Source organism: Nonomuraea sp. NPDC001831 (assembly GCF_042892035.1).
Classification (GTDB): domain Bacteria; phylum Actinomycetota; class Actinomycetes; order Streptosporangiales; family Streptosporangiaceae; genus Nonomuraea.
In genome coordinates this window covers 446,759-502,965 of the sequence record NZ_JBIATU010000006.1, presented here as the reverse complement: position 1 = coordinate 502,965, position 56,207 = coordinate 446,759, and the positions used below count along the sequence as shown (strand labels likewise).

The window sequence follows — 56,207 nt, the reverse complement described above, 5'->3', positions numbered from 1 at the left end:
GGACGGGGCCGCGGGGGCGTCACGAACAGGGCGCGCTCGCCGCCGAGCGCGTCGTGCAGCAGCGCCTCCAGCGATCCGGGCCGGGCCGGCGGGACGGGCATGACGTGCGCCCGCGTGCCCCAGCTCGCCCCGGCCACCACCGTCCCCCGGTAGCCGCCGAAGCCGACCAGGACGACGTCCTCGCCGTGCCGCTCGCGGGCCAACTGGCCGAGGTTGGTCATGCCGGCGGCGGCCATGTCGGTGGCGCGGGCGTCGCCGACGTGCGTGTTGTGCGCCCACACCACGCCCTTGGTCCCGTAGAAGGCGGTCAGCCGGTCCAGGGTGTCGGCCATGTGCACGTCCCTGACGTTCCACGAATCGGGGCCGCCGCCGACCATGGTCCGGTAGTAGTTCTCGGCCCCGGCCACGACCTCGGCGTTCTGCCGGGCCTCGAAGCCGTTCTCGTCGGCGGGCGCGGCCGCCACGACCGCCCTGAGCAGCTCCACGACCTCGTTCTCGCAGGAGTCGGGGACCAGGCGGGTCTCCAGGCCGTAGCGCTGCGGGTCGTGGCCGTAGGACTCGAAGCAGTACAGGGCCTCCATCACCGTGTCGAGCTGGCCGGGCAGGTGGTCGGCGGCGTAGCGGCGCACGGCGCGCAGGGACTCCCAGAGGCTGTAGACGTCGAGGCCGTGGAAGCCGACGCGCTCCTGCGGCGGCAGGGCCGCGTTCCAGCGGCGCAGCCAGCGGCAGAACTCGGCGACCTCCTCGTTGGCCCACATGAACGCGGGCCAGCGCTGGTAGGCGTACAGGGCGTCGAAGGGGTCCTCGCCGTCGCGGGTGACCGCGCGGTGGACGCGCTCGCAGTCGGGCCAGTCGCCCTCGACGGCGACGAACCCGAAGCCCTTCTCGGCGATCAGGCGGCGGGTGAGCGCGGCCCGCCAGGTGTAGAAGTCGTGGGTGCCGTGACTGGCCTCGCCGATCAGCACGAGACCGGCCTCGCCGACGCGGTCGAGCAGCGGGTCGAGGTCCTGTTCGCCCGACAGCCGCAGCGCCGAGCGGGTGACGTCATCCATAGCCGTCCTCCTCTGCCGGCCGGAAGACGCCCAGGCATTCGCGGGCGAGCTGGAGCTCCTCGCGCACCTGGACGACCAGGACGGGCACGGCGGCGCCCGGCCCGCTGACCGGGCCGTCGTCGTGCCGGTTGCCGGACTCGGGCGGCTCGACGCCGAGCAGCCCGAGCCGGCGGCAGACCGCCTCGCGCACCTCGGGCTGGTCCCAGCCGATCTCGCCGGTGAACACCAGCGCGTCGATCCTGGACAGCGACGTGGCGGCGGCGGCGATCTCCCGGCTCACCCGGTGGCAGAACACCTCCAGGGCCAGGGCGGCCTCGGCGTCGCCGGCGCGTTCGGCCTCGACCAGCTCGCGGGTGTCGCCCGAGCGGCCGCCGGACAGCCCGAGCAGCCCGGACCGGCGTTGCAGGCCCTCGCCCAGTTCCTCGGCCGACAGGTGGCCCTGCGACAGCAGCCACATCAGCATCCCGGGATCGACGCTGCCCGAGCGCTTGCTCATCGGGACGCCGTCCAGCGGGGTGAACCCCATCGAGGTGTCCACGCTGCGCCCGCCCGACACCGCGCACACCGACGAGCCGCCGCCCAGGTGGGTCAGCACCAGCTCCAGGTCGGCGAGCGGCCGGCCGAGCAGCTCGGCCACCCGGTCGGCGGTCCAGGCGTAGGACAGGCCGTGGAAGCCGTAGCGGCGCAGGCCGTACCGGTCGCGCCACTCGCGCGGCAGGGCGTAGACCGCGGCGGCGTCGGGCAGGCCGGCGTGGAAGGCCGTGTCGGGGCAGAGCACGTGCGGCACGGCGGGAAGCTGCTCGCGGGCCGCCTCCAGCAGCGCCAGCGCGGGCGGCAGGTGCAGCGGCGCCAGGCTCACGACGCCGCGCAGCGCCTCGACGGTCTCGTCGTCGGCGACCGTGGGCGCGCGGACGACGTCGCCGCCGTGCACCAGCCGGTGCGCCACCGCGCGGATGTCGCGGTCGAAGTGGCCGCCCAGGAACGCCGCCAGCTCCTCGCGCGCCGAGCCGGGGTCGGCGGCCCGCTCGGCGTGCGCGCTGTCCAGCACGCAGCCGCCCTGCACCAGGTCGAGGCGCAGGCTCGACGAGCCCGCGTTGACGGTGAGCACCGCCTCGGACTCCGCCACCTGCTCGTCGAACGCTCGCCCCATGCACCCCTCCGCGGCCCGACTCCTCTCCCCGGCTACCCGCCGCCCGCGGCCCGACACCTGGACTCCGTCACCTTTACCCCGAGATGTCCGAGCCCGTGGTTGCCCCCGGCGGTGGCCGGGTAGGCGTGCGCCTATGGACATCACCCTGCAGGTGAACGGCGTGCCGCACACCGTGGCCGTCGACCCCAGGATCTCCTTGCTCGACCTGCTGCGCGAACGGCTCGGCCTGACCGGCTCCAAGAAGGGCTGCGACCACGGCCAGTGCGGCGCGTGCACGGTGCTCATCGACGGCCGCCGGGCCAACTCCTGCCTGGCGCTGGCCGTGGCGGTGGACGGCAGCGAGATCGTCACCGTCGAGGGGCTGGCCGCGGGCGAGCAGTTGCATCCGCTGCAGGCCGCGTTCATCGAGCACGACGCCTTCCAGTGCGGCTACTGCACGCCCGGCCAGCTCTGCTCGGCGGTCGGCATGCTGGGCGAGCCCGGGCCGAGCGCCGTCACCGCCGACCTCCTCCTCGACCCGGACCTGACGCCCGAGGAGATCAGGGAACGCATGAGCGGCAACCTGTGCCGGTGCGGCGCCTATCCCGGCATCGTGGCCGCGATCGGCGAGGTGGCCCGGTGAAGCCGTTCGACTACGTCCGCGCCCAGAGCCCGTCGGACGCGGTCGGCCGGTACGGCCCCGGCACGATGTACCTGGGCGGCGGCACCAACCTGGTCGACCTCATGCGCCTCGGCGTGGCCGCCCCCGACCACCTGGTGGACGTCAGCCGCCTGCCGCTGGACGCCGTCGAGCCCGTACGCGACCGGCTGCGGATCGGCGCGGCGGTGCGCAACAGCGACCTGGCGGCCGACCCGCTCGTCCGCGCCCGCTACCCGATGCTCGCCAGGGCCGTGCTGACCGGCGCGTCCGGCCAGGTCAGGAACATGGCCACGGTGGCCGGCAACCTGCTGCAACGCACCCGCTGCCCCTACTTCCAGGACGTCACCAGGCCGTGCAACAAGCGCGAGCCCGGCACCGGCTGCCCCGCGATCGCGGGCGACCACAGCAACCTGGCCGTGCTCGGCGCCTCCGACGCCTGCGTGGCCACCCACCCCTCGGACATGGCCGTGGCGCTGGCCGCGCTCGACGCCGAGGTGCACGTCACCGGCCCGGCCGGCGACCGGATCATCCCCATGCCCGGCCTGCACCGCCTGCCCGGCGACGAGCCCGAGCGCGACACCGTGCTCGAACCCGGCATGCTGATCACCGCCGTCGAGCTGCCCGCGCCGCCGCCGGGCGCCTCCCTCTACCGCAAGGTGCGCGAGCGGGCCTCGTTCGCGTTCGCGCTGGTGTCCATCGCCGCCGTGCTCGACGTGCGCTGGGACGGCGTGGTGACCGGCTGCCGCATCGCGCTCGGCGGCGTGGCCCACGCGCCCTGGCGGGCCGAACGCGCCGAACGGGAGATCATCGGCGGCCCCGCCACGGGGGAGGCGTACCTGCGGGCCGCCGAGGCCGAGCTCGACCAGGCCCGCCCGCTGCCGCGCAACGCGTTCAAGCTGCCGCTGGCGCGCAACCTGATCGTCCGCACGCTGGAGGAGCTGACGCCGTGAACCGCATCGAGGGGCGCGTCAAGGTCACGGGGCTGGCCACGTACGCCGCCGAGTACCCGGTCGAGGACGTCGCCTACTGCTACCCGGTGCAGTCCACGGTCGCCAGGGGCCGGGTGACCGGGGTGGACGCCGGGCAGGCGCTGGCCATGCCGGGCGTGCTCGCCGTGCTGTCCGTCGCGGACCCGCCCGACCTGGCCGAGGACGCCGACCCCGAGCTGGCGCTGTTCCGCTCCCGGGACGTCGTCTACCGGGGCCAGCTCGTGGCCGCCGTCGTCGCCGGCACCTACGACCAGGCCCGCGCCGCCGCCGACGCCGTCCGCGTCGCCTATGAGCCGCAGGCCCACGACGTGCGGCTGCGCGCCGACCACCCGGACCTCTACCGGCCCGAGGTGGTCAACCCGAACCTGCCGCCCGACACCGGCAAGGGCGACGTGGAGGCCGGGCTGGCCGCCGCCGCGTCGGCCGTGGACGTGACGTACACGACGCCGCCCCTGCACAACAACGCGATGGAGCCGCACGCCGCGGTGGCCGTGTGGGCCGACGACGGCCGGCTGCTGGTCTACGACTCGACCCAGGGCGCCAGCGGCGACCGGGACAGCATCGCCAAGACCCTCGGCCTGCCCGCCGAGCAGGTGCGCGTGGTGTCCAGGCACGTCGGCGGCGGCTTCGGCTCCAAGGGCACCACCAGGCCGAACGCCGTGCTCGCCGCCCTGGCCGCGCGGGCCGCCGGGCGTCCGGTCAAGGTGGTCTTCACCCGGCAGCAGATGTTCGACCTCACCGGCTACCGCACCCCCACCGTCCAGCGGCTGCGGCTCGGCGCGGACGCCGAGGGCCGGCTCACCGCGGTCGAGCACACGGCGTACGTGCAGTCCAGCAGGCTCGTCGAGTTCGCCGAGCAGGCCGCCACCCCGGCCCGCGTCATGTACGCCACGCCCGCGCTGCGCACCGCGCACCGGCTCGTCCGCCTCGACGTCGCCACCCCGTCCTGGATGCGCGCCCCCGGCGAGTGCCCCGGCATGTACGCCCTGGAGTCGGCGATGGACGAGCTGGCCGAGGCGGCCGGGATCGACCCCGTCGAGCTGCGCATCCGCAACGAGCCCACGACCGAGCCGGACGGCGGGCTGCCGTTCAGCTCGCGCAGCCTGGTGACCTGCCTGCGCGAGGGCGCCCGCCGCTTCGGCTGGGACCGCCGCGACCCGGCGCCCGGCGTCAGGCGCGAGGGGGAGTGGCTGGTCGGCACCGGCGTGGCCGCCTCCACCTACCCGGCCAGGCGCGGCCCGTCGCAGGCCACCGCGACCGTGCGCGACGGCGACTTCGTCATCCGGGTGGCCGCCGCGGACATCGGCACCGGCGCCCGGACCGTGCTCACCAGGATCGCGGCCGACTGCCTCGGCGTCGCCCCCGGCCGGGTGCACGTCGAGCTCGGCGACAGCGACCTGCCCACCGCCCCCGTCGCGGGCGGCTCGATGGGCACGGCGTCGTGGGGCTCGGCCGTCGTACGGGCCTGCGAGGCGCTGCGGGCCGACGGCGGCGAGGGGTCCGCCGACACCACCGAGGAGGTCAAGGCCGACGAGGAGCTGGCCAGGCACGCCTTCGGCGCCCAGTTCGCCGAGGTCAGGGTCAGCTCCGTGACGGGCGAGATCCGCCTGTCGCGCCTGCTCGGCGTGTTCGCCGCCGGCCGCATCCTGGACGCCAGGCTGGCCAGGTCGCAGTTCGTCGGCGGCATGACCATGGGCGTGGGGATGGCGCTGATGGAGGAGACGCTGACCGACGACGAGTTCGGCGGCTTCCTGCGCCGCGACCTGGCCCAGTACCACGTGCCGGCCTGCGCCGACGTGCCGGCGATCGAGGCCGTCTGGATCGACGAGCAGGACGGCCTGCTCAACCCGATGGGCTCCAAGGGCATCGGCGAGATCGGCATCGTGGGCGCCGCCGCCGCGATCGGCAACGCCGTTCACCACGCCACCGGCCGGCGGGTGCGCGACCTGCCCATCACCCCCGCCAAGATCCTCGCCTGAACTCGACCATTCATGTTTCGACCGGCCTCCGCCAAGGAAGAGGAGAACACCCGACAAGGAGGCCGAGTGAAGAACGAGTCGCACGAGGAACGCGCCGACCGCAACTTCGTCGAACTGCTGCAGGGCGCCCGCGTCGCGGTGACCGGCGTGCAGGTGCTGTTCGCGTTCCTGCTGACCGTCCCCTTCTCGCCCGGCTTCGTCAAGCTGGACCAGACCGACCGCTGGCTCTACTTCGCCGCGCTGGTCAGCGCCGCCGTCGCGTCGATCTGCTACATCGCGCCGACCGCCCAGCACCGCGTGCTGTTCCGGCAGGGCCACAAGGAGAGGCTGGTACGCCGGTCCAACACCTACGGCCTGTTAGGAGCGCTCGCCCTGGTGGTGTCGATGACCACGGCCACCATGCTGGTGATCGACTACCTGTTCCACTCCACCCTGGCCTGGGTCACCGCCGGCATCCTGGCCGGGCTGGCCGCCTGGACCTGGTTCGGCCAGCCCGCCCTCGACCGCAGGGGCGATCAGTCCTCCTCCGAGGGCGGCATCTCGGTCTCGTCCCGCGACGACTGACGCGAGTAGGCCGCCCGCCCCACCATGTACGCCGCCACCGACACGGTGATCACCTGCGAGGCCCCCACGATCAGCAGCGGCCCGGCGTTCCACCAGGTGGGCCGGTGCAGCCACATCGCGGCCAGCACCAGCAGCACGCCGAGCACCTGCGGCTTGGTGCCGGCGTGCATGCGGTCGAGCGTCGTGCGGAAGCGCACCAGCCCGGCGCCCGCCGACAACGCCAGCACGGCCCCCAGCACCAGGCAGACCGCCGCCCCGACCTCCATCACGCCGTCCATGACGCTCACCCCGACCGCCCCGGGAAGAACCGGGCCAGCGACACCGACCCCACGAACCCCAGCAACGACAGCACCTGGAGCACCGGCAGGTCGGAGTAGTCGTCCCTGACCACCGCGAACAGCCCCACCGCGCACATCGCCAGCGACGTCAGCACGTCGAGGGCGACCGCGCGGTCCAGCATCGACGGCCCGCGCCCCACCCGCCACAACGCGGCCGCCGCCCCGCCGCCGAGCAGCGCGATCGTCACCAGGTACACCGCGCTCACCGCAGCTCCTCCCGGTCGGCGCGGGTGCCGAACGCGGCCACGATGCGCGACTCCAGCGCGGCCAGGTCCCTGCGGACCGCGTCCGGGACGCCCTCGCCGGCCAGCCCCAGCACGTGCAGCATCAGCTCTCTCCTGTCCATGTACGCCTCCACCACCAGGCTCCCCGGCATCGTGGACAGCGCCACCATGATCATCACGGTCATCGACTCCGACGACGTGCGCAGCCGCACCAGGACCAGCTGCGTGGGCGGCTCGCCGGGCCGCACCACCCACGCCACCACCCGCACGGTCGAGAGCAGCATGTCCCACCCGAACCACAGCAGGAACCGCGCCAGCGGCAGCGGCCGCACCCTGATCCCCGGGTCCAGGACGGGCAGCGGCAGCAGCCACGTCACCACCAGCGCGGTCGCCAGCCCGCCCAGCACGTTCCCCGCCGACAACTCGCCCCACAGCGTCACCCACACCAGCGTCAGCCACGCCACCAGCGGCAGCGGCACCCGCCGGCCGAACAGCCGCGGCGCGAGCAGCCCGGCGCTCACCGCCGCGTCCCCAGCACCGCGGTGATGTACGTCTGCCGCTCGCTCAGCTCCGTGGCCACCCGCTGCGTCAGCGCCGCCAGCGGCCCGGCCAGCACCGTGAACGACAACCCCAGCGCCACCAGCGCCGCCGTCGCGCCCAGCAGCACGGGCGGCAGCGCCGTCGTCGTCACCACCGGCTCCTCACCCGTCGCCTCCTCGCTCTCCATCACCTGGCCCAGCCGCTCCTCGCGCGGCGCCCGCCAGAACGCCTTGCCCCACGTCTTCGCGATCGCGTACAGCGTCAGCAGGCTGGTGAGCAGCCCGCCCGCCACCAGCACGAGCGCCGCCGGGCCGCCCTGGTCCAGGCCCGCCTGCACCAGCAGCAGCTTGCCCAGGAACCCCGACATCGGCGGGATGCCCGACAGGTTCATCGCGGGCACGAAGAACAGCACGCCCAGCACCGGCGCGGTCCTCATCAGCCCGCCCAGCCGGTTGACCGACGTGGTGCCGGTGCGCCGCTCGATCAGCCCCGTCACCAGGAACAGGCTCGTCTGCACGGTGATGTGGTGGACGATGTAGAACACCGCGCCCGCCAGGCCCGCCACCGTCGACAGCGCCACCCCGAACACCATGTAGCCGATGTGGCTGACCAGCGTGAAGGACAACATGCGCTTGATGTCGGTCTGCGCCACCGCGCCCAGCACGCCGGCCAGCATCGTGGCCAGCGCCACCGCCATCAGCAGCGTGGAGACCGGCCCGCCGGGGAACAGCAGCGCCTCCAGCCGGATGATCGCGTACACGCCCACCTTCGTGAGCAGGCCGGCGAACACGGCCGTGGCCGGCGCGGGCGCGGTCGGGTAGGAGTCCGGCAGCCACGCCGACACCGGGAAGATCGCCGCCTTGATCGCGAACGCCAGCAGCAGCGTCAGCTCGACCAGCAGCTTGACCTGCGCGGGCAGCGTGCCGAAGCGCTCGGCGAGCTGCGCCATCGACAACGTGCCCGTCGCGCCGTAGGTCACCGCCAGCGCGATCAGGAACAACATCGACGACGCCAGCGCCATCAGCGTGTACGTGGCCCCCGCCCGCATCCTGGACTCGGTCCCGCCGAAGGTCAGCAGCACGTACGAGCCGCTCAGCAGCATCTCGAACGCGACGAACAGGTTGAACAGGTCACCGGACAGGAACGCGTCCGCCACGCCCGCCACCATGACCAGGAACGCCGGATGGAAGATCGCCATCGGCGCGTCGTGCTCGGCCTCGTCGTAGGCGTTGGCGATCGAGTACACCATCACGCAGAGCGTCACCGCCGACGACACCACCAGCACCAGCGTCGAGAGCCGGTCGGCCACCAGGCAGATCCCGACCGGCGAGGCCCAGCCGCCCAGCTCGGTCACCAGCGGGCCGTCCGTGTCGGCGTGCGCGAGCAGCAGCACCGACACCGCCAGCGAGATGCCCAGCGTGGTGAGGCTGATGGCCGACTGCAGGTGCCGCAGCCGCCCGCCGATCGCCAGCTTGATCCCGGCCGCCAGCAGCGGCAGCAGCACCGGCACGCACACCAGCCCGCGCAGCTCGACCAGGTCACCCACGGGGTCCGCCCCTGCCTGCCACTAGTCGTCGCCCTCCAGTTCGGGGTCGTTGGCCAGCGCCTGGCGGGCCCGCTCCGCGCGGATGGCCGAGCGCATCTGCCTGCGGGCGTCGCGCTGCCTGGCCTTGATCCGCTGGCGCAGCTCCCGCTCGCCGGCCGCCTGCTCGGCCCGCCGCCGGGTGTGCTCGCGGCGCAGCTCGTCGATGCGCTCGGCGTTGTCGCCGGCCGTGGCCTCCTCGCCCGGCAGGTCCCGCTGCCCGGCCTCCTCGAAGCCGCGTTGCAGCTCCTCCTCCGACAGCCCTTCGGCCATCCGGGTGCGCATCCACTCCTCCAGCTCGGTGTGCACGCGGGCGATCCGGCGTTCCAGGTCGGCCTCCTGCAGCCGCTCCCGCTCGGCCTGCTCGGCCTCCAGCCGGGCCAGCTCCGCCCGCTGCTCCACGACCAGCCGCCGGTAGGCGTCCTGCCGGGTGCGCAGGGCGTGGCTCAGCTCGCCGCGCCTGGCCCGCAGCCGCACGCGCCGATCCTCGGTGTCGTCCTGGACCTCGTCGCTGCCGGTGAGCTGCCACGACCGGTGCACCATGGCCAGCACGAACGCCGTCACGCCCAGGGTGATCACGATGGCGGTGAGCACCATCGCCTGCGGCAGCGGATCGGCCATGTCGGCCACCGGCGTGCTGCCCAGGATGGGCGGCCCGCCGGCGTTCCCGCCCGCGGTGACGATCAGCAGGTTCACGCCGTTGCCCAGCACGACGACCCCGGCCAGCACCCGCACCAGGCTCCGCTCCAGCAGCAGCGTCACGCCGGTCGTGATCATCACGCAGCAGCACAGGAACGGCGCCAGGGAGATCGTCACGAGCTCTCCTCCGCCTCGATCTGCCGGTCCAGCTCGGCGCCGAGGCCGCGCAGCACGTCCTGGACCATGCCGGTGACCGAGACGTACACGCCGAGGTCGAACAGCAGGCCCGTGGACACGTGCAGGCTGCCGACCAGCGGCAGGTGCACGTCGGCCGCCAGCATGTCCAGCGCCGCCCGCCCGAACAGCAGCCCGGCCAGCGCCGTGCCGGTCGACAGGGTCAGCCCGGCGCCCATCAGCACGCCCGCGTGCACCGGGACCGCCGCGGCCAGCTCGTACCGGCCGCCGGCCAGGTAGCGCACGGTGATCGCCAGCCCGGCCACGATGCCGCCGGCGAACCCGCCGCCGACCCCGCTGTGCCCGACGAACAGCAGGAACACCGAGAGCACGAGCACCGTGTGGAAGGTCAGCCGGGCCGCCACCTCGAAGGCCACGGCCCGCTGGCCGCGCGGCAGCGTCGAGGACAACCAGCGCGTGCGCTCGGCCGGCACCCAGCCGCGGTCGTCCCGCTCGATCTCGTACGTCCTGCGCCGCAGGAACACCAGGCTCGTCACGCCCAGCGTCAGCACGACCAGCACCGTGCTCTCGCCCAGCGTGTCCCAGGCCCGGATGTCCAGGATGATCGCGCTGACGATGTTGCGCGCCCCCGCCTCGCGCGCCGCGGCGGGCATCAGCGACCCGACGGCCCAGGTGCTGCGCGCGCCGGTGGCCAGCATGCCCGCCCCCGTCACCACCACGCCCACGGCCAGCCCGAGCCCGAACCGGAACAGCCGCGGCAGCCGGGCCCTGACCGGGGTCACCGGCAGCCGCCGCAGCACCAGGGCGAACACCACCAGGGCCAGCGTCTCGGCCAGGAACTGGGTCAGCGCCAGGTCGGGCGAGCCGTGCGCGAGGAACAGCAGCGCGGTGCCGTACCCGATGACGCCGACGACCACGGCCAGCAGGATGTAGGCGCGGGCGAACAGCGCCAGCGCCGCCGCCGCGGTGATCAGGACCGCCAGCACCGGCTGCTCCACGCGCTCCCAGGCGACGACCGGCACGTCCAGGTGCGGCACGCCGCCGTAGGCGACGGCGAACACGCCGACGCCGGTCGTGGCGGCCAGCGTGAGCAGCAGGTAGTCGGGCAGCGAACCGCGCTGGACGAAGCCGGTGGCCTGGACGGCGAACCGGTCCAGCCGGCGGACGAGCGACCAGAAGATCTGCGTCGAGTCCAGCACGTGCAGCGCCGCGCCCGCCCTGACCACCGGCTCCCTGGCCAGGAACAGCAGCACCCCGGCCGCCAGCGCCACCGCCGACAGCAGCAGCGCGGGGGACGGGCCGGCCCACATCGCCAGGTGCGTGGCGTGGCCGGGGTCGCGGAAGGTGCCGGTGTAGCCCGACATCGCGCCGCCGTACCAGGAGGCGAAGGGCGCCAGCGCCAGGCCGAGCACCGCCAGCAGCGCGGCGGGCGCGAACATGGCCGCCGCCGTCCGGTGCGCCGGCGTGGCCGGCACGCCCGGCTTGGCGGCGAAGGCCCCCCACAGGAACCGCAGCGTGTACGCCGCCGTCAGCGCCGACCCCGCCACCACCCCCGCCAGCACGAGCGGCCGGTCCAGCAGCGCCTCCAGCGCCGCCTCCTTGCCGGCGAACCCCCCGAACGGCGGCAGCCCCGCCATCGACGCCCCCGCCAGCACCGCGGCCGCGCACACCCACGGCATCGACCGGCCGACCCCGCTCAGCTCGCGCAGCTCACGGGTGCCGGTCGCGTGGTCGACGACGCCCACGACCAGGAACAGCGCGGCCTTGAACAACGCGTGCGCGGCCAGCATGCCCACCCCGGCCAGCGCCGCGCCCCGGGTGCCCACGCCGAACAGCGTGATCAGGAAACCGAGCTGACTGACCGTGCCGTAGGCCAGCAGCCGTTTCAGGTCCGTCTCGCGCAGCGCCCGCCAGCCGCCCAGCAGCATCGTCAGCACGCCGAGCGGCACCGCGACCGCCCGCCACAGCGGCACGTCCCCGAACGCCGGCCCGAGCCTGGCCACCAGGTACACCCCGGCCTTGACCATGGCCGCCGCGTGCAGGTACGCCGAGACCGGCGTCGGCGCCGCCATCGCGGCCGGCAGCCACGTGCTGAACGGGAAGATCGCCGACTTCGACAACGCCCCGGCCAGCACCAGCACCAGCCCGGCGGCCAGCGGGCCGGCCTGCGGCGGCCGGGCGACGACCCCCGACAGCGTGTACGTGCCCGCCGCCTGCCCGACCACCACGAACCCGGCCAGCATCGCCAGCCCGCCCAGCGTGGTCACCGTCAGCGCCTTCATCGCGGCCCGCCGGCTCGCCCGGCTCTCCGGGTGGTAGCCGATCAGCAGGTAGGAGAAGACGGTGGTCAGCTCCCAGAAGACGTACAGCAGGAGCAGGTTGTCGGCGGTGACCAGCCCGAGCATCGACCCGGCGAAGGCGGTCATCGCGCCGCCGTAGCGGCCCAGGCCGTCGTCGCCGGCCGGGAAGTAGCGCACGCTGTAGACCAGGACCAGCACGCCCACGCCGGTGACCAGCGCCATCATCAGCAGGGTCAGCGTGTCGGCCCGGAAGGACAGCTCCAGCCCGAGCGCGGGCGCCCAGCGGGTGTCCTCCCGCGCCGGCAGCCCCCGCACCCCCAGCCACACCGTGTACGCGAAACCGGCGCCGGGCGCCACGGCCAGCAGCAGGAAGGAGGCCCGTCCCATGCGCCGGGCCAGCCAGGGAGCGCAGACCGCCGCGAGCGCGTGCAGGACCAGCAGCGACTCCATGGGCTCCTCGGGCGGGAATTTCCGGCTACGTCCGCCCAATCTCTCCCGCCCGGTCGTGCCCGCCGCGCAGGCGCGGCCAGGGTTGACCCGAACGTCACCAGTCCCTCACCCGCCCATGAGCGGGTGAGGGACGGGCCTGCGCCGTCAGAGCCTCGCGCAGGCTCCCGGACGCGGCGCGCGAGCCGTGATCACGTACTGGTCGATCTGCCGGTCCAGGCAGGACGAGCCGCCCTTGTACGCCGTGTGCCCGTCGCCGTCGTGGGTCAGCAGCACGCCGTGCTCCAGCTGCCCGGCCAGCCGCCTGGCCAGCTCGTACGGCGTTGCCGGGTCACGCGTCGTGCCCACCACCACGATCGGCGGCGACCCGTGGGCGCGCACCTTCCTGGTGAACCCCTTGCCCTTGACCGGCCAGTACGCGCAGCGCTGCTCGGGATGGTCCAGGCAGTTGACGGCCGCCAGCGCCTCGCCGCTGTTGTCGTAGCTGCCGTCGGGACGGCGTCCGTGGTTGACGTCGGCCAGGGCGAGCATGGCCGTGCCGTCGCCCTTGAAGGCGAGGGTGAGCGCCTGGCGCAGGTAGGGCCAGCTGTCCTTGGCGTACATGGCCTGGTTGACGCCCGCCCGCAGGATGGCCTCGTTGACCTGCCTGCTGTCGCCGTCGTTGCGCAGCGGCGCCCGGTCGGCCCGCTGGTAGAGCGCCTCCAGCCGCCTGGTCGCGGCGGCGACGGTGTGCCGGGGGAACGGGCAGTTCCTGGCCCGGAAGCAGTCGCGCAGGAACGACTCGCGCGCCAGCCGGAACCCCCGCTCCTGCGCCGCGCCGAACTCGGCGAGCGTCTGGCCGGGGTCCTCGGCGCCGTCGAGCACCATGGCCCGGATCCGGGTGGGGAACAGGTCGGCGTAGCGGGCGCCCAGGTAGGTGCCGTAGGAGAAGCCGAAGTAGGTCAGGCGGGCCTCGCCCAGGGCGGCCCGCATCACGTCCAGGTCGCGGGCGACCTCGCCGGTGCCGACGTGCGCGAGCAGCTGCTTGCCGGAGTTGGCCGCGCAGCCCTGGGCGAAGATCTTCATCCACGCCTTGGCCCGCTTGACCTCGGCCGCGTTGTCGGGGGTGGGGTCGGCGGCGAAGTAGGCGTCCAGGCCGAGGGGGGACAGGCAGCGTACCGGGGCGGAGGCGCCCACGCCGCGCGGGTCGAAGCTGACCACGTCGAAGTGCTGCCGGACGGCGGCCGACATGACGGTCCTGTCGGCCTTCAAGATGGTCGTGCCGGCGCCGCCCGGACCGCCGAAGTTCAGCACGATCGAGCCGATCCGCCGGCCGGTCGCGGGCAGCCGGACCATGGCGATGCTGATCCGCCGGCCGCCGGGCCTCGCGTAGTCGAGCGGGACCGTCAATTTCGCGCACTGGAACCCGCTGCCGCACCCCGACCAGGCCAGGCGCTGACCGTAATAGGCGTTGAGCCTGCCGTTCGCGGCCGCCTCCGCGGCGCCGGACAGGCCGGCCGCGGCGATCAGAGCGGCGAGTACGGGGGAAAGAATCGTGATTAAACGTCGCATAATCAAAAGTTGAAGGGGATACCTTGCGAGCCCCTTTAAGCGTGGTGGCACAGATCGTCTGCAAGAAGCGCGCCGGGCTGGGTATCGAGCAGGTCATCCGCACGACTACCAGGGGGAACAGGCCGTCATGTCGCAGCAGAACCGTCCCGTCGAGGGCGAGCACAAGTACGAGCAGCACGTCACCTCGACCGACGAGCACGAGGAGCGGCCCGGCCGCAGTCTCGTCACCACCGACCACGACGTGATCCAGCAGTGGGCGCAGGAACGCGGCGCCAAGCCCGCGACCGTGCCCGGCACCGAGCACCAGGGCAGGGCGGGCGTGCTCCGCTTCGACTTCCCCGGCTACGGCGGCGACGACCTGGCGGAGATCACCTGGGAGGAGTGGTTCGAGACCTTCGACCAGCGGAAACTGAACTTCATCTACCAGGAGCACAAGAAGGACGGCAAGCAGAGCAACTTTTTCCGGCTGGAGAACCCGGACCGCGAGGACGCCTGACCCCCGGAGGGGCGGGCCCACCCCCGCCCGCCCACCGGTGTTCAGCCGCCCTCGGAGACCCGGCGGGTGACCTCGTCGGCCAGCCGGTCGAGTGAGCGGTCGAGCAGCTCGCGCACCTCGCCGACCCTGGCGCTGGAGGCGGGCTCGTCGAGCAGCGACAGGTGCACGGTGACCTCGCTCGTGCCGGCCGCCGAGTCGGACACCTGCAGCCAGCCCGCGTAGTCGGGGTGGTCGCGGCCGCCCCACTCCACCCGGAGCTGGTCCTCCTGGGCGCGGAACAGCCCCTCGTGCCGCCCGCTGCCGGGCACCAGCTCGCCGCCCGCCTCGACGGTGCCCGACCCGCCGTCGCCGACCCACAACCCCTGCGGCAGCCACCGGTCCATCAGCTCGACGTCGGACGCCACCCCGAACACGATCATGCTGTCGGCCGGCATCCCGCGCGTCGCCTCGATCTCCGCCATCCCGGGCCCCCGTCTCCCTCGAATGCCGCCGTACCGGGCGCGGACCGCGCCGCCTGCCACCGGCAGCCGAACGCGGCGACCATACCCGTGGCATCTGCTCGCAAACCGGCCCCCGCGGTGGCCGTCTCTGCCACTACGGTGGCTCCGGTGAAACCGCGGCGAGAGGGGAGAACGGCGCGATGGCGGAGCTGCCACGAGTGCCGCCGGAGATGTTCCGGTTCGCCACCACCGAGCGGGCGGATCTGCACACGGCCCTCCTCGACGTCCTCGGCGCCGCCGCCGAGCGCCTGGAGCCCGCGCTGACCGCCGGCGAGGTCCGCGACCGGCTGCGCGCCCGCGGCTGGTACGCCCCCGTCGGCGACCACGACCTCACCGGCGCGCTGCGCCAGCTGGCCGGCTGGAGGCTGGTGGAGGTCGTCTTCGACCACGCCGCCGGCTTCGCGACCGCCGAGGAGTACGAACGCAGGAACCTGCGCTACGCCCTGACCGCCCAGGGCGAGGCCGCCCATGCCGGGCTGCGGCAGGCGTCGGCGACACTGGCCACCGCGACACCGGTCTCGGGGAGTGCGCACCCCGCCGTGCTCGACGCGGTCGCCGACCGGCTGGAGGAGCTGGAGGCGTTGCTGGCCGACCCCGACCCCGGCCGCGACCGAAGGGTGTTCACCTGCCTGCGGGAGCTGGAGTGCCACCTCGACGGGCTGCGCCGCGACACCGTGCGGCTCAACGGCGAGCTGCGGCGGCTGCTGCGCGCCGACGGCGCCGGGGTTGGCACGTTCCACGAGGCGGAGGCGGCCACCGTGGCCTACCTCCAGGAGTTCGTGACCGGGCTGGAGCAGCGCGGCGAGACGGTGGCACGGGCGCTGCGCGGCGTGGCCGCGCGGGGCGTCGGCGTCCTGCACACCCGCGCCCTGGCCGGCGCCGACCTGCCCCGGATCCCCGGAACCGACCTGGCCACGCCGTGGCTGGCGGCCCGCGCCGCCGCCTGGGCCGAGCTGCGCCAGTGGTTCGACCCCGACATCGACAGCGGCACTGGGAGCGGTGGCGCCGAGAGGGGTGGCGCCGAGAGGGGTGGCGTCGAGACCGGTGGCGCCGGGTGCGGCGGGGCCGAGAGCGGTGGCGCCGGGAGCGGCGGGGCCGAGAGCGGGGGCGGGCCGCGGTTGCGGCGGCTGCAGGAGGTCGCCGGCGAGGCCATCGTCACCCTGCTCGGGCTGCTCGACCGCGTCACCGCCGCCCGCCGCCCCGCCTCCGGAGCCGCCGCCGACTTCCGCGCGCTGGCCCGCTGGTTCGCCACCGCGCCGGGCGAGGACGACGCCCACCGGCTCTGGGACGCCGCCTTCGGCCTCGGCCCCGCCCGGCACGCCCACCTCGGGCACGCCGACGCCGAGCTCGTCCCCGCCGGGACGCCCTGGGCCGAGGCCGGGCCGGTGGCGGTCTCGGCGCTGCTGCGCTCGCGGGGCAGGACCGAGCGCATGGGCCGTACCGGGCGGGTGCGCGACGTGGCCGCCCTGCGCGCCGAGCGCCGCGCCCGCGCCGAGAAGGAGCACGCCGGGCTGGAGGCCGCCTGGCAGGCGCTGGCCACCACCGGCTCGGTCCGGCTGTCCCAGCTCGGCGCGCTCGACCACGACACCCTGGGCCGGCTGCTCGACCTGCTGGGCCGGGCCCTGGCCGCCCGTCCCGACGCCACCGGCCTGCGCCGGGCCGTCACCTCCGACGGCCGGGTCGAGGTCGTGCTGCGGGCCCCCGGCGACGGCGCGGTCGCGGTGCTGCGCACGTCCGAGGGCTGGTTCCGCGGCCCCGACTACCTGCTCGACGTGCGCTCCCCGGGCGCCCGCGACCACGGGAGGGCCGAAGGGGCATGAGCAGCCTGGCCAACCAGCTCGTCAGGGCGGAGAAGGAGGAGATCGCCCGCGCGATCAGGACCCTCCTCGCCCGGCCCTTCCTCACGGCGGACGACGAGCCCGCCGCCTTCACGGTGATCAGGAAACGGCGGGAGCCGCTGACCCGGTGGTTCGACTACTTCTGCGGCTGGCGGCTGGTCGTGGAGCCCCGCGAGGGCTACGCCCGCCTGGTGAAGGTCGGGTCGCGGCCGACGGCCACCCGCCCGGCCCGCCGCCGTCCCGGCGGCCCGCCGTTCGACCGCCGCCGCTACACGCTGCTGTGCCTGTGCGCGGCCGAACTGCTCGCCGCGCCGGTCACCACGATCGGCATGCTGGCCGGACGGGTGGCGCGGGCGGCGGCGGTCGAGCCCGGCGTGCCCCCGTTCGACCCGGTCAGCGCGGACGAGCGGGCCGCCTTCGTCGACGCGCTCAAGCTGCTCGAACGGCACGGCGCGATCACCCCCACCGACGGCACGACCGACGCCTACCTCGGCGACGAGGACGCCAAGGTGCTCTACCGCGTGGACACCACCCGCGTGATCAGGCTGCTGGCCGCCCCCGTCCCGCCCTCCAGCCTGCCCGGCACCCCCGCAACCCCCGCCGCGGCGCTCACCGTCGAGGCCCGCTACGGCGGCGACGAGCCGACGGAGACCCAGCGCGCCCTGTGGGCCCGCCACTCCGTCATCCGCCGCCTGCTCGACGAGCCCGTCGTCTACCGCGACGAGCTGACCCCCGCCCAAGCCGCCTACGCCGCCTCGCTCACCGGCCGCCGGATGATCCGCAGGGCCGCCGAGGAGGCCGGGTTCGTGCTGGAGGAACGCGCCGAGGGGCTGTTGCTCGTCGACACCGAGGCCACCGCCACCGACACGAGGTTCCCCGACGACGGCGGCCCCGCCAAGGTCGCGGCCCTGCTGCTGCTCGACCTGCTGGTCACCGCCGGTCCGCTGCCCGCCGGACGCCTCGACGAGGAGGCCGCCGGGCTGCTGCGGCGCTTCCCCCAGTGGGCCAGGTCCTACCAGTCGGACGGCGGCGCGCCCCGCCTGGCGGCCGACGCGCTGGAGGTGCTCGCCATGTTCGGGCTGGCCCGCCGTACCGGCGACCGGGTGGCCGCGCTGCCCGCCGGAGCCCGCTACCGGGTCGATCGCGGCCCGGCCGACACGGAGGACGCATGACCGTCACCGAGCTCACGCCCGCCCGCACCGCCCAGGGCACGGACCGGCGCTGGATCCCCGTACGCGCCGGGATCCTCAACGTGTGGCGCTACCACGACGAGGTGTTCGAGTTCCACCGGGGCAGGTTGCTGCTGCGCGGGCCCAACGGCAGCGGCAAGTCCAAGGTGCTGGAACTGCTGCTGCCGTACGTGCTGGACGCCAGCCTCAAGCCCAGCAGGCTGTCCACGTTCGGCGGCACCGAGCGGACCATGCACTGGAACCTCATGGGCGAGGGCGCGAGCGGCGTCACCCGCGTCGGCTACGTGTGGCTGGAGTTCCAGCACGCCGACGGCCGCTGGTTCACCTGCGGCGCCCGCCTCCAGGCCACCGCCCACACCAAGAACGTCACCGCCGCCTACTTCACCACCGGCCGCCGCGTCGGCCTGCCCGGCGGCGTCCGGCTCACCGGCGACGGCGGCCAGCCGCTGACCAGGGCCCAGCTCGCCGACGAACTGGGCGAGGCCGGGACGGTCCACGAGTCCGCCGACGCCTACCGCGCCGTCGTGCGCGGCACCCTCTACAGCGCGCTCAACGAACAGCGCTACGACTGCCTGCTCACCGCGCTGCGCCAGCTGCGCACCCCCAAACTGTCCGAACGCCTCGACCCCGGCCTGCTGTCCGACCTGCTGTCCAGCGCCCTGCCGCCGCTCGGCGAGGGCGAGATCCACGAGATCGCCGACGGGTTCGAGCGGCTCGACCGGCAGCGCGAGGAGCTGCGCCTGCTCGACCGCGACGTGCGGGAGGCCGACCGGCTGGCCGACGTCCAGCGCGGCTACGCCCAGAAGGTGCTGCGCGCGGCCGCCGCCGCGGCCCTGGACGCCGGGCAGGCCGTCGACGCCCTCGCCGCCGAGGTCAAGGCCGGACGGGAGGCGCTCAAGCAGGCCGGCGACGAGCTGGCCGCCGCGGCCGTCCGGCTGTCGGAGGAGGAGGCGCAGGAGCTGGCCCTGGCCGCGCAGATCGACGGGCTGAAGGAGAGCGAGGCGTACCGGTCCGGGCACGACCTGCACCGGCTGCGCACGCAGGCGCGCGAGGCGCACGAGTCGGCGGCCGGGCTGCGCGACCAGGCCGGGGCGGCCGCCCGTAGCGCGTCGGCCAGGCAGGAGCTGTCGCTGCGCGCGGCGGCCGTCGCCCGCGCCGCCACCGGGCTGGCCGACCGCGCCCGCGCCGAGGCCCGCCGGGCCGCCGAGCGCGCCGGGCTGCTCTCGGTCCACCTGGAGTGCGAACGCCCGGTTCCCGATCACTCGGGCGCTCAGCCCGGCGCCGCCGCCGAGGGGGAGCGGGGCGACGACGGCGAGGAGTCCGTGCGCCGCGCCCGTGAGCTGCTGCGCGCCGCCGTCACCAGCCGCGCCGGCCAGATCCGCGAGGTCGCGGCGGCGGCCGTCGAGCACGAGGAGGCGATCGGCCGCCGCACCACGGCCGAGCACGACCGCGACCGCGTCCGCGACGACCTGGCGGCCGCGACCGCCGCCCACGACCAGGCGGCCGCGACCCGCGACGAGCGCGCCCGCGATCTGGCCGCCGCCCTGGAGGAGTGGGCCCGCGGCTGCGTGCACCTCCGGCTCGACCCCGAGGAGCTGGCGGGCCTCGCCGACCGCTGCGACCAGGCCGACGAGCTGGTCGGCGCGGCGCGCACGGCGGCCGCGGTCCGGCTGGCCGCCCGCGAGCACCACCTGACCGGCCTGCGCGACCGGCTGCACGCCGAACGCGCCGAACTGGCCCGCGAACGCGAACGCCTGGCCGACCGGACCGCCCTGGAGCCGCCCCCCTCGCACGCCCGCCCCGCCTCCCGCTCCGGACGGCCCGGCATGCCGCTGTGGCGGGCGCTCGCCTTCCGCTCCGGCGTCGACCCGGTCACCCAGGCGGGCGTCGAGGCGGCGCTCGAAGCTTCGGGCCTGCTCGACCTGTGGCTGCTGCCCGACGGCGGCATGGACCCCGGCGAGCACGACGCCTTCGCCGCCTCCGCGCTGGCCCGGCCCGCGCCCGGCCAGAGCCTGTCCGCCGTGCTGTCCGCCCAGCCGGGCGCGCCCGTCTCGGCCGAGCGGGTGCTCGCGGGCGTCGCCTTCGCCCCCACGGCGCTCGGCCTCGACCACCCGGCGGCCGTCGGCGCCGACGGCACCTGGCGGCTCGGCCCGGCCGCCGGGCGCTGGGTCAAGCCGGAGCCCTCCTACATCGGCGACGCCGCCCGCGAGCGCGCCCTGCGCCGCCGCGTCGCCGAGCTGGACGACCGGCTCTCCGACCTGGCCGGCACGATCGCCGAGTGCGACCACCTGTTCAGGGTGCTGGCCGGCGACCGCGACACGCTCGCGGCCGAGCTGCGGCGGCGGCCCGACAGGAGGCCGTACGACGGCGCCGCGCGGGCGCTGGACGCGGCCGTGGGCAAGGTCGCCCTGCTGCAGGACCAGCTCCGCGCCCACGAGCAGCGCCTGCACGAGCGCGAGAAGGAGGTGGGCAGGTCGCTGCGCCGGCTCACCGAGCTGGCCGCCCGGCACGCCCTGCCCGCCACCCGGCCCGCGCTCGACCGGCTGGAGGCCGCCCTGCGCGCCGCCGAGACCACCGGCGCCGTCTGGAACGACCGGCGCGGCGACGCCCGCGCGGCCAGGGAACGCGCCGGCCAGGCGGCCGAGACCGCCCGCGAGTACCAGGACCTGGCCGTACGCGCGATGGAACGGGCCGAGGAGGCGGCCGACGCGGCCGTCGTGCTGGCCGAGAAGCTGGCCGCCGTCGAGCCCGCGGCCGGTGGCGAGGACCTCGACCTGCTCGGCCGGCTCCAGGACGCCCAGACCGCCCACCAGAGCTGCCGCCGCCTGATCCGGACCATTCACGACGACACGGCCCGGCTCAACGCGCGCCTGGGCCGGCTCAGGGGCGAGGTGGCTCAGGCCGAGGAGAAGCACGCCCAGGCCGGGCGCGTCCGCGAGGCGGCCTGCGAACGCCTGCGCCGCCTGCTGGCGGGCCATCTGGCCGCCGACGCCGGCGTGCCGGCCGGCCTCGCCCCCGACGCCGGGGTGCGCGCGGTGCTGGAGGCGGCGGGGGACGTGGCCGGACGGCTCGCGGAGGTGCCGTACGAGCGACGAACCGTCAGGGAGGCCGAGGCCCGCCTGCGGGACGCCTTCCACCACGCCAGGGAGATCCTGGCCGGCCGCGCCGAGCTGGAGCTGGCACCCGACGAGGACGTCCAGGTGCTCACCGCCACCGCAGGCGGCGTGCGGGCGGGCGCGGCGGCGCTGGGCAGGGCGCTGCGCGGCGAGCGCGACGAGCGGCGCGGCGACATCACCGAGGCCGAGCGCGACCTGTTCGACCGCACGCTCGCCGGCGACACGCGACGGCACCTGGCCGACCGCATCCGCCAGGCCGCCGCGCTGGTCGAGGGCATGAACCAGCGGCTCGAACGCGTCCGCACGGCCTCGGGGGTCGCGGTGCGCCTGGTGTGGCAGGTCGATCCCACCCAGTCACCGGCCACCCGCGCGGCCCGCGAGCTGCTGCTGCGCGACCCGGCCGGGCTGAGCGAGGCCGACCGCGAGGCCCTGTACGCCTTCTTCCGCGACCGCGTCGAGGAGGCGCGCGCCGACAACTCCTCGGCCGGCTGGGAGGACCAGCTCATGAAGGTGCTGGACTACACGTCCTGGCACCGGTTCGTGGTCCGCCTCGACCGCGGCGACGGCCAGGGCTGGCAGGACCTGACCAGGAAGCTGCACGGCGCCCTGTCCGGCGGCGAGAAGGCCATCGCCCTGCACCTGCCGCTGTTCGCCGCCGTGGCCGCCCACTACCGCACCGACCCCGGCTGCCCCCGGTTCATCCTGCTGGACGAGGTGTTCGTGGGCGTCGACCGGGCCAACCGCGGCCAGGTCTTCGACCTGCTGGTGAACCTCGGGCTCGACCTCGTGCTCACCTCCGACCACGAGTGGTGCGAATACCGCGAGCTCGACGGCATCGCCATCCACCAGCTCATCACCGGCGACGGCGACGACGCGGTGACCACGGCCCGCTTCGTGTGGAACGGCTACCGGACCGTCGCCCCCGAGACCCTTGATTAGAAAGGTTCTTTACCACCAGCGATCGTGTCCGTATGGTGGGGGCAACCCTCGGGAGGCGGTCATGAAGATCCGCACCGCTGCGGTCGTGCTGACGACCCTGCTCGCCCTGTCGATCCCTGCCTCGGTGACCGTCTCGCCCAGTGCCACGGCGGCGGCCGCCGTCGCCTTCGGCGCGATCGTGCCCGCTCCGGTGAGCGCGGTCCCGGCGGCGGGGGTGACGTACCGGATCACTGCCGCGACGGCCCTGTACTCCGACGTGGCCGAGGTGGGCGAGCAGCTCGCGCGGCGGTTGCGCCGCTCGACCGGCTACCCGGTCCCGATCGTGACGGCCCCGCCGGCGGACGGGATCGCGCTGCGCCTGGGCACGGTCGCCGGCGGGGAGGAGGCGTACCAGCTCGACGTGACCGCCACCGGGATCGTCGTGCTGGCCAACGGGCCCGCCGGGCTGTTCGACGGCGTGCAGACGCTCCGGCAGCTGCTCCCGTACGCCGCCGAGGCCGAGACGGTGCAGCCCGGCCCCTGGCCGGTGCCGGGCGGCCGGGTCGTGGACCGGCCGCGCTACCCCTGGCGGGGCGCGATGCTCGACGTGGCCAGGCACTTCTTCCCGGTGGACGCGGTCGAGCGGTACCTCGACCAGATCGCGCTCTACAAGATCAACCGCCTGCACCTGCACCTGTCCGACGACCAGGGCTGGCGCATCGCGATCGACTCCTGGCCCCGGCTGGCCTCCTACGGCGGTGGCACGGCGGTCGGCGGCGATCCCGGCGGCTCCTACACCAAGGCCCAGTACCAGGAGATCGTCGCCTACGCCGCCGCGCGCAACATCACCGTGATCCCGGAGATCGACATGCCGGGGCACACCAACGCCGCCCTCGCCTCCTACGGCGAGCTCACCTGCGACGGCGTCGCCCCGCCGCGCTACACCGGCACGGACGTCGGGTTCAGCTCGCTGTGCACGTCCAAGGAGATCACCTACACCTTCGTCGACCAGGTGATCGGTGAGCTGGCCGCGCTCACCCCCGGCCCGTACCTGCACATCGGCGGGGACGAGGCGTCCTCCACGACGCCGGCCGACTACCGGGCGTTCGTCGACCGGGCGCAGGGCATCGTGGCCGCCCACGGCAAGACGGTGATCGGCTGGCACGACGTCGTCAACGCCACCCCGCTGCCCACCACGGTCGTCCAGTACTGGGGCAGCGACCCCACGGAGACGGCGGTCTCGACGGCGGGTCGGAAGGTCGTCATGTCCCCGGCCAGCCGTGCGTACCTGGACATGAAGTACAACCGGCGCACCCCGCTCGGCCAGACCTGGGCGGGCACGATCGAGGTCAAGGACGCCTACGGCTGGGATCCCGGCGCCTACCTCAGAAGGCTCCCGCCCGAGCAGGTGCTCGGCGTCGAGGCGCCGCTGTGGACCGAGACGCTCAGGACGTCGGCCGACCTCGAGTACATGGCCTTCCCCCGCCTGCCCGCGCTCGCCGAACTGGGCTGGTCCCCCTCCGCCACGCACGACTGGACCGCGTTCCGGCAGCGGCTGGGCGCGCAGGGCCCGCGCTGGCGCGTCATGGGGATCGCCTACTACCGCTCCACCCAGATCGCCTGGCCCTCCGGTTCGTAGGAGCCCCCTCAGGAGCTGCGCATGTCCCGATCGATCAGATGCGTCCTGGCCGTGCTCGTCCTGCTGCTCGCCTCGGGGGTGGTGAGCGCCGGCAGCGCCGTCGCGGCGGCCGGTTCGACCGAGCTGGCCTCGGGCTGGGCGCTGCGCCCGGCCACCGGCCTCGCCGACACCGGCGCGGTGATCTCCACGCCCGGGTACGCCACCACTGGCTGGCACCCGGTCACCCTCCCCTCGACCGTCCTGGCCGGGCTGGTCGCCAACGGCGTCTACCAGGACGTCTACTTCGGCCAGAACCTCAAGAACGTGCCCGACCTGACCACCCAGGACTGGTGGTTCCGCGGCGAGTTCGCCGCCCCGGCAACGGCCCCCGGCCAGGTGTACTGGCTGCGTTTCAAGGGCCTCAGCTACCGCGCCGAGATCTGGCTGAACGGCGTGCGGCTCGACGCCGCGGCCGTGGGCACGTTCGTCGGCCACGAGTACGACGCCACCGCCGCGATCCGGCCCGGCGCGGTCAACGCGCTGGCCGTCCGGGTCACCCCGCCGCGCCACGACTGCAAGGACCTGTCCACCTGCACGGTCGACTGGAACCCCGAGGCCCCCGACATGAACGCGGGCATCTGGAACACGACGTTGCTGGACACCACGGGCCCGGTTGCCCTGCGCGACCCGTACGTGCGGACCACCCTGTCGGGCGGCGCCGCCGACCTGACCGTCTACGTGGACGCCGTCAACGCGACGAACGCCCCCGTCACCACCACGGTCAGCGGCACGATCAGCAAGGCGGGCCGGCCGGACCTCACCTTCTCCCAGGCCGTCACGCTGGCCGCGCGCGAGCGCAAGGAGGTCGCCTTCGCGCCCCTGCACGTGAGCGATCCGGTGTTGTGGTGGCCGTACCAGTTCGGCAGCCCCGAGCTGTACCGCCTGACGGTCGGCGCGGGCGCCTCCGACAGCAAGACCATCGACTTCGGCATCCGCGAGGTCACCGACTACCGCACCACCGTCAACGGCACCTCGTTCGCCGGATACAAGATCAACGGCCGGCCGATCCTGCTGCGCGGCGGCGGGTACGTGTGGGACCTGATGCAGCGCTGGGACACCAGGACGAACGCCGCCCACATCGCCTACGTCAAGGACATGGGCCTGAACACCATCCGGCTGGAGGGCACCCTCGGCAACGAGGAACTGTACGACATGGCCGACAAGGCGGGCATCCTGGTCATGCCGGGCTTCGTCTGCTGCAGCGCCTGGGAGGACGACAGCGCCTGGACCGCCGAGCAGGAACAGGTCGCCCGCGCCTCGCTGGACAGCCAGCTCCGCTCGCTGCGCCACCACGCCTCGGTGTTCCTGTGGACCTACGGCAGCGACCAGCCGCCGACGGCCGCGCACCTGGCCGCGTACAAGAGCGTGGCCGCCGCCCTGCACTGGCAGAACCCCACCCTGGACAACGTCGCCACCTGGTCCAACGCCGACGCCGGCATGAAGATGGACGGCCCGTACGTGTGGGAGCCCCCGGTGTTGTGGTGGGACGAGAGCCGCAGCGGCGGCGCGTACGGCAGCACGGGGGAGGAGGGCACCGAGTCGCCGCCGCCCCTGGAGACGCTGCAACGCTTCCTCGCGCCCGCCGACGTCTGGCCCATCGGCACGGCCTACAACTACCACGCCGGCAAGCCGGGCAGCGTGTTCGACACCATCGCGCCCTACAGCACTGGCCTGGCCAGGCGCTACGGCACGCCCGCCTCCGCCGCCGACCAGTCCCGCAAGTCCGAGGCGCAGAACTACGAGAACGCCCGCGCCTTCTTCGAGGCGTGGAGCGCCAGGCAGCACGTGCGCTCGTTCGGCTCGATCTTCTGGATGCTGAACAACGCCTGGCCGTCGGTCCACTGGAACCTCTACGACTACTACCTCAAGCCCGGCGGCGGCTACTTCGGCGCCAAGAAGGCCACCGAACCCGTGCACATCGCCTACGACTACCTGACCCGGGCCGTGCACGTGGTCAACTCGACCCTCACCACGCGCTCCGGGCTGACCGCCACGGTCTCCGTGCACAACCTGCCGGACCTGGCCCAGAAGTACACCGCCACGGCCCCCGTCACCGCCACGGCCAACACGGGCGTCCAGGTGCTGACGATCCCGGCGCTGACCGGGCTGTCGCGGACGTACCTCATCAGGCTCCAGCTCAAGGACGCCGCCGGCGCCAAGGTCAGCGACAACGTCTACTGGTACTCCACCGCGCCCGACACGCTCGGCAACAAGAGCAACTGGTACCGCACCACGCCGAAGACCTACGCCGACCTCACCGGCCTGAACGCCCTGCCCGCCGCCGACGTCGCCGCCACCGGCGTCCGCGCCGTCTCCGCCGGGACCGAGACCGTCACGATCACCCTGCGCAACCCGTCCGGCCTGGCCTTCCTCCTGCGCCCGGAGGTGGTCGCGGACGGGCGCGAGGTCGTACCGGTGACCTACACCGACAACTACGTCACGCTGTGGCCGGGGGAGAGCACGACCATCACGGCCACGTACCGCACGAGCGACCTCGGCGGCCACCAGCCGGCGCTCCGGGTACGCGGCTACAACGTCCCCACCACGACCGTCCCCCTCACCTGACCGGCCCCGTCGCCTGACCGGCCCCCTCACCTGACCGGCCCCGTCGCCTGACCGGCCCCCTCGTCGTCAACGAGGGGGCCGCCGGTCAGGGGGTGGCCAGCGCGTCGGCCCAGGGCGGGTTCGCGCCCGCCACCGAGCACGTCAGCGCCGAAACCCGGGCCGCGAACGACGCGGCGGCCACGGCGGTGTCCAGGTCGAGGCCGTCGAGCCGGCCGCCGAGCAGGCCGCGGGCGCCCAGGTCGTGCAGGAGCCCGGCGGTGAAGGAGTCGCCGGCCCCGACCGTGTCCACGACGTCGACCTCCGGCGCCCGCACCTCCGCCCGTTCGCCGTCGAGGGACACCAGGGCCCCCGCCGCCCCGCGGGTCACCACGACGAGCCGGGCCCCGGCGGCGTGCCAGGTGTCGCAGGCCCGTTCCACCGGCACGCCGGGCATCAGGAAGCGCAGGTCGTCCTCGCTGAGCTTGAGCAGGTCGGCCCACCGGCACCAGCGCTCGACCCGGTAGTCCTCGCGGGCGGCCAGAGTGGGCCGCACGTTGGGATCGACCGAGACCGTGGCCCGCGCGGCGGCCGCGCGCGCGAACTCCTCGACCGCCGCCCGGCCCGGCTCCCTGACCAGCGCCAGCGACCCGGTGTGCAGGCAGGCGGCCGGGCCGAGCCGGGCCGGGGCCAGCTCGTCCGGGCTCCACTGCCAGTCGGCGGTGCCGCCCGCGTAGAAGGTGTAGGCGGCCTGGCCGCCGCCGTCGAGCGCGGCGACGGAGAGCGTGCTCGGCTCCGCGGCCTCGACGGCCGCCGACAGGTCCACGCCCGAGGACGCCAGACGCTCACGGAACAGCGCGCCGAACACGTCGCCGGAGATGCGTCCGAGGAAACGGGCCGGCGTGCCGAGCCTGGCCAGCGCCACCGCCGTGTTGGCCGGGCCGCCGCCCGGCAGCACCCGCAACCCGAGCTCGCCCTGCCCCGCGCCACCTGCCGCGCCACCTGCCGCGGTGGTGAAGCCGTCGGCGACGCACTCGCCCAGAACAGCGATCATCGAGCCTGCCTTTCTGGCGCGCGCCGCCGATGCCGTACGCCCCGGGCGGCATCGACGTCTCCGGATGGGAGCTCATCATCGCAGCCCGGCCGCCTTCCCCGCCCCCATCGGCTGCGGGGTCGGGTGCGTGGCTCGTCAGGAGCTCTGGTCGCCGTCCTTCAGGTGGCCGGGCAGGCCGGTGTTCGGGACGTCGAGCTGCTGGGCGTACCGGTCGTTCAGCTCCGACCAGCCGAAGTCGACCGCCGCCGCACCCCGGATCGGCGGGATCGGCCGCCCTTCGAGCAGCCGGTCGGCCACGTCGAGGCAGATGTGCCACCCGGCCGCCACCTTAGGCAGCAGGTCGCGATCCAGGACGGTGTGCCGCAGCGTCAGACGGGTGCCGCCGCCGGTCGCCGCCAGCTCCCAGCGCAGCAGGTCGGTGCCGAACGTGTACTCCAGCAGCGTCTGCGGCTGAACGCGGACGACCTCGGCCGCCAGGTCCTGGGGCTTCTGGTCGTCGATCATCGTGAGGGTCACGCCGCCGGCCTCGGAAAGATCCCGGTCGGCGGTGTACGGGGCCCACGCGGCGAGCTGTCCGGGCTCGGTCAGCGCCCGCCACACCTTCTCCGGCGGATGCCGCAGGTCACGGACGAAGACGAGGGTCCAGCGGCCTTCCGTCGTCTCGCTGCCGACCTGGGCCGGCGGGCTCGGGCGGTACGCGTCCGGGGTCATGGCTGCTCCAGGTTGTCTAGATGGCGTTCAAGAGCGTCGAGATGCGTGTCCCACAGGGCGCGGTACGGCTGAAGCCAGTCGTCCAGCGCCTGGAAGGGGCCGGCGTGCAGGCGGTAGATCCGCCGCTGCGCCTGGGTGCGGCAGGTGACGAACCCGGCCTCCCTGAGCACCTTCAGCTGCTTGGACACCGTGGGCTGGCTGACATCGAGCGCCTCGACCAGCTCGTTCACACTGCTCTCGGCCACCCGGAGCCGATCGAGGATCCGACGCCGGGTCGGCTCGGAGAGCACGGAGAACGCGTCGACGGACATGCCCTCATATTCCCTCACGGGTATATGCCCGTCAAGGAATACACGCTGTATCCCGCTCGGCGCGGAACTCGTCGCGGCCCGCGGGTCCCCTCGGCGGGCGGGGCGCCCTCGGCTCGCGCGGCGCCGTTGGCTCGCGCGGTGCCCTCGGCTTGTGCGGTGCCCTCGGCTTGTGTGGTGCCGTTGGCTTGCGCGGTGCCGTCGGCTGGGTCGCCTTGCCTGGTATCTCGGCCGGGAACGGTCGTTCGCTGACGTCCGGTCGGCGGATGGGCGGGCCGTTCGGGGTGGCCGTGCCCCGGCGGTTGCGGAGGCCGGGGGGTGCGGGGGGGGCCGGGATTCCGGTCGGGCATGTGGTTTTTTCGTGTCCGTCCGAGGGCTCGCTAATGTTATCTCTTCGTGATGTGCGATGCTGGCGAACGATTTGCCCTGAGAGGTGATGTATAGCGAAGATTGGCCGCCCGACTTTTCGTTTTTATCGTGAAAATTGGGTCAGCGCTGTCCGATCATTCTTGTGGTTACGATTCCTTCGTCCAGTCGTTCTGCGGAGCGGAGGGGAAGAAGGGCGCCATCGATTCCCACGATTTGGCCGAACTCGAAAAGCGCCGAAACGACCCCGACTTCGCCGTGGCGTTCGCCGCCGTGATGCCGCCGCGCCAGCTCAAGAGCCTTCTGGCTGGGCTGCGCCGCGCGCATGCCATCCAGTCCACCAGCCTCGACAGGCTGGCCAGGGCGCTGAGCACGCTTCTCGGCACCGCTTCGCGGGCGCCCGGCGCGGCCAGGATCTCGACCCCTTACGTCCACCGTCTGCTGGAAAACCTCGACGACCCGGAAACCGGTTTCGCGCTCGGGCAATTGTTGCGATACGGCCGTTTCGCCGACGTGTTCCTGCGCGACCTCGCCTTCAAGGTCTACGACTACGAACGCAGCCAGCCTCCCGCTTCTCCGTACTGGCGGAACCTGCGCCCGGACTCACGGCCGATGTGCGCCATTCCCCTGGACGAACGGGACCCCATGGCGGCCGTCATGGCCGCCCTGTCCAACCACCCCAGGGCCGCCCGCGAATTCCTGACGGACGAGCGGCGCGACCCGCTGGAATATCTCCTCTACGAGCGCTTCTGGCCCGGAGGCACCGAGATGTACCTCGACCGGGCGATCGACATCGCGGGCCTGTAGCAACCCCGGACCGTACGTCTGATCCGACGGCCGCAGGCGGCCTTCCGCTCGGCGCTGCGGAGACGGCCTCCGGCCCGGGGGCGGCGATCGCGCCGAGTTCGCCTCGGCGGTCCTGTGACCGAGCCCCCTCCGCCCCTCATCGCGCGCGCCGCCCGGCGAACGTTCTGAACTCAGTCGACGATCGCGCCGCTGGTCAGGTTGGCGATCGTCCCGGTCATGGCCCCCGCTCGGTCCGACGCCAGGAACGCGGCCGTCTCCGCGATCTCGGAGAGCGTCGGCAGCCTCTTGAGCAGCGTGCCCTGCGCCATCGCCCCGCCGTCGAGCATCTCCTCCACCGACTGTCCGGCCGCTGCCGCCGCCTGCTCGAAGAGCTCCTTGGTGTAGGAACCGGCTGCCGGCGCGTCGACGACGGCGTGCGGACGGATGCCGATCACCCGGACGTTGCCGGGCGCCAGCTCCGCGGCCAGCACCCGGGAGAACGCCTCCTTGCCGGCCGCACTCACGGCGTGCCCCAAAATGCCGCCCACGGCCAGCTTGGCGCCCGGCTCCGACAGCGTCAGGATCACACCGGGACGCTCGCCTCCCATGTGCCGCGCCACGGCCTTGCTGGTGATGAAGAGCGTGCGCAAGAAGCCGTCGATCGGCCGCATGAACTCCTCCAGCGACAGATCCGCCAGCAACGTCCCCTGGTCGTGCGGGACGCTCACGGCGTTCACGGCGATGTCGATGCCGCCGGCCGTCGCCGCGACCGCGTCGGCGTGCTTGTCGACCGCCTCCTGGTCGAGCACGTCGACCTGCGCGGTCTCGACCGTTCCGCCGGCGGCGGCGATGTCGCGCGCCACGACGTCGAGCTTCGCCTGCGTCCGCCCGGCGATGAAGACGTTCGCGCCTTCCCGGGCGAAGACCCGCGCGATGGCGCCGCCGATGGCGCCGCCGCCTCCGTAGATCACAGCGTTCTTGTCCTTGAGCAGCAATCCGCTCATCGGTGACCTCCACATGATTGTTCTTCCGGACGGACGGACAGGCGGGTTCGCTGATCGCACCGTGGGCGCCGCCAGGGAGCCGTCCGCCGTTCACGAGCACACTTGCGTGATGCAAGCGACACTAGAGGGGTAGTCTTGCATCACGCAAGTGCTCCTCTGGGAGGCGGGGTCGCCATGCTGGGCAAGACGTACGACACGCAGGTGTGCTCGGCCGCCAGGGCGCTGGAGGTCATCGGCGAGCGATGGAGCCTGCTGATCGTGCGCGACGTGCTGTTCGCCGGGGCGACCCGGTTCGCCGACTTCCAGCGCCTCGGCATCGCGACCAACATCCTGGCCAAACGCCTGGACAGCCTGGTCGACGCGGGCGTCCTCGAACGGCGGCCGAGCAAGGAGCAGCCCGACCGGGGCGGCTATGCCGTGACCCGGAAGGGACTCGACCTGGCACCCGTGATCATCGCGCTGACGGAGTGGGGCGACCGATGGGCGGCGCCCGACGGTCCGCCCATCCTGTATCGGCACACCGGTTGCGGCGGGGCCATCACCGAGCAGACCACCTGCGGCACCTGCGGAGAGGTCACCGACCTCGCGCAGATCCACGTCGTCCACGGCCCCGGCTTCCCCGAGGCCCTCAAGGCGTCCCGGAAGAACCGCCTGGACACCGCCGACCCGCGGTGACACTCCGCTGCGGGAGATGAGGGCTCAGCATGAACGATCACCCACTCGTTGACGCCGGCCTGCTGGACAGGATGGACCGGAACCTGGCGGAACACGCCTGTCACCTCCACCGAAGCATGACCGGCGCGACCGTCACGCAGACCGATGACCTCCTGATCGCCGACAGCGGCCTGGACGACGACACCTTCAACATCGTCGCCACAGCCCGCTTCACCGCCGCCGACGCCGAGGCACGCATCAGCGAGACCGCCCGGACGTTGGCGCGCACCGGCCGCCGTTTCTCCTGGTGGGTGGGGCCCGCCTCGACACCGCCGGACCTCGGTGCCCGCCTGACGGCGGCCGGTCTGCCGGCGTCCGAACGCGAGACGGCGATGTGGGCCGAGCTGGACGGCGCCCTGCCACCGCCCGCCGTCCGAGGGCTGGACATCCAGAGGGTCGCCACGCCCGGACAGCTCGCCGACTACGCCACGGTTCTTGCCGCGAACTGGGATCCGCCTGCCGACACCGTCCGCCGCTTCTTCGCCCGCGCCGCCCCGCAGGCACTGGCCGCGCACTGTCCGGCTCGGTATCTGGTCGGCTACGTGGACGGCCGCCCCGTCTGCTCCGCCGAAGTGTTCCATCACGCGGGGGTCGCCGGCGTCTACAACATCTCCACCCTGGCCACCCACCGCCGACGGGGCTACGGCGGCGCCATCACGCTCGCGGCACTCCGCACGGCCCACGACCGGGATCACCGCATCGCCGTCCTGCAGGCGTCAGCCGACGGCGAGCCCGTCTACCGCCGCCTGGGCTTCCACCTCTGCGGCCACTACACCGAACACCCCGTCAACCCCTGAACCCCGGGCGCTGGAGCACAGCCTCTCATCGAGGGCCCGGTCCCGGTGAGGCGGTGAATGCCGCACCTGACAGCCGTGTGGTTGCGGATCTCGTCGGGCCGGCCTCATCAACCCGGTGTCACCGGGGCCGGCAGGGCCAGGCAGAGGGCGTCCAGCGCGGCGGCGAACGCGTGCTCAGCCGGTGTGCCGTAACCGACGACCAGGCCGTCGCGTGCCGGCATGGCGCTGTCCGGATGCCGGTAGGGACCCAGGCCGTCCAGGGCGAGGCCGAGGCGGCGGGCGGCGCGCAGGGTGGCCGCCTCCGTGCCGGGAGGAAGGTCGAGCACGGCGTGCAGTCCGGCGGCGATGCCGCTGACGCTGATGTGCGGGGCGCGCTCGGCGAGCGTGGCCGTGAGCAGGCTCCGGCGGCGCCGGTAGATCGCGCGCATCCGGCGCAGCTGGCGGTCGTAGGCGCCGCAGGCGATGAAGTCGGCCAGGGCGAGCTGGTCGGTGACGCTCGACCAGAACTCGCGCGAACCTTTGGCGGCGAGCACGTCGTCCACCAGCCGGGTGGGCAGCGCCATCCAGCCGAGCCGCAGCGACGGGGACAGGCTCTTGCTGGTCGAGCCGAAGTAGACGACGCGGTCGGGGTCGAGGCCCTGCACGGCGCCGACCGGTTCGCGGTCGTAACGGAACTCGCCGTCGTAGTCGTCCTCCAGCACCAGGCCGCCCGTGGCGCGGGCCCAGTCGATGACCGCGGCCCGCCGCCGGGGGTGCAGGGCGCCTCCGGTGGGGTACTGGTGCGCCGGCGTCAGCAGGACCGCTCGCACGTCTGTTGCGGGAAGGTCCTCGATCCGGGCACCGTGGGCGTCCACGGTGAGCGGGACGGTCCTCAGCTCCGCTTCGGTCAGCAGAGACCGGTGGAAGGCGAGCCCGTAGGCCTCGACGGCGACCGGGCCGCGCAGTACCTGGCACAGCAGCCGCAACCCGTGCGCGAACCCCGAGCAGATCACGATGTGCTCCGCCGTGGTGCGTACGCCTCTGGTGCGCGCCAGGTAGTCCACCAGCGCCTGACGCACCTCGGGCCGGCCGCGGGGGTCGCCGACGCCGAAGGCGTCGCTGGGCGCGGCGGTCAGCGCCCGCCGGGCCGACGTGGCCCAGTCCGAGCGGGGGAAGGCGGCGGCGTCGGGGGAACTGGGCATCAGATCATGGACGATCCGCGGGCGGGACGGACGCGCGGGAGCTCGCCGCAGGTCCGGCTCCACCGGCGCGGCGCGGTGCGCGACCTGGGTGCCTGACCCCTGACGTGCGGTGAGCCAGCCCTCCTCGACGAGCTCGGCGTAGGCGGCGGCCACCGTGTTGCGGGCGATGCCCAGGTCCACGGCGAGGGCGCGGTAGGGCGGCAGCCGGGTGCCGGGCGCCAGCCGTCCCGACCGTATGGCCTCGCGCAGGGCCCGCATCAGCCGTACCCGGGCACCGCCGCTGCCGGTCAGCTCCAGATGCAGGTCGCTGCCGCTCACGAATTGGCCCAGGAAACAGTCATGAGAATGCACCATATCGTGGGCCGATCACGCACCTAGCGTGGTGGCCATGACGAACGTCGCCATTGCCGAACGGATGAACCTCTCGCGTGTCGCTCCCAAGGTCTTCAAGGCCGTGCTGGCCCTGGACGCCGCGGCTCGCGAAGGGCTGGACCCGGTGCTGATCGAGCTGGTGCAGATCCGCGCCTCGCAGATCAACCGGTGCGCGTACTGCATCGACTACCACACCGGCGACGCCCGCCGGGCCGGCGAGAGCGAGGCGCGGATCTACCAGCTCAGCGCCTGGCAGGAGGCCGGCCTCTACACCGCGAAGGAGCGCGCCGCACTGGCGCTCACGGAGGCGGTGACCCTGCTGCCGCGAGGAGTCGAGGACGAGGTGTACGACGAGGCCGCGCGGCACTTCGACGACAAGGAACTGGCCCAGCTCATCGCGCTGATCTTCACGGTCAACGCCTGGAACCGCATGAACGTGACCACGCGCAGGACCCCCGGCACCGAGTAAGCCCCCGTGGCCCTGATTCCGGGCGGTGGCCGCCTCGTCGCGGCCACCGCCCGCGCCTTGACCACACCCGGAAAGGTCCCCCACCCATGACCACCATCGACGCGAGCTCGCCGGACGCGGCCCAGGGGCCCGGCCCTTCACCGGTCCGGGGCTGGTCCGCGATCCTCGCCGTCACGCTGGGCATCTTCGCCCTGATGACGTCCGAACTGCTGCCCGTCGGACTGCTCACCCCCATCGGCGCCGCCCTCGACCTGTCCGAGGGCACCACCGCGCTCATGGTCACCGTGCCCGGGCTGGTCGCCGCCGTCGCGGCGCCGCTGGTCACCGTGGCCACCGCCCGGATCGACCGCCGCCTGGTGCTGGTCGTGCTGATCGGCATCGTGGGCGCGGCCAATCTCGCTTCCGCCTTCGCCACCAGCTTCGCCGTCGTCCTGCTGGCCCGCTTCCTGATCGGCATCAGTGTCGGCGGCTTCTGGTCCCTGGCCGGCGGCATCGCCCTGCGCCTGGTGCCCGAACGCCACGTGGCCCGCGCCACCGCGGTCGTCTTCGGCGGCGTCGAAACCGCCTCGGTGCTCGGCGTGCCCGCCGGCACCCTGACCGGTGACCTCGCCGGCTGGCGCACCGCGTTCGCCGCCGTCGGCGTGCTCGGCCTGATCTCGCTGGCCTGCATGGTCGTCGTGATGCCGAAGGTGGCGCCGCAGCGCACCCTGACGTTCGCGGACCTGCCGCGCGTGCTGCGCACCCACCGCGCCGTACGCACCGGCATCGCCATGACCTTCCTGGCCATCACCGGGCATTTCACCGCCTACACCTTCCTGCGGCCCATCCTCCACGACGACGGCGTCGCCGACGACCTGATCAGCGTGCTGCTGCTCGTCTTCGGCGTCGCCGGCATCTGCGGCAACTTCATCGCCGGCGCCCTGGTCGCCACGCGCCTGCGGCAGACCGTGTGCGGCATCGGCCTGCTGCTCACCGCCGCCATGGCCGCCGTCGCGATCGGCAGCCACGACGTCCTGTCCGCGGCCGTGGTCCTGGTCGTCTGGGGACTGGCGTACGGCGCCGTCCCGGTCACCTTCCAGACCTGGATGCTCAACGCCGCCCCTACCGCCACCGAGGCCGCGTCCTCCCTGTACGTCTCGACGTTCAACCTGTCCATCGCCCTCGGCGCCTTCGCCGGCGGCCTGGCGGTCGACGCCGCCGGCCCGGTGAGTGTGCTGTGGATCGGCGGCGCCCTGGCCGTTCTGGTGCCGCCGCTCGTCACCGTCGCGGGCCGCCGGACATGACGACGGCCCGCACCGCCTCAAGGCATTTCGCGAAGGCCAGTCCAGTGGGGGGAGGGTCAGGGGCGGAGGCCGGTGAAGAGGTCTTCCTCGTGGTCGGGGGCGTTGACCTTGTTCAGCTTCCGTTCGAAGGCCTCGTGGGAGAACGCCTGGTGCTGGGCCTCGTCGGGCATGCGGAGGAGGAAGATGTTCTCGCCCTGGCTCTCGTGGGCCTTGAGGGCCTTGAGCTTGCGCTCGACGTAGGGGGTGACGTCGACGACGGCGTTGACCCGCTCGTCGGGGGTGCCGAAGTCGTCGGACGGCTCGAAGCCGCCCAGGTCGACGCCGCTGTCGCGCATCAGCTCGAACATGCGCTTGATCGCGGCCCGGGGGATCGCCGTGTAGTAGAACTTGTCGGGGATGCCGGTCGCCTCGACGGCGGCCACCGTGATGCGGTGGGCCTGCACGTGGTCGGGGTGGCCGTAACCGCCGCCGCCGGTCTCGTCGTAGGTGATGACCACCTGCGGGCGGTAGCGCTCCATCAGCTCGCCCAGCCTGGCGGCGGCCACCTCGACCGGCACGTTGGCGAACGCGTCGGGGTGGTGGTTGGTGTCCCAGCCGTCCATGCCGGAGTCGCGGTAGCCGAGCAGCTCCAGGTGGTCGATGCCGAGGTGGGCGACGGACTCGCGCAGCTCGGCCAGCCGCCGCTCGGCCACCCTGGCGGCGTCGTGCCCCTCCTCGCCTGGTTTGACGCCGCCCGTGTCGTCACCCTGCTCGCCGTTGGTGCAGGTGACGAGCACGGTGCGGACGCCCTCGTCGGTGTAGCGGGCGAGGACGCCGCCGGTGCTCAGGCACTCGTCGTCGGGGTGGGCGTGGACGACCATCAAGGTGAGTTCCCGATCCATGAAGGGAACCCTACTCGGCGCCTGCGACACTTCCAGCCGCGCGTTCGCGGCGACCGTCAGGGGGAGACGGGCGGGACGAGCAGCGGGTCAGGCCTCGGCGATCAGCGTCGCGGCCCTGCGGCGGGCGACGGCGGCGGCCGCGCGGTCGCCCAGCCCCTCGGCCACCGCCGCCTGCCTGAGCCAGTTGAACGGGCTGCCCGGCCGCACGCCGATGCGCTCGCTCACCAGCGCCCGCGCCAGCTCGTGCCGCCCGCTCCGCAGCGCCGCCTCCAGCAGCGTCTTCTGCACGGCGTCCCGCTGGGCGTGGCTGCCGCCGAACTCGCCGACCCGGTGCCTGATCGGGTGCAGCAGGTCGACCACCGCCGCGAAGTCGCCCCGCCCGTACGCCACCAGGGCCCGGCACACCGGCAACCCCACCCGCAGCGTCATCGCGACGTTGGTGACCCCCGGACGGGACTCCAGCGTGTACGCCTCCCGCGAGGCGATCAGCTTCTCCGCCTCCCCGATGCGCCCGGCCCCCACGTACGACATGACCGCGTGCACGTCGTTGAAGGCGTAGAACGGCTCGGCCATCAGCGGCGGCCACGCGTCGGCCAGGGCCTGCCAGCGTTCGTGCTGGTCGGAGCCCTCCAGCAGGAGCCGCCAGAGCAGCGCGGCGGCGTCCAGCAGCTCCATGGACGTGCGCCCGCCGGCCAGCGCCGCGTCGTGCACCTCCAGCGCCCGCCGCTCGTCGCCGGCCTCCAGGGCGTAGAGGGCGTAGTGCCACCAGGTGTGGACGTTGAAGAACGTGCCGGTGGACCAGTCGTCCAGGCGGGCGTCGAGGTAGCGCACGCCCTCGCCGAAGCGGCCCTGCATCTCGTAGGTGTGCACGACCGCGTGGATGCCCCACACGTCGCGCGGGTCGAGCTCGACGGCGCGCAGGCCGACCTGCTCCGAGCGGTCGTAGTGGCCGGCCTCCTCCAGGCCGAAGGCGTACATGCCGAGCACCTGGCCGAAGTGCCGGTCGTCCTCGTGCCAGGCGGTGAGCGCGCCGCCGATCCGGTCGCGCAGCGAGCGGGCGTCGCCGGTGAAGAAGTCGAGCTGGTGCCCGGCGGCCAGGGCCAGCGCGTCGCGCGGGTGGGCGACGGTGATCTCGGCGAGCAGCGCGCCGCAGGTGGTCAGGTCGCCGTCGAGCAGCGCCTGGACGGCCGCCACGTGGGCACGCTCGCGCGGCAGCAGCGACGACTCGTCGGCCTGCCGGCGGAAGGCCGCGAACCGGGCCCGCGCGGCACGGGCGCCGGCCGCCTCGGTGGTCAGCAGGTCGAGGTAGGCGGACAGCACGTTGCCCATCGGGAAGCCGGGGGAGTCGGCCAGCGCGGCGGCCGCCTCGGCGGCGACCTCGGCGCGGAAGTGCAGCAGCTCGTCGATCGCCCGGTCGTAGTGGCGCGCGGCGGCGGCGCTCGCGCCGGTCATGGCCAGGCCGTGCTGGTCGGTGGTCACCCGGCCACTGTAACCGCGCGGCGGTCGGCGGCTCAGGGCGACGGCACGCCGGCCGCACAGCTCATTCGCTTCCGTACGACCCAACGACACCCCTTGTCCGGTTAAGTCGCCAGCCGTAATGTTTGTGACCGAACAAGGTGAAGGAGAGCCATGCGCCTGGCAGACGTCGACCTCGCCGACCCCGGCCGGTTCACCGACGGAGTGACCCCGTGGCGCATGTTCGACGTGCTGCGCGAGCAGTCGCCCGTCCACTGGCAGGACGAGCACGGGCACGGCAGGGGCTTCTGGGCGGTCACCAGGCACGCCGACATCGTGGCCGTCGGCCGCGACCCGGAGACGTTCACCTCCGAAGGCTTCACCAACCTGGAGGAGGTGGACGAGCGGCAGGCCGCGATCCGCCGTTCCCTGCTGGAGACCGACGGCCCCCGCCACCACGCGCTGCGCCGGCTGCTGCTGCGCGACTTCTCGGCCAGGGCGGTGGCCGGCTACGAGGTGTTCCTGCGCGGCCTGACCGCCACGACCCTGGACGCCGCCCTGCCCAAGGGCGAGTTCGACTTCGTCAAGGAGGTCGCCGCCGACTTCCCGATCAACGTGCTGGCCCGCATGCTCGACGTGCCCGACACCCAGCGGCTCATCGACTGGGGCAACCAGATCATCGAGAACACCGACCCGGAACGCCTGCGCGACAGCGAGGAGTTCAAAGACCTGCCCTTCCGCAGCCCGGCCTCCCTGGAGGTCTTCGAGTACGGCCGCGAGCTGGCCGCCCGCCGCCGCGGCGGCCACGGCACGGACCTGGTCAGCCGGCTCGTCAACCAGGAGCCCGTGGACGGCCGGCCGCTGTCGGACCGCGACTTCGACAACTACTTCCTGCTGCTGGTCGTGGCCGGGAACGAGACGACCAGGCACGCCGTCTCGCACGCCATGCTCGCCCTCATGGAGCACCCCGCCCAGCTCGACCGGCTGCGCGCCGACCCGGCGCTGATGCCGCGGGCCGTGGACGAGTTCCTGCGCTGGGCCTCGCCCGTCTACCACTTCCGCCGCACCGCCACCCGCGACGTCACCCTGCACGGCCGCCGCGTCGCCGCCGGCGACAAGGTCGTCATGTGGTACGCCTCGGGCAACAGGGACGAGCGCGTCTTCCCCGACCCCTACCGGTTCGACGTGGGCAGGGACGCCGACGAGCACCTGACGTTCGGCAGGGGCGGCCCGCACTACTGCCTCGGCGGCGCGCTGGCCAGGCTGGAGATCCGGGTGCTGTTCGAGGAGCTGCTGCCGCGCCTGTCGTCGATCGAGCTCGCCGGCGAGGTGCGCCGGATCCGCTCGAACTTCGTCAACGGCATCAAGGAACTGCCGGTCAGATGCTCTCCAGGTGCTCCATGACGCGCCGCAGGGAGCTGGCCAGCTCGCGCCGCTGATCGCTGTCCAGCTCCTTGACCACGAACGCCTCCTGCCGGTTGAACTCCGGGAACAGCTCGCGCATCAGCCGCTCGCCGGTCGCGGTGAGCGCCAGCATGACCCGGCGGCCGTCCGTGGGGTGCGGGAAGCGCCGCAGGTGCCGGTAGGACTCCAGGGTCTTGACCACGCCCGTGAGCGTGCCCTTGGAGATGCCCGCCTCGGCGGCGACGTGGCGGGTCTCGCTCTCGCCCCAGATCCACACCACCCACATCACCACGAACCCCGTCCAGGTCAGGCCGGTGTCGCGCAGGACGGTCTGCTCCAGGTGGTTGCGGATGGCCGAGGACGCGCGGTAGACGTTCGACACCGCCCACATGGCCTCGAAGTCGATGTTGAGGTCGCCCAGCCGCTGGCCGATGGCCTCCTCGGTCTGGCGCAGCGTGTGGTGTCCCGTCATGGCACGAAAGTATATTCGGTACCTAACAATCTTCACGTCCGCCGCTCACGAACGGGACCAAACGACCCGGCCGCCGAACACCGTCAGGTCCACCGGCGCGGCCACGACGTCGTCGTCCGCCGTCGCCGCGCTGACGCACAGGTCGGCGACCTTGCCCGGGGTGAGCGTGCCCTTCCAGCCCTCGGCGAAGTCCTGCCGCGCTCCGGCGATCGTATAGGTGGCCAGGGCCTCGGCGAGCGAGATGCCCTCGCCGTCACGGGCGACCAGCGCCGCCACGCCCGCTCGCCAGTCCGGCGCGGTCACCGGCGCGTCGGAGCTGCACGCGGTCAGCACGCCCGCGTCGATCGCCGAGCGGGCCGGCCACTCCTGCTCGGCCGCCCGCGCGCCGAACAGCTCGCGCGTGGTGCCCGACTCGACGCGTTGCAGCACCGGCTGGAGGTTGATCCCGTAACCCAGCTCGCCCAGCGTGGCCAGCGCCTGCTTCGAGGCGAACTGGCCGTGGATCACGTAGTGGCGGGGATCGGCCCTCGGGTGCTCGCGGGAGATCGCGGCCAGCGCGTCCACGACGGCGTCCACGCCCCGGCTGCCCACGACGTGCACGCCCGCCTGCAGGCCGGCCACGTGCACCAGGCGCAGGATCTCGTCCAGCTCGGCGACCCGCTCGGCGTCCGTGCCGCCGTGCGTGCACAGCGAGCCGTGCCCGCCCGACGGGTACGCCTCCCGCATCCAGGCCGTCTCCGACGGCGGGATCCCGTCGGCGAACACCTTCACGCCCAGCAGCCGGACCAGCCGCTCGTCCACGCCGTCCAGGTCGTCCGGCAGGCGGTCGAGGTAGGCGGCGGTGTCGGTGACCGAGGCGCCCGACATCGGGCTCGGCAGGCCCAGCACGCTCACCCGCGCGGTCAGCTCGCCGGCCCGCGCCAGCTCCGCGTACGCGCCCAGCACCCCCGGCCCCATGCCGCCCGCGAACGCCTCCCCGCCGCCCGGCCCGAGGCCCGGCTCGGTGAAGCTGGTGATCCCGGCCCGGTTCAGCTCGGCCACCACCTCGCGCAGCACCCGCCTCAGCCCGCCGGGCGGCGGCGGCACCAGGCGCTGGACCAGGCCCTGGTCCCCGTGGTGCAGCAGGCCGTCGCCGTCGTCGGGCAGCCCGGCCAGACGCAGCGCGGCGGAGTTCGCCCACGTGGTGTGGCCGGAGAAGTCCTGGAGGAGGACGGGATGGTGGGGGGCGACGTCGTCCAGGTCCGTCCTGGACGGCGACCGGCCCTCGGCCAGCCGGCCGGGGTTCCAGCCGATCCCGCGCACCCACTCGCCGGGGCCGGCGGCGCGCACCGCGGCGGCGACCCGCTCCCGCACCTCGGCGATCGACCCCACCGCCACGTCCACGCAGAACGGCGGGCGGGTCAGGCCGTAGCCGCAGGCGTGCAGGTGGGAGTCGTTGATCCCGGGCAGCAGGACGCGGCCCCGCAGGTCCACCACCTCGGCCGCGCTCCACCCGGCGGCGTCGCCGACGTGCACGATCACGCCGTCGCGCACCGCCACGCCGGTCGCGTACGGCCGCGCCGGGTCCATGGTGAGCACCCGCCCGTTGACCAGCAGAAGATCGGCGTTCGTCATGAATCAGCTCCCAAATAGGCGCGCCTGAGCGCGGCATCCGACTCGCGCAGCGGCGCCGGGTCGCCGCCGTAGGTGATCGCGCCGTGGGCCAGCACGTACGCGCTGTCGGCCAGGGCCAGGGCCGCGTGCGCGAACTGCTCGACCAGCAGCACCGCGCAGCCCTCGTCGGCCAGCCGCCGGATCACCGGCAGCAGCCGGCGCACGACGCCCGGGGCCAGGCCGAGCGACATCTCGTCGAGCAGCAGCGCCACCGGGCCGGTCCCGATGGCCCTGGCCAGGACCAGCATCTGCTGCTCGCCGCCGGACAGCAGCCCGGCCCGCACGTCCAGCCGCCGCTCCAGCTCGGGGAACAGCTCCAGCGCGCGCCCGGGGTCGCCGGCCAGGGCCAGGTTCTCCCGCGCGGTGAGCGTGGCGAACACGGCCCGGCCCTGCTCCACGTGCGCCAGCCCGTGCCGGGCCCGTTGGGTGCGCGGCCGGCCGGTCAGCGTGGTCCGGCCGAGCACGATCTCGCCCCCGGCGGCGGGCAGCACGCCCGAGACCGCTTCCAGCAGCGTGGTCTTGCCCGCGCCGTTCGGGCCGAGCAGGACGGTGACCTGCCCGCGCGCGGCGGTCAGCGTCACATTCCTGACGACCGGCTGGCCGCCCCTGGCCACGGTCAGGTCCCGCAGCACGAGGTCCATGGGGTCGCCTCCCGTCCGCCCGCTCACGCGGCGGGCTCCTGACCCAGGTAGGCCCGCAGGACGCCGGGCTCGGCGAACACCTCGGCGGGCGGGCCCTGGGCGATGACGCGGCCGAAGTCCAGCACGGTCACGGCCGTGCACGCGGCCCTGACCAGGTCCAGGTCGTGCTCGATGAGCAGGACGGCGGCGCCGTACCGGGCGGGGACCCGGCGCAGCCAGGCGCCCAGCCGTGCGCTCTCGGCGTGGCCGAGGCCGGCGGCGGGCTCGTCCAGCACCGCGACCGCGGGACGGGCCAGCAGCGTCCCGGCCACCTCCAGCAGCCGCCTGCTGCCCACGTCGAGCGCGGCGATCGGGTCGCCGGGCGCCGCCGCCACCAGCCCGGCCAGGCCCTCCGCCAGCTCGGCGTCGCTCAGTGGGCGGCGTGCGGCGAAGCGCAGGTACTCGCGCACCGACAGGCCCACCGGCACCCGGTCCTGCTGGAACGTGCGCCGCAACCCGGCCCTGGCGCGCCGGTGGACCGCCGTGCCGCCCCGGGCCCCGGCGACGGCCACGCCGCCGACCTCGACCAGGCCGCCGCCGGCGGGCACGAACCCGCTGATCGCGTCGACCAGGGACGACTTGCCCGCGCCGTTCGGGCCGACCAGCCCGTGCACCTCGCCGGCGAGCACGGTGAGTCCGACGCCGTCCACGGCCACGACCTGGCCGTACCGCACGCTGACGCCCTCGATCCGCAACGCCGGCGGCCGTCCGTCCGGACCGGGCGCGGGCAGCTCGGGGTCCGCCGCCGCGGCGGGCACGGCCGGCGCGGCGCCGGACCCGCGGGCGCGGCGGGCACGGCGGGCACGGCGGGCACGGCGGGCGCGCAGGGCGGCGCGCAGGCCGTCGCTGATGCCCGAGCCCTGCGTCATCGCCTGCACCGCGCCCACCGCGAAGACGACGTTCGCCCACTGCTGCGGCACGCCGAACCGCCGCAGCAGCTCGCTCACCAGCACGCCCAGCGCCCCGCCGATGAGCGCGCCCTCCGCGTGGTGGGCGCCCGCCATCACGGCCACCGCGTAGGCGACCAGCGACTGGCCCGGGTCGAAGTTGCGCGAGACCACCATGGCGAGCTGTCCGGCCAGCAGCGCCCCCGACACGCCCGCGATGAAGGCGCTCACGGCGAAGGCGCTCAGCTTGGCCCCCGGCACGCTGGTCCCGGCCGCCGCCGTGGCCCGTTCGGACTCCTTGAGCGCCCGCCACGACGCCCCGAGCCGGGTCCGCCGCAGCACCGCCAGCGCCACCGCCACCAGCGCGAAGACGCCGCAGCAGAACAGGAAGAACTGGCGGTCGGAGGCCAGCCCTGCCGGACGGCCCACCACCACGCCCTGGCTCACGCCGGGGAAGGAGTTGGCGGCCATCACGACGTCCACGGTCGCGGCGAAGCCCAGCGTGACGATCGCCAGGTGCACGCCGCGCAGCCGCAGCGCCGGCAGGCCGATGAGCAGCCCGAACGGCACGGCGGCCAGGCCCGCGAGGGGCAGCCAGACGTACAGGCCGCCGGGGACGCCCCAGACGTTGAGCTGGGCGGTGGTCCAGGCGCCGATGGCGGCGAAGGCCATCTGGCACAGCGACACCATCCCGGCCTGCCCGGCCACCACGCCGAGGCTCTGCAGCAGCACCCCGGAGATGACCGCCGACATCGCCAGGAACACCCAGTACGCCGGCAGCCCGGCGGCCAGCCCGTAGGCCGCCGCCGCCATCAGGACGCCGGCGACCGCCCACCGCAGCACCGGCCGGTCAGCGGGACGCATCCCACACCTCCCGCCGCCGGCTCCACACGAGGATCAGCAGGATGGCCGCGAACGGCACCACGTCCCGGTACTGCTGGACCACCGCCGACCCCGCGAGCACCCCTTCGAGCAGCCCGAGCGCCAGGCCGCCGGCCAGCGCCCCGGCCAGCCGCCGCAGCCCGCCGAGCAGCGCCGCCGCGCAGGCGGGCACGATGAGCATGCTCAGCGACAGGATGTCGCTCGACCGCACGGGCGCCACCACCAGCAGCACCAGCGACGACAGCGCGCCGGCCAGGGCCCACACGGTCACGGTGAGCGCCCTGGTGCCGATGCCCAGCAGCTCCGTGGTCACCGGACGCTCGGCCATGGCGCGCAGGCGCAGGCCCAGCGGCGTCCGGGTGAGCAGCAGCCAGGTGCCCGCGCCGATCACCACGGCCAGGGCGAGCAGCACGACCGCGCCCTGCGTCACCACGACGCCGGCCAGCGTGGCGACGCGGCCCGCGGCCGGGTTCGGCAGCACCCGGGGCTCGTCGCCGAAGGCGATGTAGGCCAGTGCGATGATCCCGATGAGCTGCGCGATCGACACCGCGGTACGGGTCTGCGGCCCGCTCTCGGCGAACCACCGCGTCATCACGAACCCGCACCCGGCCGACACCAGCGCCCCCGCCGCCACCCCGGCCAGGGCCGCCGCCCAGTACGGCCACCCCGTCCCGGCGAGCGCGGCCATCACGTACACCCCGGCCACGCCGGTCGCCGCGACGGCCAGGTTCACCGTCGCGGTCAGCCGGTACATGGCGGTGAGCAGGAGGCCGAGGGCGGCGAACGTGCCGCCCGCGGCCAGCCCCGAGACCAGGCCCTGGAACATCAGCCGAGCGTCCCCGGGTAGCGCACCCACTCGCGGGTGACCACGTGCCACGCCCCGCCCCTGAGCTGGACGATCTTGCCGGCCCGGTTGGAGAAGTGCCTGGGGGCCTGCCCGAACTCGTACGGGGTGCCGGTCATCGGGGTCTGGACGGGCTTGAGCGCCTGGAAGGCCGCCGTCACCGACTCCCGGGTGATCGGGCCCTTGATCGTCTTCAGGGTGTCCACGAAGTAAGTGGCCGCCAGGTAGCCGCCCTGCCCGAAGGAGGTCAGCGGCACGTTCCTGGAGGTCATGAGTGTGCGCCAGTCCTTCAGCGCGGGCGAGTCGGCCTCGGTGAACGGCTCGAACTCGGCGTTGGCGTACATGCCGTCGCCGTCGGCGCCCAGGGCCTTGGCGACGGCCTCGGTGTAGGGGGCGGTGGTCATCAGCCAGTCGATCCCGCTGACGCCCTGCTGCTTGACGACCTTCATCCAGGAGATCGCCATCGGCTCGGTGCCGTTGTACAGGACCGCCTGGCAGCCCTCTCGCCGGGCCCGCAGCACGAACGGCGTCGGGTCGGAGTCCGGCTTGACCGTGCGGTCGTCCAGGGCGAGCTTCTTGCCGGTGAGCGCGGTCCAGCTCTTCACGGCCCCGCCGTAGGCGTCGTTGGTGTTGCCGAGGATCGCCAGGAACATGCAGACCTTGTCCCGTTTGAGCACCTCGGAGGCGTAGTAGAGGTTGATCGCCATGTTGAGGTACGGGCCGGTGTTCACCGGGGAGATCGCCGGGGAGTCGAAGCAGGTCGGGTCGACGCCGGTGCCCTGGACGGAGACGATCCGCGACTGCTGGTAGAAGGGGGCGTTCACGGCGCAGTCGAGCAGGCTGGCCGAGCCGACCAGCGCCACCACGCCCTGGTTGGTGACGACGTCCCGGGCGGCCTGGGCGGCGGCGGCCGGGTCGCCCTTGTCGTCGGCGCTGACGTACTCGATCTTGTGGCCGTTGACGCCGCCCTGCTCGTTGACCCGGTCGAAGACGGCCTTGGCGGCGGCCGAGGAGTCGGGGAAGGTGACCGCGCCGCTCAGCGAGCTGACGCCGCCCACCTTGATGACGTCGCCGGCGCCGCCGGACGAGGCGGCCGGCGGGTCGTCGGACAGGCCGCACCCGGCGGCCAGCAGCAGGACGGCGAGCGGGACGGCGAGTGCCCTCATGGGGATCATGGGCGACCTCTCTGCGGATTTTGGAGGGATCGTAAGGTGCCAAACGATTAGGTTCAAGAGCTAGCTTGATGAAGATCGTTCGGGTATGAATGCAAGATGAAGCAACCGCGCATGCAACTCGTGCTGTCCGAGAACTGGACGATGACCTCGGCCCGCGACCTGCCGGTGCTGGTCCGGTGGGCACGCGAGGCCGAGGACGCCGGGTTCGACTCGGTCATGATCAGCGAACACCTCGTGCTCGGCCCCGACGCCGGCGCCCGTGGCCGCATGGCCAACCCCCGCGAGTACGCGCTGCCCGGCAACCAGGACCCGTTCACGCCGTGGCCGTACTCGCTGGGCCTGCTGGCGGCCGTCGCCTCGGTCACCACCCGGCTGCGCCTGGCCGCCGCCGCGGTGCTCGCCCCGCTGCGCCACCCGCTGGCGCTGGCCCGCGAGCTCGGCACGCTCGACCTGCTGTCGCAGGGCCGGCTCGTCGTACTGCCCACCGTGAGCTGGAGCCGCGACGAGTACGCCGCGCTCGGCGTGCCCTTCGAGCGGCGCGGCGAGCTCCTCGACGAGCACCTGGAGATCTGGGAGCTGCTCTGGCGGGACTCGCCGGTCACCTACCACGGCCGGCACTACCGGTTCGACGAGGTGTACTTCGAGCCGAAGGCCTACCGGGAGAGCGGGCCCGCGCTGTGGTTCGGCGGCGCGCGGGTGAGCGACCGGCTGCTGCGCCGGATGACCCGCTGGGGCAGCGGGTTCAACCCGCTCGGCTACCCGCCCGCCGAGGACATCAAGGCCCTGGCCGACGGCATGACGGCGGCCGGTCGTGACATCGGCGAGCTGGAGCTGGCCGGCGGCACGCGGGCCGTCTTCCCCGACGCCGTCTCCTGTGCGCCGCTCGGGCCCGCCCTGGAGCACATCCCGGCCCGGATGGCCGAGGGGTACACCACGTTCTGCATCAAGCCGTCGCAGTTCATCGACGACCCGGACGGCGTGGGCACGTTCTGCCGCGAGGTCATGCGCCGCGTGGGCGAGCTGACCGGCTGAGGACGTCGCGCGGCCGGCCCTCATCCGGCCGCGCGACGGGATCACGGGACGAGCGCCTCCCGGACCAGGGCCGTGTCGGTGAACTGCTCGAACCGGGTGGCCACGCCGTCCTCCAGGTGCCAGACGTGGGTGAAGCGCACCCTCATCGACTTGCCGGTGGCGCGGTAGGTGCCGCTGTAGTGGCCGATCACGACGACCACGTCGCCGCCGTCCACGAACTCCTCCGGCTCGGCCTGGTAGCCGTCCCACTCGCTGCCCAGCTTGGCGAACACCTCCGACAGCACCTGCTGCGGCCCCACGTACGTGCCCGCGTACGGGAAGCCGGCCATCTCCGTCCACCGGGCCTGCGGGCCCAGCAGGGACACGATGCCGTTCACGTCGCCGGCCGCGGAGGCCGCGTAGGAGGCGCGTACGGCGTCGAGATTGTCGCTCATCTGTGTTTCTCCTCAGACCGGTTCCTCACCGGCCGGATAGGTGACCTGACCCAGCGGCTCGATGTACGCGCCGCCGGGGGAGTGGTGGATCTCGCCCTCGCCCGACAGGCCGAAGAAGGTGCCGACCGTGCGCAGGGCCGTCCAGTCGTAGAGCCAGGTGGCCGCGACCGGGATGCGGAACTCGCGGAAGGTGAACACGTACAGGCCGTCGGCGATCTTCCAGGTGGCGGCCAGGTCGACGTCGCCGTGGCCGCGCTGCGCGCCGGCCAGGCACTGCCAGGCGTAGCGCTCGGAGCTGAGGTAGACGTGCTCGTAGAGGTGCTCGGGGCTGTAGCGGTACAGGGCCCGCCGGCCGATCAGCTCGCGGGTCGGCGCGGGCGGCTCGCCGGTGAGCTCCCGGCCCTCGATCACGCCGGGCGTGAACGTCTGCGACACCCGCGGCTGCCCCGGGACCGGCTCGGGCGCGATGACTGAGACCACGCGCAGCGCCCGGCCCGTGCTGGTGTGCAGGACGGTGACCGTGTACTCGCGGGGCCGCTCGGCGTGCGCGCGGCCCACGTAGAACAGGTCCTCGCGCATGGCCACGGCCTCGTACGGTTCGGCGGGGCCGCCGTCGGCGTGCAGCTTGTACCGACCGGCGAAGGCCAGGGACGTCTTGCTGCCGTCGTCGAAGGTGAGGTCCACCTCGGTGCCCGCGAGCGCGTACGTGGCCGGAAGGCGGTTCGTGGCGATCCCGGGCGCGAAATCGTCCATGTTCTTCCAACCGGCAGGGCGATCGGTCATGGCCGCTCCTTCCTCCACGAATTCGTCTATGAAATCATATAGCTTCCCGTTGTAAAGGAGTAGGCGATGAGGCTCAAGGGAAAGGTCGCGCTGATCACCGGGGCGGGCACCGGCATCGGCGCGGCGACCGCCCGCAGGTTCGCCGCCGAGGGCGCCTCGGTCATGCTGACCGGCCGCCGTCCCGGGCCGCTGGCCGAGGTGGCCGCGGACCTCGGCGACGCGGCGGCCGTGGCCTGCGCGGACATGTCCGACACCGGCCAGGCGCGGGCGGCGGTCGAGGCGTGCCTGGGCCGCTTCGGCGGGCTCGACGTGGTGGTGGCCAACGCGGGCGGCCACGGGGGCGGGCCGGTCGGCGAGACCGACGACGCGTCCTGGCGGCTCAGCCTCGACGCCAACCTCAACACCTGCTTCGTGACCTGCCGGGAGGCGCTGCCGGCGCTGGTGCGGTCGAAGGGGGCGATCGTGGTCGTGTCGTCGATCGCGGGCCTGGCCGCCGGCCCGGCCGTGTCCGGATATGTCACGACGAAACACGCGCTCATCGGCCTGACCCGCTCGATCGCCCGCGACTACGGGCCCCAGGGCGTCCGGGCCAACTGCCTGTGCCCCGGCTGGGTGCGCACGCCGATGGCCGACGAGGAGATGGACGTGCTGGTCGCCCGGGACGGCATCACCCGCGACGCGGCGTACGAGCTGGTCACCAAGGACGTGCCGCTGCGCCGCCCGGCGACGGCCGACGAGATCGCCGCGATCTGCCTGTTCCTCGCCTCGCCGGACAGCGCCGTCATGACCGGCAGCGTGGTCGTGGCCGACGGCGGCGCCACCGCCGTCGACCTGCCCACCCTCGCGTTCGACTGATCGGCGACGCCTAGAACCCCGTTTCCCGGGCAAAGGGGAGTTCTTCCGCAAACCCCCAGGAGGAACGGTGAGCACCGCACAGAGCGCGGGCCGCGAAGCCATGGACGCGGGCCGCGAGGCCAAGAACGCGGCCCGCAGAGCAGCGGACAGCCCGGCGATGACCACGCTGGCCCGCATCGGGCTGGCCTGCCGCGGCGTGCTGTACGCGCTGATCGGAGTGCTGGCGTTGCAGATCGCCTTCGGCGACGGCTCGCGCCAGGCCGACAAGTCGGGAGCCATCACCACCATCGCCGGCCTGCCCTTCGGCCAGGTGCTGCTGTGGATCATGACGGTCGGCTTCGCCGGGCTGGCGTTGTGGCAGGCGTCGGAGGCGCTGTTCAGTCACCGCAAGGCGAGTGACCGCGCGCAGTCGGCCTTCCGCACCGGCGTGTACGTCCTGATCTGCGTGACCCTGCTGAGCGTGCTGCTGGCCGGTCAGGCCAAGTCCGACGACAAGCAGTCGCAGAACCTGACCAGCAAGCTGCTCGACCTGCCCGGCGGCCAGGTCATCGTCGGCCTGATCGGGCTCGGCATCGTCGCCCTCGGCATCTACTGGATCCACGAGGGCGTCACCAAGAAGTTCGAGCGCGAGCTCGACCTCGGCCGCATGTCGCCCAAGGCCCGCAAGGTGATGGAACGGCTCGGCCAGGCCGGCTACATCGCCCGCGGCGTGATCACCGGCGGCGCCGGCGTCTTCGTCGGCTACGCGGCCGTCACCTTCGACCCCGACAAGGCGGGCGGCATCGACGCCACCCTGCGGCGCTTCGCCGACACGCCGGTGGGGCCGTGGCTGCTCGCGGTGGTGGCACTCGGGCTGCTGCTGTTCGCGGGCTACTGCTTCGGCGAGTCCCGCTGGCGCCGTACCTGACGCGTCCGGGCGGCGCACGCGCGGCGGGTCCCCGGCACGGGGGCCCGCCGCTTCGTGTGCGCGCCCGGGTCAGTGTGCGCGCCAGGTCAGTGTGCGCGCCCAGGTCAGTGTGCACGCCCGGGTCAGTGTGCGCGCCCGGGTCAGGAGGGGCGCCCGGCGATCACCGCGCGGCCCATCGCCGGGTCGTCGCAGAACGCGCCGTCGATGCCCAGCTCGACGAGCCTGCTCAACCAGCCGGCCACGTCGCCGGTGGCTCGCGGGTAGGCCGGGCTGGCCGGGTTCCCCCTGCGGTGGTCGGCGGGAAGCTGGGAGTTCTCGTTGCGGATCGTCCACACGTGCACCTCCAGCCGCCTGCGGTGGGCGTCCTGGATCAGCGTGGTCGGGGGCAGCGTCGCGCCCGAGGCGTCCACCGGGACCACCCGGCGGGTGTCCACGCCGATCCCGGCGGCGTACCGGGCCACCTCGCGCAGCCCGTCGGGGGTCACCATGTCGTCGTAGGTGCGGGTGCTGCCGGCGGCGACCCAGTCGTAGGGCGCGCCGCCCGAGGTGATGAGCTGGATGAGCGGCAGCCGCGTCCGTCCGCGCAGCTCGCGCAGGTTCGCCGTCTCGAAGGACTGGATGTACGCCTTGCGCACGTGGTACCGGTTCAGCACCTCCAGCAGCGGCTCCTCCAGCGACAGGCCGATCGAGTCGAAGTACGTCGGGTGCTTGGTCTCGGGGTAGACCCCGACGCCGTGCCGCTGCGCCAGCTGGACGACCTCCTCGAACGTCGGGATCTCGGCCAGCCCGTCGAAGGCGGTGTTGTCCGGCCGCAGGTCGGGCACGCGTTCCTTGGCCCGCAGCGTCTTCAGCTCGGCCAGCGTGAAGTCCTCGGTGAACCAGCCGGTGACCGGCCGGCCGTCCACGGTCCTGGTGGCGCGCCGATCGGCGAACTCGGGGTGGGCGGCCACGTCGGTCGTGCCGGAGATCTCGTTCTCGTGCCGGGCGACCAGCACGTGGTCCTTGGTGGAGACGAGGTCGGGCTCGATGTAGTCGGCGCCCATGGCGATGGCCGCCTCGTAGGACAGCAGCGTGTGCTCGGGCCGGTGGGCGCTGGCGCCCCGGTGACCGATCACGACGGGGGCCTGGCCGCGGCGCTCGGCCGTGGCGGATGGCGTCTGGGTCAGCACGACAGCGACCGTACCGCCGGCCAGGACGGCGGCCAGCACGCTCGCGAACAACCTGCGCGTCGTCATGCGGGCACGGTAGACCGCCGAGGTGGCCCGGACGTTACGCCCGGGCGCACAGTGAAGGACGTGGCGGGACGGGTTCAGCCGAGGCCGAAGCGGGGGATCGGCAGGTCCTCGGTGGCGACGTGCACGATGTGCGCCTCGGTGTAGACGTCGATGCTGTACCGGCCGCCCTCCCTGCCCAGGCCGCTGGCCTTCACGCCGCCGAAGGGCGTGCGCAGGTCGCGGATGTTCTGGGAGTTGATCCAGAGCATGCCGGCCTCGACGGACTGGGCCAGGCGGTGGGCGCGGCGCAGGTCGCTGGTCCACACGTAGGCGGCCAGGCCGTACCGGGTGGCGTTGGCCAGCTCCAGGGCCTCCGTCTCGGTGGAGAAGGGGGTGACGCAGACGACCGGGCCGAAGATCTCCTCCTGGAAGATGCGCATCGCGGGCGTCACGTCGGCGAAGACCGTGGCGGCCAGGAAGTTGCCCTCGGGCAGGCCGTCCGGACGGCCGCCGCCGGCCACCAGGCGGGCGCCCTCCTCGACGCCGGCCCGCACGTACGACATCACCCGCTCGTAGTGCTCGGGGTGGATGAGCGCGCCCAGCTCGGTCGCCAGGTCGTGCGGCGGCCCGACCCGCACCCGCGCGGCGCGCTCGGCGAGCCTGGCCACGAACTCCTCGTACACGGTGGCCTGGACGAGCACCCGCGAGCTGGCCGTGCAGCGCTCGCCGTTGAGCGAGAACACGCCGAAGACGGCCGCGTCGAGCGCCCGGTCCAGGTCGGCGTCGTCGAAGACGAGCAGCGGGGACTTGCCGCCCAGCTCCATCGACAACGTCTTGAGGCCGGTGGCGGCGTCGCGCATGATCGTCTGGCCGGTGGCGGTCTCGCCGGTGAAGGAGATCACCGGCACGTCGGGGTGGGCCACCAGCGCCGCCCCGGCCCGCTCGCCGATGCCGTGGACGAGGTTGAACACGCCCTCGGGCAGCCCGGCCTCCTCCATGATCTCCGGCAGCAGGCTGGCCGAGAGCGGCGACCACTCGGCCGGCTTGAGCACCACCGGGCAGCCGGCCGCCAGCGCCGGGGCCAGCTTCCAGGTCTCCAGCATGAACGGCGTGTTCCACGGCGTGATCAGCCCGGCCACGCCGACCGGCTTGCGCACGACGTAGTTGAGCTGGGCCGAGCCGACGCGGTAGACGTCCTCGCCCAGGCTGCTGATGACGTCGGCGAAGAAGCGGAAGTTGTGCGCGGCGCGGCGGGCCTGGCCCCTGGCCTGGGTGATGGGCAGCCCGGTGTCGCCGCACTCCAGCTCGGCGATGCGCTCGTCGCGCGCCTCGATGGCCGCCGCGACGCCGCGCAGCACCGCCGCCCGCTCCTCGCCCGGCATCCGCGGCCACGGACCGTCGGTGAACGCCCTGAGCGCGGCGCGCACGGCCAGGTCGACGTCCTCGGCGTCCCCGGAGGCGACGGTCAGCGCGGGGCGGTTGGTCGCGGGTTCCAGCGAGGTGAACGTCTGGCCGGACACGCTGGGCACGTGGGCCCCGTCGATGTAGTGCTCCAGGTTCAACGGGCGATCTCCTTGCACTGGGACGGCGGCCCCCCGGCCACGGGTGCGATCGATCCCCTGTCGGACGTGCGGCCGGACCGCCATCTCATGGCACTCCTCCTCCGCCCCGCCACGATGATTTCCCAGGTCGAAGGCCCAGCGGTAGGCCCCTCGCAACTTCCCGGGAAATCGTATAGGACATCGTCGATGATACATGGGGAACCTATGGACAGAAATATCTGATGTCGTACATGATTTGTCCATCGGGGCTGGACGCACGGCGCTTCGAGGAGGGGTGCGTATGCGATGTCCACGACGCCTGGTGTGGTTCGCCGCGATCGCTCTGGTGGTCTCCGCCTGCGGGACGGGCCAGGACGGCGGCGCCGCCAGGACGGCCTGCGGCACGGGCAAGCCCGCCACCGGGACCCCGATCACCGTCGGCGCGATCGTCACCGCGAGCGGCGGCATCGACTTCAGCTCGGCCCCCAAGGCGGCCAAGGCGTACTTCGACTGCGTCAACGCCGGCGGGGGCATCGGCGGCCGTCCGGTCGAGTACCTGGTCGAGGACGACGGACTCAACCCGCAGAAGGCCTCGGCCCTGGCCACCAAGCTGGCCGGCGACCGGGACCTGGTCGCCCTGGTCGGCGGCTCCAGCTTCGTCGCCTGCGGCGTCTCCGGCCCGATCTGGGAGCAGAACGGGCTGTTCGACGTGCTCGCGGTCGGCGTGCCGCGGGCGTGCTTCGAGTCGCCGCGCATCGCCCCGGTCAACGCGGGGCCGAGGGTCAGCGCCGTGGCCGCCGCCCAGTACGCCGTCGAGGTCAAGGGCGCCAGAAGGGTCGCCCAGATCAGCAACCGGGTGCCGGGCGTCGGCGACTGGACCCAGGACGGCGTGCGCGCCTACCTCAGGACCAAGGGCCTGACCTCGGCCGGCGACGTGCTGCACGACCCCGGCGTCAAGGACGCCACCGCCGTGCTCCTCGAAGCCATGCGGGGCCGCCCGGACGCGATCATCCTCCAGGACCCCGCCCCCGACGACGCCGCCATCCTCAAGGCGGCCCAGGCGCAGGGCCTCAAGGACAAGGTCACCTTCGTCTGCCTGACGCCCTGCTACGACACCACCTTCCCCGGCCAGGTCGGCAGCTACTGGGAGGGCTTCGTGTCCAACTCCGAGTTCACCATGCTCGACGCCGGCACCCCCGACAACAAGCTCTGGCGCCGCGTCATGGACGAGTACGCCGACGACAAGGCACCCCGCGACTCCTTCTCCCAGGGCGGCTTCCTGGCCGCCAAGATCTTCGTCGACACCCTGACCAGGACCGGCGGGACGATCGACCGCGCCTCGGTGAGCCGGGCCCTGTCGCAGGTCAAGGGCTTCCGCAGCGACCTGCTCTGCGCCCCCTGGTACTTCGGCCGCGCCGCCCGCCACAACGCCAACCACGACACCCGCTACGTCACGATGAAGGGCGGCGGCTGGTCGAAGATCAAGGACTGCACGCCGACCCAGGACCCCGACCTCGCGCCGCTCTTGCGGGAGGAGAAGCAGTCGGGGCTGACCGGCTGATGTTGCCGTTCGTCATCAGCGGGCTCGCCCTCGGCGCCGTCTACGCGCTGTCGGGCGTGGGCATCGTCGTGCTCTACCGGGCCACGGGCGTGCTCAACCTGGCCTACGGCGCGCTCGGCGCGATCGGCGCGCTGCTGTCCTGGCAGCTCCTGCAGGACGGCTGGCCGGTCGTGGCCGCGCTGGCGGCCGCGCCGCTGCTGTCGGCGCTGCTGTCCGGTCTGTACGGCGGCCTGGTCGGCCCGCTCGTCGCCGCCCGCGACCCGCTGGTCAAGGCGGTGTGCACGCTCGGCCTCGCCCTCGTGCTGCTCGGCCTGTGCTACTGGACGTGGAGCGACGACCCGCGCACGCTCACCCTGCCGACCGACACGGCCGGGTTCGACGTGGGCGGCGCGCGCGTCACGCTCACCCAGGCGCTCGCGCTGGCCCTGGCCGTGGCGCTGACCGCCGGGACCGCCGTGCTGCTGCGCCGGACCGGCTTCGGCACCGCCATGCGCGCGCTGGCCGACGACCGCGAGATCAGCGCGCTGCTCGGCGTGCCCATCCGGCGGGTCGAGACCGTCACCTGGGCCGCGGGCGGCGCGGTGGCCGGGCTGACCGGGCTGGTGCTCGGCTCGCTGACCCGGCTGGAGGCCGGCACCTTGACCTTCCTGGTGATCGCCTCGCTGGCGGCGGGCGTGGTCGGCCGCTTCCGGTCGCTGCCGGTCACGCTGGCGGCCGGGCTGGCGATCGGGCTGGCCGAGGCCCTGGGCGGGGCGTGGGAGCAGACCGCGCCGTACCGGTCGGTGGCGCCGTTCGCGGTGGCCGTCGCGGCGATCCTGTGGTTGCAGCGCACAGGGGCACGGGCCAGGCGCGGCGGCACGGTCGAGGTGCGCCCCGCCGAGCCCGCGCTGCCGGCGCGGACCCGGCCGCTGCCGCCCGGCGACGCGCGCTCGGTGCTGCGCGTGGTGCTCGGGCTGGCCGCCGGGGCCGCGGCGCTGGCGGTGCTCGTGCCCCTGGCCGTGGACGGCTACTGGGTGCGGGTGCTCACCTCCGCGGTCATCTTCGTCATCCCCGCCGCGGGCATCGCCCTGCTGTACGCCCGGCTCGGGCTGGTCTCGCTCGGCCAGGTGGCGCTGCTCGGCGTCGGCGGCTGGGTGGCGCTGCGGCTGGCCTTCGCCACCGGGTGGCCGTTCCCGCTGGTCGTGCTGGCGGCCGGGGCGGTCACCTGCCTGGTCGGCATCGTGTACGGGCTGCCCGCGCTGCGCCTGTCCGGCGTGGACCTGGCCCTGGTGACGCTCATGGCCGGCGGGGCGTTCCAGGTGGCGTTCTCGGCGACCGGGTTCCCCGACGGCGGCCCCGGGTTCCTCGGCCGCGTGGCGGGCAGCGGGACGCAGCAGGCCATGCCGCGGCCCTCGATGGCGGCCTCCGACGCCGGGTTCTTCCGGTTCGCCGTGCTGTGCGCGGTGCTCGCGCTCGTCCTCGTCGTGCTGCACCAGCGCGGGCGGCCGGGGCGGGCGTGGGCGGCGATCAGGAGCGGCGAGGCCGGCGCGCTGGCCGTCGGCGTGGCCCTGACCAGGTACAAGGTGTGGGCGTTCGCGCTGGCGGCGTTCGTCACCGGGACCGCGGGGGCGTTGCTGGCCGCCAACACCGGGCGGCTGGACCCGATCTCGTTCCGGGCCTCGGACTCGGTGCTGCTGTTCGCCGTCGTCCTGGTCGGCGGCGCGTACGGGCTGACCGGCGTGGTGCTGTCCGGCGTGGTCGGCCAGGTCGTGCCCGCCGCGCTCGACGCCGCCGGGCTCGACGGCAACCTCATGCTCGTCGTCTTCGGCGCGGGCACCGTGCACGCCCTGGTCACCGCCCCGCGCGGCATCGGCGGGCAGCTAGAGGACCTGCGGCGGCGCGCATGAGGCTGGAGATCGAGGACCTGCGGGTGCGCTTCGGCGGCGTGCGCCCGCTGGACGGCGTCACCCTGACCTTCGACTCCGGCCTGTGCGGGCTCATCGGGCCCAACGGCGCGGGCAAGACCACCCTGTTCAACGTGTTGTCCGGCTTCGTC

49 protein-coding genes (2 of these 49 running past the window's edge) are annotated in these 56,207 nt (G+C 73.8%); 22 read left to right on the top strand and 27 right to left on the bottom strand.

Annotated features, from left to right (window positions below):
- Positions 1 to 1,052 carry the 5' portion of an erythromycin esterase family protein gene (locus ACFYYW_RS22915; RefSeq protein ID WP_387651232.1) on the bottom strand. Its footprint begins 205 nt before the window's first position, so 1,052 of the gene's 1,257 nt are visible here — the first part of the coding sequence; the start codon lies at positions 1,050 to 1,052; its stop codon lies beyond the left edge, outside the window.
- The gene (locus ACFYYW_RS22910; RefSeq protein WP_387651229.1) at positions 1,045 to 2,202 is read right to left on the bottom strand and encodes an acetate/propionate family kinase; all 1,158 of its coding nucleotides are present in this window, start codon (positions 2,200 to 2,202) and stop codon (positions 1,045 to 1,047) included. Before ACFYYW_RS22910 ends, ACFYYW_RS22915 begins: the two co-directional genes overlap by 8 nt.
- 133 nt (positions 2,203 to 2,335) lie before the next feature.
- Between ACFYYW_RS22910 and ACFYYW_RS22905 the strand changes: the two genes are divergently transcribed.
- The 4 genes from ACFYYW_RS22905 to ACFYYW_RS22890 all read left to right on the top strand — a co-directional run bounded on the left by ACFYYW_RS22905 (position 2,336) and on the right by ACFYYW_RS22890 (position 6,374).
- Entirely contained in the window at positions 2,336 to 2,824 is a 489-nt protein-coding gene (locus tag ACFYYW_RS22905) for a 2Fe-2S iron-sulfur cluster-binding protein (RefSeq protein ID WP_352327550.1), read from the top strand.
- Positions 2,821 to 3,792 (top strand): FAD binding domain-containing protein, encoded by a 972-nt coding sequence (locus tag ACFYYW_RS22900; RefSeq protein WP_387651226.1) that lies wholly within the window; start codon positions 2,821 to 2,823, stop codon positions 3,790 to 3,792. The genes ACFYYW_RS22905 and ACFYYW_RS22900 overlap by 4 nt, the downstream gene beginning before the upstream one ends.
- The gene (locus ACFYYW_RS22895; RefSeq protein ID WP_387651224.1) at positions 3,789 to 5,810 is read left to right on the top strand and encodes a xanthine dehydrogenase family protein molybdopterin-binding subunit; all 2,022 of its coding nucleotides are present in this window, start codon (positions 3,789 to 3,791) and stop codon (positions 5,808 to 5,810) included. The genes ACFYYW_RS22900 and ACFYYW_RS22895 overlap by 4 nt, the downstream gene beginning before the upstream one ends.
- Positions 5,811 to 5,876: 66 nt before the next feature.
- Entirely contained in the window at positions 5,877 to 6,374 is a 498-nt protein-coding gene (locus ACFYYW_RS22890; protein WP_352327547.1) for a DUF6328 family protein, read from the top strand.
- On the opposite strand, the gene ACFYYW_RS22885 is transcribed toward ACFYYW_RS22890, so the two are convergent.
- The 7 genes from ACFYYW_RS22885 to ACFYYW_RS22855 all read right to left on the bottom strand — a co-directional run bounded on the left by ACFYYW_RS22885 (position 6,326) and on the right by ACFYYW_RS22855 (position 14,190).
- Positions 6,326 to 6,652 (bottom strand): cation:proton antiporter, encoded by a 327-nt coding sequence (locus tag ACFYYW_RS22885; protein WP_387651221.1) that lies wholly within the window; start codon positions 6,650 to 6,652, stop codon positions 6,326 to 6,328. The two genes, ACFYYW_RS22890 and ACFYYW_RS22885, sit on opposite strands and share 49 nt — an antisense overlap.
- Before the next feature lie 5 nt (positions 6,653 to 6,657).
- Positions 6,658 to 6,918: a monovalent cation/H+ antiporter complex subunit F gene (locus ACFYYW_RS22880; protein WP_352351365.1), complete on the bottom strand. Its 261-nt coding sequence runs from the start codon at positions 6,916 to 6,918 to the stop codon at positions 6,658 to 6,660.
- A complete protein-coding gene (locus tag ACFYYW_RS22875; RefSeq protein ID WP_387651218.1) occupies positions 6,915 to 7,457 on the bottom strand; it encodes a Na+/H+ antiporter subunit E in 543 nt (180 codons plus the stop codon). Before ACFYYW_RS22875 ends, ACFYYW_RS22880 begins: the two co-directional genes overlap by 4 nt.
- Positions 7,454 to 9,022 (bottom strand): Na+/H+ antiporter subunit D, encoded by a 1,569-nt coding sequence (locus ACFYYW_RS22870; protein WP_387651216.1) that lies wholly within the window; start codon positions 9,020 to 9,022, stop codon positions 7,454 to 7,456. Before ACFYYW_RS22870 ends, ACFYYW_RS22875 begins: the two co-directional genes overlap by 4 nt.
- Before the next feature lie 21 nt (positions 9,023 to 9,043).
- Positions 9,044 to 9,874, bottom strand: a complete 831-nt coding sequence (locus tag ACFYYW_RS22865) for a Na(+)/H(+) antiporter subunit C (protein WP_364417087.1) — start codon at positions 9,872 to 9,874, stop codon at positions 9,044 to 9,046.
- Positions 9,871 to 12,642, bottom strand: coding sequence for a Na+/H+ antiporter subunit A (locus tag ACFYYW_RS22860; protein ID WP_387651213.1), 2,772 nt, complete (start codon positions 12,640 to 12,642; stop codon positions 9,871 to 9,873). The genes ACFYYW_RS22865 and ACFYYW_RS22860 overlap by 4 nt, the downstream gene beginning before the upstream one ends.
- Positions 12,643 to 12,786: 144 nt before the next feature.
- Positions 12,787 to 14,190 (bottom strand): alpha/beta hydrolase, encoded by a 1,404-nt coding sequence (locus ACFYYW_RS22855; RefSeq protein WP_387651211.1) that lies wholly within the window; start codon positions 14,188 to 14,190, stop codon positions 12,787 to 12,789.
- Positions 14,191 to 14,317: 127 nt separating this feature from the next.
- On the opposite strand from ACFYYW_RS22855, the gene ACFYYW_RS22850 reads away from it, so the two are divergent.
- Positions 14,318 to 14,686, top strand: a complete 369-nt coding sequence (locus tag ACFYYW_RS22850) for a hypothetical protein (RefSeq protein WP_364417081.1) — start codon at positions 14,318 to 14,320, stop codon at positions 14,684 to 14,686.
- 41 nt (positions 14,687 to 14,727) lie between these two features.
- Here the strand turns inward: ACFYYW_RS22850 and ACFYYW_RS22845 are convergent, their stop codons facing one another.
- Positions 14,728 to 15,147 (bottom strand): SRPBCC family protein, encoded by a 420-nt coding sequence (locus ACFYYW_RS22845; RefSeq protein WP_387651208.1) that lies wholly within the window; start codon positions 15,145 to 15,147, stop codon positions 14,728 to 14,730.
- Positions 15,148 to 15,326: 179 nt separating this feature from the next.
- Here ACFYYW_RS22845 and ACFYYW_RS22840 point away from each other — a divergent pair, with 179 nt between their 5' ends.
- The 5 genes from ACFYYW_RS22840 (at position 15,327) to ACFYYW_RS22820 (ending at position 26,491) form a co-directional block, all read left to right on the top strand.
- Complete coding sequence (locus ACFYYW_RS22840) at positions 15,327 to 17,006, top strand: TIGR02677 family protein (RefSeq protein WP_387651206.1); 1,680 nt, start codon at positions 15,327 to 15,329, stop codon at positions 17,004 to 17,006.
- Positions 17,003 to 18,196, top strand: coding sequence for a TIGR02678 family protein (locus ACFYYW_RS22835; protein WP_387651204.1), 1,194 nt, complete (start codon positions 17,003 to 17,005; stop codon positions 18,194 to 18,196). Before ACFYYW_RS22840 ends, ACFYYW_RS22835 begins: the two co-directional genes overlap by 4 nt.
- Entirely contained in the window at positions 18,193 to 22,269 is a 4,077-nt protein-coding gene (locus tag ACFYYW_RS22830; RefSeq protein ID WP_387651201.1) for a TIGR02680 family protein, read from the top strand. The genes ACFYYW_RS22835 and ACFYYW_RS22830 overlap by 4 nt, the downstream gene beginning before the upstream one ends.
- Before the next feature lie 61 nt (positions 22,270 to 22,330).
- Positions 22,331 to 23,887, top strand: coding sequence for a beta-N-acetylhexosaminidase (locus ACFYYW_RS22825; protein WP_387651198.1), 1,557 nt, complete (start codon positions 22,331 to 22,333; stop codon positions 23,885 to 23,887).
- 21 nt (positions 23,888 to 23,908) lie between these two features.
- On the top strand, positions 23,909 to 26,491 hold the full coding sequence (locus tag ACFYYW_RS22820; RefSeq protein WP_387651195.1) for a hypothetical protein: 2,583 nt from the start codon (positions 23,909 to 23,911) through the stop codon (positions 26,489 to 26,491).
- Positions 26,492 to 26,576: 85 nt separating this feature from the next.
- Here ACFYYW_RS22820 and ACFYYW_RS22815 read toward each other — a convergent pair whose 3' ends face one another.
- The 3 genes from ACFYYW_RS22815 to ACFYYW_RS22805 form a co-directional block, all read right to left on the bottom strand.
- The gene (locus ACFYYW_RS22815; protein WP_387651193.1) at positions 26,577 to 27,521 is read right to left on the bottom strand and encodes a carbohydrate kinase; all 945 of its coding nucleotides are present in this window, start codon (positions 27,519 to 27,521) and stop codon (positions 26,577 to 26,579) included.
- A gap of 135 nt (positions 27,522 to 27,656) precedes the next feature.
- Positions 27,657 to 28,232 carry an SRPBCC family protein gene (locus ACFYYW_RS22810; protein WP_387651190.1) on the bottom strand — a complete coding sequence of 192 codons (576 nt, stop codon included), beginning with the start codon at positions 28,230 to 28,232 and terminating at the stop codon, positions 27,657 to 27,659.
- Positions 28,229 to 28,543, bottom strand: coding sequence for an ArsR/SmtB family transcription factor (locus ACFYYW_RS22805; RefSeq protein WP_387651187.1), 315 nt, complete (start codon positions 28,541 to 28,543; stop codon positions 28,229 to 28,231). The genes ACFYYW_RS22810 and ACFYYW_RS22805 overlap by 4 nt, the downstream gene beginning before the upstream one ends.
- Before the next feature lie 447 nt (positions 28,544 to 28,990).
- Here ACFYYW_RS22805 and ACFYYW_RS22800 point away from each other — a divergent pair, with 447 nt between their 5' ends.
- Positions 28,991 to 29,713 carry a hypothetical protein gene (locus ACFYYW_RS22800; protein WP_387651185.1) on the top strand — a complete coding sequence of 241 codons (723 nt, stop codon included), beginning with the start codon at positions 28,991 to 28,993 and terminating at the stop codon, positions 29,711 to 29,713.
- Positions 29,714 to 29,883: 170 nt separating this feature from the next.
- Here the strand turns inward: ACFYYW_RS22800 and ACFYYW_RS22795 are convergent, their stop codons facing one another.
- Entirely contained in the window at positions 29,884 to 30,696 is an 813-nt protein-coding gene (locus tag ACFYYW_RS22795; protein WP_352327083.1) for an SDR family oxidoreductase, read from the bottom strand.
- Between the two features lie 174 nt (positions 30,697 to 30,870).
- On the opposite strand from ACFYYW_RS22795, the gene ACFYYW_RS22790 reads away from it, so the two are divergent.
- Together ACFYYW_RS22790 and ACFYYW_RS22785 are read left to right on the top strand one after the other, a co-directional pair.
- The gene (locus ACFYYW_RS22790; protein ID WP_387651182.1) at positions 30,871 to 31,371 is read left to right on the top strand and encodes a winged helix-turn-helix transcriptional regulator; all 501 of its coding nucleotides are present in this window, start codon (positions 30,871 to 30,873) and stop codon (positions 31,369 to 31,371) included.
- A 29-nt stretch (positions 31,372 to 31,400) separates the two neighbouring features.
- The gene (locus ACFYYW_RS22785) at positions 31,401 to 32,207 is read left to right on the top strand and encodes a GNAT family N-acetyltransferase (RefSeq protein ID WP_387651179.1); all 807 of its coding nucleotides are present in this window, start codon (positions 31,401 to 31,403) and stop codon (positions 32,205 to 32,207) included.
- A 107-nt stretch (positions 32,208 to 32,314) separates the two neighbouring features.
- On the opposite strand, the gene ACFYYW_RS22780 is transcribed toward ACFYYW_RS22785, so the two are convergent.
- A complete protein-coding gene (locus ACFYYW_RS22780) occupies positions 32,315 to 33,706 on the bottom strand; it encodes a PLP-dependent aminotransferase family protein (RefSeq protein WP_387651176.1) in 1,392 nt (463 codons plus the stop codon).
- A gap of 70 nt (positions 33,707 to 33,776) precedes the next feature.
- Here ACFYYW_RS22780 and ACFYYW_RS22775 point away from each other — a divergent pair, with 70 nt between their 5' ends.
- Together ACFYYW_RS22775 and ACFYYW_RS22770 are read left to right on the top strand one after the other, a co-directional pair.
- Positions 33,777 to 34,229: a carboxymuconolactone decarboxylase family protein gene (locus ACFYYW_RS22775; RefSeq protein WP_364417062.1), complete on the top strand. Its 453-nt coding sequence runs from the start codon at positions 33,777 to 33,779 to the stop codon at positions 34,227 to 34,229.
- A gap of 86 nt (positions 34,230 to 34,315) precedes the next feature.
- Complete coding sequence (locus tag ACFYYW_RS22770; RefSeq protein ID WP_387651173.1) at positions 34,316 to 35,512, top strand: MFS transporter; 1,197 nt, start codon at positions 34,316 to 34,318, stop codon at positions 35,510 to 35,512.
- Between the two features lie 56 nt (positions 35,513 to 35,568).
- Here the strand turns inward: ACFYYW_RS22770 and ACFYYW_RS22765 are convergent, their stop codons facing one another.
- A complete protein-coding gene (locus ACFYYW_RS22765; RefSeq protein WP_387651170.1) occupies positions 35,569 to 36,393 on the bottom strand; it encodes a PIG-L family deacetylase in 825 nt (274 codons plus the stop codon).
- An 87-nt stretch (positions 36,394 to 36,480) separates the two neighbouring features.
- Complete coding sequence (locus tag ACFYYW_RS22760) at positions 36,481 to 37,872, bottom strand: tetratricopeptide repeat protein (protein WP_387651168.1); 1,392 nt, start codon at positions 37,870 to 37,872, stop codon at positions 36,481 to 36,483.
- Positions 37,873 to 38,022: 150 nt separating this feature from the next.
- Between ACFYYW_RS22760 and ACFYYW_RS22755 the strand changes: the two genes are divergently transcribed.
- Positions 38,023 to 39,252 carry a cytochrome P450 gene (locus tag ACFYYW_RS22755; RefSeq protein ID WP_387651165.1) on the top strand — a complete coding sequence of 410 codons (1,230 nt, stop codon included), beginning with the start codon at positions 38,023 to 38,025 and terminating at the stop codon, positions 39,250 to 39,252.
- Here ACFYYW_RS22755 and ACFYYW_RS22750 read toward each other — a convergent pair.
- Genes ACFYYW_RS22750 through ACFYYW_RS22725 form a run of 6 tightly spaced genes read right to left on the bottom strand, consistent with a single transcriptional unit; the run spans position 39,227 to position 45,845 of the window.
- On the bottom strand, positions 39,227 to 39,724 hold the full coding sequence (locus ACFYYW_RS22750; RefSeq protein ID WP_387651163.1) for a MarR family winged helix-turn-helix transcriptional regulator: 498 nt from the start codon (positions 39,722 to 39,724) through the stop codon (positions 39,227 to 39,229). The genes ACFYYW_RS22755 and ACFYYW_RS22750 overlap by 26 nt on opposite strands.
- 45 nt (positions 39,725 to 39,769) lie before the next feature.
- Positions 39,770 to 41,338 carry an amidohydrolase gene (locus ACFYYW_RS22745; protein ID WP_387651161.1) on the bottom strand — a complete coding sequence of 523 codons (1,569 nt, stop codon included), beginning with the start codon at positions 41,336 to 41,338 and terminating at the stop codon, positions 39,770 to 39,772.
- A complete protein-coding gene (locus ACFYYW_RS22740; protein ID WP_387651158.1) occupies positions 41,335 to 42,045 on the bottom strand; it encodes an ABC transporter ATP-binding protein in 711 nt (236 codons plus the stop codon). Before ACFYYW_RS22740 ends, ACFYYW_RS22745 begins: the two co-directional genes overlap by 4 nt.
- A complete protein-coding gene (locus tag ACFYYW_RS22735; RefSeq protein ID WP_387651155.1) occupies positions 42,042 to 43,808 on the bottom strand; it encodes an ATP-binding cassette domain-containing protein in 1,767 nt (588 codons plus the stop codon). Before ACFYYW_RS22735 ends, ACFYYW_RS22740 begins: the two co-directional genes overlap by 4 nt.
- Positions 43,795 to 44,652: a branched-chain amino acid ABC transporter permease gene (locus ACFYYW_RS22730; protein WP_352327194.1), complete on the bottom strand. Its 858-nt coding sequence runs from the start codon at positions 44,650 to 44,652 to the stop codon at positions 43,795 to 43,797. The genes ACFYYW_RS22735 and ACFYYW_RS22730 overlap by 14 nt, the downstream gene beginning before the upstream one ends.
- Complete coding sequence (locus ACFYYW_RS22725) at positions 44,652 to 45,845, bottom strand: ABC transporter substrate-binding protein (RefSeq protein ID WP_387651152.1); 1,194 nt, start codon at positions 45,843 to 45,845, stop codon at positions 44,652 to 44,654. Before ACFYYW_RS22725 ends, ACFYYW_RS22730 begins: the two co-directional genes overlap by 1 nt.
- Positions 45,846 to 45,941: 96 nt before the next feature.
- Here ACFYYW_RS22725 and ACFYYW_RS22720 point away from each other — a divergent pair, with 96 nt between their 5' ends.
- Positions 45,942 to 46,877 (top strand): TIGR03619 family F420-dependent LLM class oxidoreductase, encoded by a 936-nt coding sequence (locus tag ACFYYW_RS22720; RefSeq protein WP_387651150.1) that lies wholly within the window; start codon positions 45,942 to 45,944, stop codon positions 46,875 to 46,877.
- A gap of 41 nt (positions 46,878 to 46,918) precedes the next feature.
- Here the strand turns inward: ACFYYW_RS22720 and ACFYYW_RS22715 are convergent, their stop codons facing one another.
- Entirely contained in the window at positions 46,919 to 47,311 is a 393-nt protein-coding gene (locus ACFYYW_RS22715; protein ID WP_352330080.1) for a nuclear transport factor 2 family protein, read from the bottom strand.
- A 12-nt stretch (positions 47,312 to 47,323) separates the two neighbouring features.
- A complete protein-coding gene (locus ACFYYW_RS22710; RefSeq protein ID WP_387651146.1) occupies positions 47,324 to 48,094 on the bottom strand; it encodes a MoaF C-terminal domain-containing protein in 771 nt (256 codons plus the stop codon).
- Between the two features lie 66 nt (positions 48,095 to 48,160).
- Here ACFYYW_RS22710 and ACFYYW_RS22705 point away from each other — a divergent pair, with 66 nt between their 5' ends.
- Both ACFYYW_RS22705 and ACFYYW_RS22700 read left to right on the top strand, forming a co-directional pair.
- Positions 48,161 to 48,949: an SDR family NAD(P)-dependent oxidoreductase gene (locus ACFYYW_RS22705; RefSeq protein ID WP_387651143.1), complete on the top strand. Its 789-nt coding sequence runs from the start codon at positions 48,161 to 48,163 to the stop codon at positions 48,947 to 48,949.
- 67 nt (positions 48,950 to 49,016) lie between these two features.
- Positions 49,017 to 49,856 (top strand): DUF1206 domain-containing protein, encoded by an 840-nt coding sequence (locus ACFYYW_RS22700; RefSeq protein WP_387651140.1) that lies wholly within the window; start codon positions 49,017 to 49,019, stop codon positions 49,854 to 49,856.
- Between the two features lie 140 nt (positions 49,857 to 49,996).
- On the opposite strand, the gene ACFYYW_RS22695 is transcribed toward ACFYYW_RS22700, so the two are convergent.
- Both ACFYYW_RS22695 and hpaE read right to left on the bottom strand, forming a co-directional pair.
- Positions 49,997 to 51,091: a glycerophosphodiester phosphodiesterase gene (locus ACFYYW_RS22695; RefSeq protein WP_387651137.1), complete on the bottom strand. Its 1,095-nt coding sequence runs from the start codon at positions 51,089 to 51,091 to the stop codon at positions 49,997 to 49,999.
- Positions 51,092 to 51,165: 74 nt separating this feature from the next.
- A complete protein-coding gene (gene hpaE, locus ACFYYW_RS22690; protein ID WP_387651134.1) occupies positions 51,166 to 52,632 on the bottom strand; it encodes a 5-carboxymethyl-2-hydroxymuconate semialdehyde dehydrogenase in 1,467 nt (488 codons plus the stop codon).
- 280 nt (positions 52,633 to 52,912) lie between these two features.
- Between hpaE and ACFYYW_RS22685 the strand changes: the two genes are divergently transcribed.
- The 3 genes in view from ACFYYW_RS22685 to ACFYYW_RS22675 are tightly spaced (each overlapping or abutting the next) and all read left to right on the top strand, a layout consistent with a single transcriptional unit that may run on beyond the window.
- On the top strand, positions 52,913 to 54,172 hold the full coding sequence (locus ACFYYW_RS22685; RefSeq protein ID WP_387651131.1) for an ABC transporter substrate-binding protein: 1,260 nt from the start codon (positions 52,913 to 52,915) through the stop codon (positions 54,170 to 54,172).
- A complete protein-coding gene (locus tag ACFYYW_RS22680) occupies positions 54,172 to 56,058 on the top strand; it encodes a hypothetical protein (RefSeq protein ID WP_387651128.1) in 1,887 nt (628 codons plus the stop codon). Before ACFYYW_RS22685 ends, ACFYYW_RS22680 begins: the two co-directional genes overlap by 1 nt.
- Positions 56,055 to 56,207 carry the 5' portion of an ATP-binding cassette domain-containing protein gene (locus ACFYYW_RS22675; protein WP_352328227.1) on the top strand. Its footprint extends 537 nt past the window's final position, so 153 of the gene's 690 nt are visible here — the first part of the coding sequence; its start codon is at positions 56,055 to 56,057; its stop codon lies off the right edge, out of view. The genes ACFYYW_RS22680 and ACFYYW_RS22675 overlap by 4 nt, the downstream gene beginning before the upstream one ends.

Coding starts and splice junctions, on each gene's coding strand:
- ACFYYW_RS22815 (WP_387651193.1), bottom strand. CDS start 27,521: ATGATCGCTGTTCTGGGCGAGTGCGTCGCCGACGGCTTCACCACCGCG.
- ACFYYW_RS22835 (WP_387651204.1), top strand. CDS start 17,003: ATGAGCAGCCTGGCCAACCAGCTCGTCAGGGCGGAGAAGGAGGAGATC.
- ACFYYW_RS22685 (WP_387651131.1), top strand. CDS start 52,913: ATGCGATGTCCACGACGCCTGGTGTGGTTCGCCGCGATCGCTCTGGTG.
- ACFYYW_RS22905 (WP_352327550.1), top strand. CDS start 2,336: ATGGACATCACCCTGCAGGTGAACGGCGTGCCGCACACCGTGGCCGTC.
- ACFYYW_RS22750 (WP_387651163.1), bottom strand. CDS start 39,724: ATGACGGGACACCACACGCTGCGCCAGACCGAGGAGGCCATCGGCCAG.
- ACFYYW_RS22770 (WP_387651173.1), top strand. CDS start 34,316: ATGACCACCATCGACGCGAGCTCGCCGGACGCGGCCCAGGGGCCCGGC.
- ACFYYW_RS22720 (WP_387651150.1), top strand. CDS start 45,942: ATGAAGCAACCGCGCATGCAACTCGTGCTGTCCGAGAACTGGACGATG.
- ACFYYW_RS22735 (WP_387651155.1), bottom strand. CDS start 43,808: ATGCGTCCCGCTGACCGGCCGGTGCTGCGGTGGGCGGTCGCCGGCGTC.
- ACFYYW_RS22680 (WP_387651128.1), top strand. CDS start 54,172: ATGTTGCCGTTCGTCATCAGCGGGCTCGCCCTCGGCGCCGTCTACGCG.
- ACFYYW_RS22860 (WP_387651213.1), bottom strand. CDS start 12,642: ATGGAGTCGCTGCTGGTCCTGCACGCGCTCGCGGCGGTCTGCGCTCCC.
- ACFYYW_RS22755 (WP_387651165.1), top strand. CDS start 38,023: ATGCGCCTGGCAGACGTCGACCTCGCCGACCCCGGCCGGTTCACCGAC.
- ACFYYW_RS22810 (WP_387651190.1), bottom strand. CDS start 28,232: ATGACCCCGGACGCGTACCGCCCGAGCCCGCCGGCCCAGGTCGGCAGC.
- ACFYYW_RS22785 (WP_387651179.1), top strand. CDS start 31,401: ATGAACGATCACCCACTCGTTGACGCCGGCCTGCTGGACAGGATGGAC.
- ACFYYW_RS22795 (WP_352327083.1), bottom strand. CDS start 30,696: ATGAGCGGATTGCTGCTCAAGGACAAGAACGCTGTGATCTACGGAGGC.
- ACFYYW_RS22845 (WP_387651208.1), bottom strand. CDS start 15,147: ATGGCGGAGATCGAGGCGACGCGCGGGATGCCGGCCGACAGCATGATC.
- ACFYYW_RS22885 (WP_387651221.1), bottom strand. CDS start 6,652: ATGGACGGCGTGATGGAGGTCGGGGCGGCGGTCTGCCTGGTGCTGGGG.
- ACFYYW_RS22765 (WP_387651170.1), bottom strand. CDS start 36,393: ATGGATCGGGAACTCACCTTGATGGTCGTCCACGCCCACCCCGACGAC.
- ACFYYW_RS22695 (WP_387651137.1), bottom strand. CDS start 51,091: ATGACGACGCGCAGGTTGTTCGCGAGCGTGCTGGCCGCCGTCCTGGCC.
- ACFYYW_RS22790 (WP_387651182.1), top strand. CDS start 30,871: ATGCTGGGCAAGACGTACGACACGCAGGTGTGCTCGGCCGCCAGGGCG.
- ACFYYW_RS22725 (WP_387651152.1), bottom strand. CDS start 45,845: ATGATCCCCATGAGGGCACTCGCCGTCCCGCTCGCCGTCCTGCTGCTG.
- ACFYYW_RS22820 (WP_387651195.1), top strand. CDS start 23,909: ATGTCCCGATCGATCAGATGCGTCCTGGCCGTGCTCGTCCTGCTGCTC.
- ACFYYW_RS22775 (WP_364417062.1), top strand. CDS start 33,777: ATGACGAACGTCGCCATTGCCGAACGGATGAACCTCTCGCGTGTCGCT.
- ACFYYW_RS22730 (WP_352327194.1), bottom strand. CDS start 44,652: ATGTTCCAGGGCCTGGTCTCGGGGCTGGCCGCGGGCGGCACGTTCGCC.
- ACFYYW_RS22825 (WP_387651198.1), top strand. CDS start 22,331: ATGAAGATCCGCACCGCTGCGGTCGTGCTGACGACCCTGCTCGCCCTG.
- ACFYYW_RS22705 (WP_387651143.1), top strand. CDS start 48,161: ATGAGGCTCAAGGGAAAGGTCGCGCTGATCACCGGGGCGGGCACCGGC.
- ACFYYW_RS22710 (WP_387651146.1), bottom strand. CDS start 48,094: ATGACCGATCGCCCTGCCGGTTGGAAGAACATGGACGATTTCGCGCCC.
- ACFYYW_RS22840 (WP_387651206.1), top strand. CDS start 15,327: ATGGCGGAGCTGCCACGAGTGCCGCCGGAGATGTTCCGGTTCGCCACC.
- ACFYYW_RS22805 (WP_387651187.1), bottom strand. CDS start 28,543: ATGTCCGTCGACGCGTTCTCCGTGCTCTCCGAGCCGACCCGGCGTCGG.
- ACFYYW_RS22715 (WP_352330080.1), bottom strand. CDS start 47,311: ATGAGCGACAATCTCGACGCCGTACGCGCCTCCTACGCGGCCTCCGCG.
- ACFYYW_RS22745 (WP_387651161.1), bottom strand. CDS start 41,338: ATGACGAACGCCGATCTTCTGCTGGTCAACGGGCGGGTGCTCACCATG.
- ACFYYW_RS22910 (WP_387651229.1), bottom strand. CDS start 2,202: ATGGGGCGAGCGTTCGACGAGCAGGTGGCGGAGTCCGAGGCGGTGCTC.
- ACFYYW_RS22830 (WP_387651201.1), top strand. CDS start 18,193: ATGACCGTCACCGAGCTCACGCCCGCCCGCACCGCCCAGGGCACGGAC.
- ACFYYW_RS22855 (WP_387651211.1), bottom strand. CDS start 14,190: ATGCGACGTTTAATCACGATTCTTTCCCCCGTACTCGCCGCTCTGATC.
- ACFYYW_RS22850 (WP_364417081.1), top strand. CDS start 14,318: ATGTCGCAGCAGAACCGTCCCGTCGAGGGCGAGCACAAGTACGAGCAG.